48 protein-coding genes and 1 pseudogene (2 of these 49 only partly in view) are annotated in these 57671 nt (G+C 58.5%); 36 read left to right on the top strand and 13 right to left on the bottom strand.

The features are described 5' to 3' along the window. From ftsY to rpoH, 4 genes are all read left to right on the top strand, one after another. Positions 1-377, top strand: the final stretch of a protein-coding gene (gene ftsY, locus ACQUTI_RS19510) for a signal recognition particle-docking protein FtsY (protein ID WP_122542142.1). The gene continues 1147 nt to the left of window position 1, outside the view; only the last 377 of its 1524 coding nucleotides appear in the window; its start codon lies beyond the left edge, outside the window; its stop codon occupies positions 375-377. Positions 378-379: 2 nt separating this feature from the next. Then, a complete protein-coding gene (ftsE, locus tag ACQUTI_RS19505; protein WP_004202097.1) occupies positions 380-1048 on the top strand; it encodes a cell division ATP-binding protein FtsE in 669 nt (222 codons plus the stop codon). After that, the gene (gene ftsX / locus ACQUTI_RS19500) at positions 1041-2096 is read left to right on the top strand and encodes a permease-like cell division protein FtsX (protein WP_002920816.1); all 1056 of its coding nucleotides are present in this window, start codon (positions 1041-1043) and stop codon (positions 2094-2096) included. The genes ftsE and ftsX overlap by 8 nt, the downstream gene beginning before the upstream one ends. Before the next feature lie 268 nt (positions 2097-2364). Continuing rightward, positions 2365-3219, top strand: coding sequence for an RNA polymerase sigma factor RpoH (gene rpoH / locus ACQUTI_RS19495; protein ID WP_002920815.1), 855 nt, complete (start codon positions 2365-2367; stop codon positions 3217-3219). A gap of 45 nt (positions 3220-3264) precedes the next feature. Here rpoH and ACQUTI_RS19490 read toward each other — a convergent pair whose 3' ends face one another. Next, a complete protein-coding gene (locus tag ACQUTI_RS19490) occupies positions 3265-4788 on the bottom strand; it encodes a PLP-dependent aminotransferase family protein (protein WP_428923343.1) in 1524 nt (507 codons plus the stop codon). Between the two features lie 118 nt (positions 4789-4906). On the opposite strand from ACQUTI_RS19490, the gene ACQUTI_RS19485 reads away from it, so the two are divergent. The 3 genes from ACQUTI_RS19485 (at position 4907) to livJ (ending at position 8925) form a co-directional block, all read left to right on the top strand. After that, on the top strand, positions 4907-6172 hold the full coding sequence (locus ACQUTI_RS19485) for a 4-aminobutyrate--2-oxoglutarate transaminase (RefSeq protein ID WP_004202103.1): 1266 nt from the start codon (positions 4907-4909) through the stop codon (positions 6170-6172). Between the two features lie 147 nt (positions 6173-6319). Further along, the gene (locus tag ACQUTI_RS19480) at positions 6320-7564 is read left to right on the top strand and encodes an aromatic amino acid transport family protein (protein ID WP_017899980.1); all 1245 of its coding nucleotides are present in this window, start codon (positions 6320-6322) and stop codon (positions 7562-7564) included. 257 nt (positions 7565-7821) lie between these two features. After that, positions 7822-8925, top strand: coding sequence for a branched chain amino acid ABC transporter substrate-binding protein LivJ (gene livJ / locus ACQUTI_RS19475; protein ID WP_002920812.1), 1104 nt, complete (start codon positions 7822-7824; stop codon positions 8923-8925). Positions 8926-9249: 324 nt separating this feature from the next. On the opposite strand, the gene panM is transcribed toward livJ, so the two are convergent. Continuing rightward, positions 9250-9633 (bottom strand): aspartate 1-decarboxylase autocleavage activator PanM, encoded by a 384-nt coding sequence (gene panM, locus ACQUTI_RS19470; RefSeq protein ID WP_428923342.1) that lies wholly within the window; start codon positions 9631-9633, stop codon positions 9250-9252. A 423-nt stretch (positions 9634-10056) separates the two neighbouring features. On the opposite strand from panM, the gene livK reads away from it, so the two are divergent. The 10 genes from livK to ugpQ all read left to right on the top strand — a co-directional run bounded on the left by livK (position 10057) and on the right by ugpQ (position 20140). Further along, a complete protein-coding gene (gene livK, locus ACQUTI_RS19465) occupies positions 10057-11166 on the top strand; it encodes a high-affinity branched-chain amino acid ABC transporter substrate-binding protein LivK (RefSeq protein ID WP_032456690.1) in 1110 nt (369 codons plus the stop codon). 61 nt (positions 11167-11227) lie between these two features. Next, positions 11228-12154, top strand: a complete 927-nt coding sequence (gene livH, locus ACQUTI_RS19460) for a high-affinity branched-chain amino acid ABC transporter permease LivH (RefSeq protein ID WP_012540389.1) — start codon at positions 11228-11230, stop codon at positions 12152-12154. Continuing rightward, positions 12151-13428, top strand: a complete 1278-nt coding sequence (gene livM / locus ACQUTI_RS19455) for a branched chain amino acid ABC transporter permease LivM (RefSeq protein WP_008806971.1) — start codon at positions 12151-12153, stop codon at positions 13426-13428. The genes livH and livM overlap by 4 nt, the downstream gene beginning before the upstream one ends. Further along, positions 13425-14192 (top strand): high-affinity branched-chain amino acid ABC transporter ATP-binding protein LivG, encoded by a 768-nt coding sequence (livG, locus tag ACQUTI_RS19450; RefSeq protein ID WP_008806972.1) that lies wholly within the window; start codon positions 13425-13427, stop codon positions 14190-14192. Before livM ends, livG begins: the two co-directional genes overlap by 4 nt. A gap of 1 nt (position 14193) precedes the next feature. After that, complete coding sequence (gene livF / locus ACQUTI_RS19445; RefSeq protein ID WP_004145133.1) at positions 14194-14907, top strand: high-affinity branched-chain amino acid ABC transporter ATP-binding protein LivF; 714 nt, start codon at positions 14194-14196, stop codon at positions 14905-14907. Between the two features lie 271 nt (positions 14908-15178). Continuing rightward, a complete protein-coding gene (gene ugpB / locus ACQUTI_RS19440) occupies positions 15179-16495 on the top strand; it encodes a sn-glycerol-3-phosphate ABC transporter substrate-binding protein UgpB (protein WP_004174008.1) in 1317 nt (438 codons plus the stop codon). A 106-nt stretch (positions 16496-16601) separates the two neighbouring features. Beyond that, positions 16602-17489 carry a sn-glycerol-3-phosphate ABC transporter permease UgpA gene (gene ugpA, locus ACQUTI_RS19435; RefSeq protein WP_004202113.1) on the top strand — a complete coding sequence of 296 codons (888 nt, stop codon included), beginning with the start codon at positions 16602-16604 and terminating at the stop codon, positions 17487-17489. Beyond that, positions 17486-18331, top strand: coding sequence for a sn-glycerol-3-phosphate ABC transporter permease UgpE (gene ugpE / locus ACQUTI_RS19430; protein WP_023319266.1), 846 nt, complete (start codon positions 17486-17488; stop codon positions 18329-18331). Before ugpA ends, ugpE begins: the two co-directional genes overlap by 4 nt. 1 nt (position 18332) lies before the next feature. Continuing rightward, positions 18333-19403 (top strand): sn-glycerol-3-phosphate import ATP-binding protein UgpC, encoded by a 1071-nt coding sequence (locus tag ACQUTI_RS19425; RefSeq protein ID WP_017899977.1) that lies wholly within the window; start codon positions 18333-18335, stop codon positions 19401-19403. Beyond that, positions 19400-20140, top strand: coding sequence for a glycerophosphodiester phosphodiesterase (ugpQ, locus tag ACQUTI_RS19420; RefSeq protein WP_004202117.1), 741 nt, complete (start codon positions 19400-19402; stop codon positions 20138-20140). The genes ACQUTI_RS19425 and ugpQ overlap by 4 nt, the downstream gene beginning before the upstream one ends. A gap of 24 nt (positions 20141-20164) precedes the next feature. On the opposite strand, the gene ACQUTI_RS19415 is transcribed toward ugpQ, so the two are convergent. Further along, the gene (locus ACQUTI_RS19415; protein ID WP_004202118.1) at positions 20165-20485 is read right to left on the bottom strand and encodes a DUF2756 family protein; all 321 of its coding nucleotides are present in this window, start codon (positions 20483-20485) and stop codon (positions 20165-20167) included. A gap of 123 nt (positions 20486-20608) precedes the next feature. Between ACQUTI_RS19415 and ggt the strand changes: the two genes are divergently transcribed. Beyond that, complete coding sequence (gene ggt, locus ACQUTI_RS19410) at positions 20609-22354, top strand: gamma-glutamyltransferase (RefSeq protein WP_243827314.1); 1746 nt, start codon at positions 20609-20611, stop codon at positions 22352-22354. Positions 22355-22443: 89 nt separating this feature from the next. On the opposite strand, the gene yhhY is transcribed toward ggt, so the two are convergent. Both yhhY and ACQUTI_RS19400 read right to left on the bottom strand, forming a co-directional pair. After that, positions 22444-22920, bottom strand: coding sequence for an N-acetyltransferase (yhhY, locus tag ACQUTI_RS19405; protein WP_072500826.1), 477 nt, complete (start codon positions 22918-22920; stop codon positions 22444-22446). 239 nt (positions 22921-23159) lie between these two features. Continuing rightward, positions 23160-23801 (bottom strand): bactofilin family protein, encoded by a 642-nt coding sequence (locus ACQUTI_RS19400; protein ID WP_064794997.1) that lies wholly within the window; start codon positions 23799-23801, stop codon positions 23160-23162. A 264-nt stretch (positions 23802-24065) separates the two neighbouring features. Here ACQUTI_RS19400 and ACQUTI_RS19395 point away from each other — a divergent pair, with 264 nt between their 5' ends. The 5 genes from ACQUTI_RS19395 (at position 24066) to gntU (ending at position 29208) form a co-directional block, all read left to right on the top strand. Next, entirely contained in the window at positions 24066-25103 is a 1038-nt protein-coding gene (locus ACQUTI_RS19395; RefSeq protein WP_053809903.1) for an oxidoreductase, read from the top strand. Between the two features lie 121 nt (positions 25104-25224). Then, on the top strand, positions 25225-25920 hold the full coding sequence (locus tag ACQUTI_RS19390) for a pirin family protein (protein ID WP_002920779.1): 696 nt from the start codon (positions 25225-25227) through the stop codon (positions 25918-25920). A 239-nt stretch (positions 25921-26159) separates the two neighbouring features. Then, entirely contained in the window at positions 26160-27155 is a 996-nt protein-coding gene (gene gntR, locus ACQUTI_RS19385; protein ID WP_053809904.1) for a gluconate operon transcriptional repressor GntR, read from the top strand. 182 nt (positions 27156-27337) lie between these two features. Beyond that, a complete protein-coding gene (gntK, locus tag ACQUTI_RS19380; RefSeq protein WP_004202126.1) occupies positions 27338-27868 on the top strand; it encodes a gluconokinase in 531 nt (176 codons plus the stop codon). Continuing rightward, positions 27868-29208: a gluconate transporter gene (gene gntU, locus ACQUTI_RS19375; RefSeq protein ID WP_004202127.1), complete on the top strand. Its 1341-nt coding sequence runs from the start codon at positions 27868-27870 to the stop codon at positions 29206-29208. Before gntK ends, gntU begins: the two co-directional genes overlap by 1 nt. Here the strand turns inward: gntU and ACQUTI_RS19370 are convergent. Further along, positions 29205-29567, bottom strand: a pseudogene (locus ACQUTI_RS19370) (hypothetical protein). The gene gntU and the pseudogene ACQUTI_RS19370 sit on opposite strands and share 4 nt — an antisense overlap. Before the next feature lie 103 nt (positions 29568-29670). On the opposite strand from ACQUTI_RS19370, the gene asd reads away from it, so the two are divergent. The 6 genes from asd to glgP all read left to right on the top strand — a co-directional run bounded on the left by asd (position 29671) and on the right by glgP (position 40447). Continuing rightward, positions 29671-30777, top strand: a complete 1107-nt coding sequence (gene asd, locus ACQUTI_RS19365; protein ID WP_049093784.1) for an aspartate-semialdehyde dehydrogenase — start codon at positions 29671-29673, stop codon at positions 30775-30777. A gap of 237 nt (positions 30778-31014) precedes the next feature. Continuing rightward, a complete protein-coding gene (gene glgB / locus ACQUTI_RS19360) occupies positions 31015-33201 on the top strand; it encodes a 1,4-alpha-glucan branching enzyme (RefSeq protein ID WP_004202131.1) in 2187 nt (728 codons plus the stop codon). Beyond that, positions 33198-35174, top strand: a complete 1977-nt coding sequence (gene glgX, locus ACQUTI_RS19355; protein WP_004202132.1) for a glycogen debranching protein GlgX — start codon at positions 33198-33200, stop codon at positions 35172-35174. Before glgB ends, glgX begins: the two co-directional genes overlap by 4 nt. Positions 35175-35253: 79 nt before the next feature. Then, positions 35254-36549 (top strand): glucose-1-phosphate adenylyltransferase, encoded by a 1296-nt coding sequence (glgC, locus tag ACQUTI_RS19350; RefSeq protein WP_002920566.1) that lies wholly within the window; start codon positions 35254-35256, stop codon positions 36547-36549. Continuing rightward, positions 36549-37982 carry a glycogen synthase GlgA gene (gene glgA / locus ACQUTI_RS19345; RefSeq protein ID WP_004202133.1) on the top strand — a complete coding sequence of 478 codons (1434 nt, stop codon included), beginning with the start codon at positions 36549-36551 and terminating at the stop codon, positions 37980-37982. The genes glgC and glgA overlap by 1 nt, the downstream gene beginning before the upstream one ends. Positions 37983-37999: 17 nt before the next feature. Beyond that, complete coding sequence (glgP, locus tag ACQUTI_RS19340) at positions 38000-40447, top strand: glycogen phosphorylase (protein WP_004202135.1); 2448 nt, start codon at positions 38000-38002, stop codon at positions 40445-40447. An 89-nt stretch (positions 40448-40536) separates the two neighbouring features. Here the strand turns inward: glgP and glpD are convergent, their stop codons facing one another. Continuing rightward, on the bottom strand, positions 40537-42045 hold the full coding sequence (gene glpD / locus ACQUTI_RS19335) for a glycerol-3-phosphate dehydrogenase (RefSeq protein WP_004202136.1): 1509 nt from the start codon (positions 42043-42045) through the stop codon (positions 40537-40539). Positions 42046-42249: 204 nt separating this feature from the next. On the opposite strand from glpD, the gene glpE reads away from it, so the two are divergent. Genes glpE through ACQUTI_RS19320 form a run of 3 tightly spaced genes read left to right on the top strand, consistent with a single transcriptional unit; the run spans position 42250 to position 44268 of the window. After that, on the top strand, positions 42250-42579 hold the full coding sequence (gene glpE, locus ACQUTI_RS19330; RefSeq protein WP_004202138.1) for a thiosulfate sulfurtransferase GlpE: 330 nt from the start codon (positions 42250-42252) through the stop codon (positions 42577-42579). Between the two features lie 50 nt (positions 42580-42629). Continuing rightward, positions 42630-43460 carry a rhomboid family intramembrane serine protease GlpG gene (glpG, locus tag ACQUTI_RS19325; protein WP_004151408.1) on the top strand — a complete coding sequence of 277 codons (831 nt, stop codon included), beginning with the start codon at positions 42630-42632 and terminating at the stop codon, positions 43458-43460. Positions 43461-43509: 49 nt separating this feature from the next. Then, positions 43510-44268, top strand: coding sequence for a DeoR/GlpR family transcriptional regulator (locus ACQUTI_RS19320; protein WP_002920548.1), 759 nt, complete (start codon positions 43510-43512; stop codon positions 44266-44268). A 15-nt stretch (positions 44269-44283) separates the two neighbouring features. On the opposite strand, the gene malT is transcribed toward ACQUTI_RS19320, so the two are convergent. Continuing rightward, on the bottom strand, positions 44284-46989 hold the full coding sequence (gene malT, locus ACQUTI_RS19315; protein ID WP_004202139.1) for an HTH-type transcriptional regulator MalT: 2706 nt from the start codon (positions 46987-46989) through the stop codon (positions 44284-44286). 624 nt (positions 46990-47613) lie between these two features. Between malT and malP the strand changes: the two genes are divergently transcribed. Both malP and malQ read left to right on the top strand, forming a co-directional pair. After that, the gene (gene malP, locus ACQUTI_RS19310) at positions 47614-50004 is read left to right on the top strand and encodes a maltodextrin phosphorylase (RefSeq protein ID WP_114508488.1); all 2391 of its coding nucleotides are present in this window, start codon (positions 47614-47616) and stop codon (positions 50002-50004) included. A 10-nt stretch (positions 50005-50014) separates the two neighbouring features. Beyond that, a complete protein-coding gene (gene malQ, locus ACQUTI_RS19305) occupies positions 50015-52108 on the top strand; it encodes a 4-alpha-glucanotransferase (RefSeq protein ID WP_122542158.1) in 2094 nt (697 codons plus the stop codon). Between the two features lie 102 nt (positions 52109-52210). Here the strand turns inward: malQ and gntT are convergent, their stop codons facing one another. From gntT to gntX, 3 genes are all read right to left on the bottom strand, one after another. Further along, positions 52211-53527, bottom strand: coding sequence for a gluconate transporter (gene gntT, locus ACQUTI_RS19300; RefSeq protein ID WP_002920542.1), 1317 nt, complete (start codon positions 53525-53527; stop codon positions 52211-52213). A gap of 336 nt (positions 53528-53863) precedes the next feature. Next, complete coding sequence (gene nfuA, locus ACQUTI_RS19295; RefSeq protein ID WP_004202143.1) at positions 53864-54439, bottom strand: Fe-S biogenesis protein NfuA; 576 nt, start codon at positions 54437-54439, stop codon at positions 53864-53866. A gap of 58 nt (positions 54440-54497) precedes the next feature. Continuing rightward, the gene (gene gntX, locus ACQUTI_RS19290; RefSeq protein ID WP_114508486.1) at positions 54498-55172 is read right to left on the bottom strand and encodes a DNA utilization protein GntX; all 675 of its coding nucleotides are present in this window, start codon (positions 55170-55172) and stop codon (positions 54498-54500) included. Positions 55173-55211: 39 nt separating this feature from the next. Here gntX and bioH point away from each other — a divergent pair, with 39 nt between their 5' ends. Both bioH and ACQUTI_RS19280 read left to right on the top strand, forming a co-directional pair. Continuing rightward, positions 55212-55985, top strand: a complete 774-nt coding sequence (bioH, locus tag ACQUTI_RS19285; RefSeq protein ID WP_017899964.1) for a pimeloyl-ACP methyl ester esterase BioH — start codon at positions 55212-55214, stop codon at positions 55983-55985. A 120-nt stretch (positions 55986-56105) separates the two neighbouring features. After that, a complete protein-coding gene (locus ACQUTI_RS19280; protein WP_004202149.1) occupies positions 56106-56375 on the top strand; it encodes a YdgH/BhsA/McbA-like domain containing protein in 270 nt (89 codons plus the stop codon). Between the two features lie 87 nt (positions 56376-56462). On the opposite strand, the gene feoC is transcribed toward ACQUTI_RS19280, so the two are convergent. Both feoC and feoB read right to left on the bottom strand, forming a co-directional pair. Then, on the bottom strand, positions 56463-56702 hold the full coding sequence (feoC, locus tag ACQUTI_RS19275) for a [Fe-S]-dependent transcriptional repressor FeoC (RefSeq protein WP_004202151.1): 240 nt from the start codon (positions 56700-56702) through the stop codon (positions 56463-56465). 9 nt (positions 56703-56711) lie between these two features. Further along, positions 56712-57671, bottom strand: the 3' end of a protein-coding gene (gene feoB / locus ACQUTI_RS19270; RefSeq protein ID WP_023319253.1) for a Fe(2+) transporter permease subunit FeoB. It continues 1359 nt past the right edge of the window; only the last 960 of its 2319 coding nucleotides appear in the window; its start codon lies beyond the right edge, outside the window; the stop codon is at positions 56712-56714.

Here is a 57671-nt window from a genome sequence, read left to right as displayed (position 1 = left end):
CGCGCCATGTTGATGTGCTGATTGCCGATACCGCCGGGCGTCTGCAGAATAAATCGCACCTGATGGAAGAGCTGAAGAAGATCGTCCGGGTGATGAAAAAGCTGGACGTCGACGCGCCGCATGAGGTGATGTTAACCATCGACGCCAGCACCGGGCAGAATGCGATTAGCCAGGCCAAACTGTTCCATGAGGCGGTAGGTTTGACCGGGATCACCCTGACCAAGCTGGATGGCACCGCCAAAGGCGGCGTGATCTTCTCGGTGGCCGACCAGTTCGGCATTCCGATTCGCTATATTGGCGTCGGCGAGCGTATTGAGGATCTGCGTCCGTTTAATGCGGGCGACTTTATTGAGGCACTTTTTGCCCGAGAGGATTAAGAATGATTCGCTTTGAACAAGTCAGCAAAGCCTATCTCGGTGGGAGACAAGCGCTGCAGGGGGTGAACTTCCACCTGCAGCCGGGCGAGATGGCGTTTCTGACCGGCCACTCCGGCGCAGGGAAAAGTACCCTGCTGAAGCTTATCTGTGGTATCGAACGGCCCAGCGCCGGCAAAATCTTCTTCAGCGGTCATGAAATCAGCCGCCTGAAGAGCCGTGAGGTGCCGTTCCTGCGCCGCCAGATCGGCATGATTTTCCAGGACCACCATTTGCTGATGGATCGCACCGTGTATGACAACGTGGCGATCCCGCTGATTATCGCCGGCGCCAGCGGCGATGACATTCGTCGCCGCGTCTCGGCGGCGCTGGACAAGGTCGGGCTGCTGGACAAAGCGAAGAACTTTCCGATTCAGCTCTCCGGCGGTGAGCAGCAGCGCGTGGGGATCGCTCGCGCGGTGGTCAACAAGCCGGCGGTACTGCTGGCAGATGAACCGACCGGTAACCTCGACGAGGCGCTCTCGGAGGGGATTTTACGTCTGTTTGAAGAGTTTAACCGCGTCGGGGTGACGGTACTGATGGCCACGCACGATCTGGGGCTTATCTCCAGCCGTCCGTACCGCGTGCTGACGCTCAGCGACGGCCATCTGCATGGAGGCATTCGGGGTGAATAAGCGCGACGCAATGAACCAAATCCGCCAGTTCGGCAGCAAGTTCGATCGCCTGCGCAACGCGGCGGGCGGCGGCGGCGGCGGGCGCAATGCGCCAAAACGGCCGAAAGCGGCGCCTAACCCGGCCTCGCGTAAGAGCAACGTGTTCAACGAGCAGGTGCGCTACGCCTGGCACGGCGCGCTCCAGGATTTAAAAAGCACACCGCTGGCCACCTTCCTGACGGTGATGGTTATCGCCATCTCGTTGACCCTGCCAAGCGTCTGCTACATGGTCTACAAAAACGTCAGCAGCGCGGCGTCACAGTACTATCCCTCGCCGCAGATCACCGTGTATCTGGAAAAAACGCTGGATGACGACGCCGCGGCGCGGGTGGTAGGTCAGCTGCAGGCGGAGCAGGGCGTCGACAAGGTGAACTATTTGTCACGTGACGAGGCATTGGGTGAATTCCGTAACTGGTCCGGCTTTGGCGGCGCCCTGGATATGCTGGAAGAGAACCCGCTGCCGGCGGTCGCCATCGTGGTGCCGAAGCTGGATTTCCAGAGCACGGAAGCGCTGAACACCCTGCGCGATCGGGTATCGCGGATCCAGGGGGTCGATGAGGTGCGGATGGACGACAGCTGGTTTGCCCGCCTCTCCTCGCTCACCGGGCTGGTGGGCCGCGTGTCGGCGATGATTGGCGTGCTGATGGTGGCGGCGGTGTTCCTGGTGATCGGCAACAGCGTGCGCCTGAGCATCTTCGCCCGCCGCGATACCATTAACGTGCAGAAACTGATCGGCGCCACCGACGGCTTTATCCTGCGTCCGTTCCTCTACGGCGGGGCGATGCTGGGCTTCTCCGGCGCGTTTTTATCGCTGATCCTGTCGGAGATTCTGGTGATGCGTCTCTCGTCGGCAGTGACCGAAGTGGCGAAGGTGTTCGGCACCCAGTTTGAGCTAAGCGGCTTAGGCTTTGACGAGTGTCTGCTGATGCTGATCGTCTGCTCGATGATCGGCTGGGTAGCCGCCTGGCTGGCGACAGTGCAACATTTACGTCACTTTACTCCCGATTAAAAAAAGCGTGATATAATCTTTCCCTGCTGCAATGAGTTCCTGTTCGCAGGGAAAGATACGCAAGCTTGTTCTCCTTTTCCTGCCCTCACTTTTTCATCGTGGTGTCACATTTTGTGCGTAATTTATTCACACCGTTGCATGGAACTTGTGGATAAAATCACTGTCTGATACTAATGTGAGTGATATTCTCGTTGCTCATGAATGCTGGCATGCTTGTTGCCTGATGGGGACAAGACCACGTCAGAAGATATCAATTGAGAGGATTTGAATGACCAAAGAAATGCAAACTTTAGCTTTAGCCCCCGTTGGTAACCTGGAATCGTATATCCGGGCCGCTAACACTTGGCCGATGCTGTCGGCTGATGAAGAGCGGGAGCTTGCTGAAAAGCTGCATTACCAGGGCGATCTGGAAGCAGCGAAAAAGCTGATTCTGTCTCACCTGCGCTTTGTTGTTCACATTGCTCGTAACTACTCGGGCTATGGCCTGCCGCAGGCGGATCTGATCCAGGAAGGCAATATCGGCCTAATGAAAGCCGTGCGTCGCTTCAACCCGGAAGTGGGTGTGCGCCTGGTCTCCTTCGCCGTGCACTGGATTAAAGCCGAAATTCACGAATACGTGCTGCGCAACTGGCGTATCGTGAAGGTCGCTACCACCAAAGCACAGCGTAAGCTGTTCTTTAACCTGCGTAAAACCAAGCAGCGTCTGGGTTGGTTCAACCAGGATGAAGTGGAAATGGTGGCCCGTGAGCTGGGCGTGTCGAGCAAAGACGTCCGCGAGATGGAATCCCGCATGGCGGCCCAGGACATGACGTTCGACATGTCGTCGGACGATGAATCCGACAGCCAGCCGATGGCGCCGGTCCTGTATCTGCAGGACAAAACGTCAAACTTTGCCGATGGCATCGAAGACGATAACTGGGAAGAACAGGCGGCGAATAAGCTGACTGACGCGATGCAGGGCCTGGACGAGCGTAGCCAGGATATCATCCGCGCCCGCTGGCTGGACGAAGACAACAAGTCCACGCTGCAGGAGCTGGCTGACCGCTACGGCGTCTCCGCAGAGCGCGTGCGTCAGCTGGAAAAGAACGCCATGAAAAAACTGCGTGCGGCGATCGAAGCCTGATACGCCACCCCTGCCTGACGCCAGGCAACCCGATAACGCCCCGCCTCAGGTTGGGGCGTTTTGTTTTTCTGCGCCATCCATGGGCCGCAGCACCTCTGGACAGTGCGTCCGCAGGCAGCCGATCAGCACGCTGAATGCCGACGCCATCTGCTCCTCGGGCTGGCTGGCAAATCCCATCAATAATCCTTTCTTACGCGCCGCCGTCAGGTAGTAGCGCGAGAGCGGCCGCACCAGAATGTGGCGCGCATTGGCCTCGCGGGCGATCGCCACATCGTCAGCCTCTTCCGGTAAATTGAGGATCAAATGCAGCCCGGCATTATCGCTGAAGTCCGACAGGGCGTCGGGCATACAGTGCCGCTGAATCAGCTCGGTTAAAAAGGCGCGGCGACGGCTGTAGAGCAGGCGCATGCGGCGGATATGGGCCGAGTAGTGGCCAGCGGTAATAAACTCCGCCAGCGCCATCTGGATCAGCGAATGGCCGCCGCGGTAAAGCTCGGCGTGGGCGTGCTTCAGATCTCTGACCAGCGGACGGGGGATCACCACATAGCCCAGACGCAGGCCGGGATAGAGCGTTTTACTGAAGGTGCCGATATAGACCACCGGCGCGTCGGCCACCAGCCCCTGCAGGGCGGGGATGGGCTGGCCGGAAAAGCGAAACTCGCTGTCATAATCATCTTCGACGATCCAGCTCCCCTGCTGGCGGGCGAGCGCCAGCAGCCGCTGACGACGTTCAAGGCTCATCACTGCGCCCAGCGGATACTGGTGAGAGGGGGTGACAAAGATGAGCCGCGGCGCATCGTCAACCGTTTCCGGCGGACACAGGCCGTTGGCATCGACGGTCAGGGGCTCCGCCCGGACGTCGTTCATCGCCAGCAGGTGGCGAATGCCCCAGTAGGAAGGCTCCTCCACCCACGCCAGATCGCCGCTGTCGCACAGCATGCGGGTGACCAGATCGATAGCCTGGTGGATCCCCTCGGTGATAAGAATTTGATCTGCCTGACAGTGGACGCCGCGCGATACCCGCAGATAATCCACCAGCGCCTGCTGCAGCTCCGGGGTACCGCCGTTGCAGCTGTAGCTGAGCCGCTCGGGCTTTGGCCGACGGCTGATGCGCGCCTGGATCTTGCTGAACAGCGGATGGGGAAAGGCGTTAACGTCCGGTACGCCGGGAATAAACGCTCCCCACTGGCGCGGGCTGGCGCTGACCTGGCCGAGCAGGTGCTGGCCGCGGCGTGAAAGATGCGCCGTCGATGTCGCGATGCTGCTGTTTTCCCGCTCACCCTTAGCGGTCAAGGAACTTTCAGAGGCGGTTTGGGCAACGAATGTTCCGCTTCCCCGACGGGAAACCACATATCCTTCCGCCAGTAATTGTTCATAAGTTGTTAATATGGTGTTTCTTGATACGCCGAGTTCTCCCGCCAGGTCCCGCGACGGCGGCAGGCGGCTTTGCGGCGCCAGCGAACCGTCAAGGATCGCGCGGCGAAGCGCGTTGTATAAGCGTTTGTGCAGAAGAGGGTCGCGCTCTTCCTGCAGACGGACCAGCACCAGGTCACCCACCAGCGAACGCAATTGGATCCCTCAGATATTCAAAATTGGTACTCGATTATAGGGCCAACTCCTGTGTAAATAAACGACATCGTTTCTAATTTGTTGCGATAACGTGACATACACGACAGGAGATTCGCAGGTGAAAAGCTCAGAACTGAATCAACGTCGCCAGCAGGCGACGCCGCGCGGCGTAGGCGTAATGTGTAACTACTTTGTCGAGAAGGCGGAGAACGCCACGCTTTGGGATATCGAAGGCAATGAGGTGATCGATTTCGCCGCCGGTATCGCCGTGTTAAATACCGGTCACCGTCATCCGAAGGTGGTCGCCGCGGTCGCTGACCAGCTGCAGGCGTTCACCCACACCGCCTATCAGATTGTGCCGTACGAAAGCTATGTCACGCTGGCGGAACGTATCAACGATCTGGCGCCGATTGACGGGCCGGCAAAAACGGCCTTCTTCACCACCGGCGCGGAAGCGGTCGAGAACGCGGTGAAAATTGCCCGCGCTTACACCGGTCGTCCGGGGCTGATAACTTTCGGCGGCGGTTTCCACGGCCGTACCTTTATGACCATGGCCCTCACCGGTAAGGTCGCACCCTACAAAATCGGCTTCGGGCCGTTCCCGGGCTCGGTGTATCACGGTGTCTACCCGAATGCGGCGCATGGCGTGACCACCGCGGATGCGCTGAAAAGCCTGGAGCGCATTTTCAAAGCGGATATTGCGCCGGATCAGGTCGCGGCCATCATCCTCGAGCCGATCCAGGGGGAAGGCGGCTTTAACGTCGCGCCGGCCGATTTCATGCAGGCGCTGCGCGACCTGTGCGATACCCACGGCATTCTGCTGATCGCCGATGAAGTGCAAACCGGTTTCGCTCGTACCGGCAAGCTGTTCGCCATGCAGCATTATGATGTGAAACCGGATCTGATGACGATGGCGAAAAGCCTCGCCGGCGGTTTCCCGCTGTCGGGCGTCGTTGGTCGCGCCGAGGTAATGGATGCCCCAGCGCCAGGCGGACTGGGCGGGACCTATGCCGGTAACCCGCTGGCGGTGGCCGCGGCGCACGCGGTGCTGGATGTGATTGCCGAAGAGCAGCTGTGCCAGCGCGCTGAGCAGCTGGGTAGCCATCTGCAGGAAGTGCTCAACCAGGCGCGCGCCACCTGTCCGGCGATTGTCGATGTCCGCGGCCGGGGGTCGATGGTGGCAGTGGAGTTTAACGATCCGCAAACTGGCGAGCCGTCGCCGGAGTTCACCCGCCAGGTGCAACAGAAAGCGCAGGAGAACGGCCTGCTGCTGCTGAGCTGCGGCGTCTACGGCAACGTGATCCGCTTCCTCTATCCGCTGACGATTCCGGACGCCCAGTTCTCGAAAGCGCTGGATATTCTGGCGCGCGTACTGAAGAGCTAACGTCTCCCCGGCGGGCTGCGGCGGCAGGGAAGCCGAACAGAAACAGGACGCCGCAGCCGGCTGTTTATGCTCAGCGTGAGTGGTTTATCACCCTGATATCACCTTTTTTCCGGCGGTGAAAACCGCCGGAGTAAAACGGAAAGTATTATGTCTGAAAACTCCACCTTTTCTCCCGTCCTCACCGGCCGGGAACGTACGGCTGTCCCTGCAAAATCTCTGAGCTTCGTCGAAGGGGTATCGATGATTGTCGGTACCAATATTGGCGCGGGTGTCCTCTCTATCGCCTATGCGTCAAGCAAAGCGGGCTTCTTACCGCTGCTGTTCTGGCTGGTGCTGGTGGGCAGCCTGACCACGGTGACCATGCTCTATGTCGCGGAATCCACGCTCCGCACGCGTAAACATCTGCAGCTCAGCGGATTATCAAAGCGCTACGTCGGCGGCTTCGGCGCGCTAATGATGTTCCTCTCCGTCTGCGTCAACAGCGTCGGGGCATTGACGGCTTATATGACCGGCAGCGGCAAGCTGCTGCACTCGCTGTTTGGCATCTCGCCGGCGCTGGGCAGCGTGCTGTTTTTCGTCCCGGCGGCAGGGGTGCTCTATCTGGGGCTGAAGGCGATCGGCCGCGGCGAGAAATTTATCAGCATCGGCATGGTAGTGATGATCTCGGTGCTGGTGATTGCCACGCTGCTGAAAGAGACCACCCGCGTGGGCTATCTGCTCGACGGCAACTGGCTGTATATGGTTCCGGTCTTCAACGTCGTGGCGTTCTGCTTCTCGGCACAGTATATCGTCCCGGAAATGGCGCGGGGCTTCGCCGACAAACCGGAAAAATTGCCTAAAGCCATTATGGTCGGCATGGCGCTGACCTTTACCCTGCTGGCGCTGGTGCCGCTGTCGGTGATCTCGCTTAACGGCCTGGAGAATATTTCGGATGTGGCCACCATCTCCTGGGGCAGGGCGCTTGGCGAATGGGCCTTCTTCTCCGCCAACCTGTTTGCGCTGTGCGCGATGTTGACCTCCTACTGGGGACTGGGCGGCAGCTTCCTGACCAATATCTTCGATCAGTTCCGCCTGGGGAATGACGAACAGCCCGCCCGTCGCCTGATGGTGCTGCTGGTGGTGGCGATCCCGCCGTTCGCGCTGGCCTACAGCGGCATGGTCTCCTTCGTCAACGCGCTCTATTTTGCCGGGGTGTTCAGCGGCGTTATTTTATCGATTATGCCGATCCTGATGCTCAAGGGCGCCCGCCAGCGTGGCGACCTGACGCCGGGCTGGACCTGTCCGGCCTGGATGACCCATCCGCTTATCCAATGCTTCATTGTGTTGTTGTATCTTTGCAGCGCCGTCTACGCGATAGCGTCCGCGGTAGGCTACCTGCCCGCTGGCTGGTAATTAGGGCCTGTTTTGCACCGCGTCCGGTTCATGCTGGCGCGGTTTTTTTATTTGTCACTTATCTGTTACATAGCCCGCAATTTAGTCGTTTCAAATTCCTCAGAATGACGGTATGTTTAGCATAGTGTGCTGCAAAAGCGCGAGCAGCCCCCGGTAGATTAGCTATCATATGCTTTTCCTATCGATATAAACAAAATAATGCGCTAACAAACAACATCACAACAAATGCAAAAACCATAATAATGGGGAGCCTCAGGATGAATATGAAGGGTAAAGCGTTACTGGCAGGATGTATTGCCTTAGTTATGAGCAGCGCGGCGCTGGCGGAAGATATCAAAATCGCGGTAGTCGGGGCGATGTCCGGCCCGGTGGCCCAGTACGGCGATCAGGAATTTACCGGCGCCGAGCAGGCGGTAGCGGATATCAATGCTAAGGGCGGCATTAAGGGCAATAAGCTGCAGATCGTAAAATATGATGACGCTTGCGACCCGAAACAGGCGGTAGCGGTCGCCAACAAAGTGGTCAACGACGGGATCAAATACGTTATCGGCCACCTGTGCTCCTCTTCCACTCAGCCGGCGTCTGATATCTATGAAGACGAAGGCATTCTGATGATCACCCCGGCAGCAACCGCGCCGGAGCTGACCGCGCGCGGCTATAAGCTGATCCTGCGCACCACCGGACTGGACTCCGACCAGGGACCAACCGCGGCGAAATACATTCTCGACAAAGTGAAGCCGCAGCGTATCGCAGTGGTGCATGACAAACAGCAGTATGGCGAAGGTTTGGCCCGTGCGGTGCAGGATGGCCTGAAAAAAGGCGGGGCGAACGTGGTCTTCTTCGACGGGATCACCGCCGGTGAGAAAGACTTCTCCACGCTGGTAGCGCGCCTGAAGAAAGAGAATATCGACTTCGTCTATTATGGCGGCTATCACCCGGAAATGGGCCAGATCCTGCGTCAGGCCCGCGCTGCCGGTCTGAAAACCCAGTTTATGGGCCCGGAAGGCGTAGCGAACGTCTCCCTGTCTAACATCGCCGGCGAGTCGGCGGAAGGTTTGCTGGTGACCAAGCCGAAGAACTACGACCAGGTGCCGGCGAACAAACCGATCGTGGATGCGATCAAGGCGAAGAAACAGGATCCGAGCGGCGCCTTCGTGTGGACCACCTACGCGGCGCTGCAGTCGCTGCAGGCAGGCCTGAATCAGTCTGACGATCCGGCGGAAATCGCTAAATACCTGAAAGGCGCGACGGTAGACACCGTGATGGGCCCGCTGTCATGGGATCAGAAAGGCGACCTGAAAGGATTCGAGTTCGGTGTCTTTACCTGGCATGCGAATGGTACGGCGACCGACGCCAAATAATTTAACCGGCGCCTTTCACGCTGCAAATGCGTTGTCTGCGACCCTCAACCCCGGTCACTTACTAATGTAAGCTCCCGGGGATTTCGGGTCTTGACGCCTTTTTGCCACGCGAAATGCTGGGTTAAATGGGCGGGGCGCCTTTCACGCTGCAAATGCGTTGTCTGCGGCCCTCAACCCCGGTCACTTACTGATGTAAGCTCCCGGGGATTTCGGGTCTTGACGCCTTTTTGCAACGCGAAATGCTGGGTTAAATGGGCGGGGCGCCTTTCACGCTGCAAATGCGTTGTCTGACCCCGGTTGCGCTGCGCTTACCGGGGCTACAGCTTAATGCTTTTCCCAACCGGTGTGCTGGGCGCTAAAGCCGAGCGCCTGCATAAAGGCCGCCATCACGCCGCGGTTCTCCACCCCTTGGTCGGCGACGCGCCAGCTTTTGATGGCCGGGTTATCACGCAACGTCTCTTCCACTAAGTATTGCCCGACGCCGCGGCGGCGGGTCACTTCACGCACGCACAGATCGCTGAGCTCGGCTTCGACGCCGCGCAGGGTGACGCGCACGGCGCCCAGCAGGCGCTCGTTAAAGCGGGCGGCGTAGAGACGATGGTTTTCATCAAGGGTCAGCGTCGACAGATCCTGCGACGGCCAGATTTTTCCCAGATCAATGCGATCCTGATCGCTGAAGTGCTGTAAACGGATAATGGTCAGTTTCATGGGCGGCAAGTCCAGTGCAAAACAGAGGCGCCAGTGTACCCAAAATTGCTGTCTGGCGGAGCGCTGTTTTTTGCGCATACATCAGGGGATTCGTTTTCCTGGCGTTGTTGGGGTAGCGCAATCCGTCATAGATCGAAAAATAAGCAGAATTTTAACCTAATGTGCAGCGTTTTATTCCGCCTTATGTATCGTTATTTTATGCTGCCGCATGGACTTTTTTTTGTTTATCTTCAGCAAAATACAGAATATTATCTTTGCTTAATCGACTGAAAAATAGAGATTTTAATCTGTTTTTTAGTGAAAAGCTGCGCTAAACCATTAAACTCAATGGTAAAAATGGCGTTGTTTAATAAAAGCACAGAATGCTTTTTAACCATAAAAATACAAAACATTTACACCACATCACGAACGGGGTTCTGCAGCATGAAAAGGAACGCGAAAACCATCGTCGCGGGCATTGTCGCATTAGCGATGTCGCACGCGGCGATGGCCAAGGATATTAAGGTCGCCGTGGTCGGCGCGATGTCGGGCCCAGTGGCCCAGTGGGGCGACATGGAGTTCAACGGCGCGCGTCAGGCGATTAAAGACATCAACGCCAGCGGCGGCATTAAGGGCGACAAGCTGGTGGCCGTCGAATACGACGACGCCTGCGATCCGAAGCAAGCGGTCGCGGTAGCCAACAAAATCGTCAACGACGGTATTCAGTACGTTATCGGCCACCTGTGCTCCTCTTCCACCCAGCCGGCTTCCGATATCTATGAGGATGAAGGCATCCTGATGATCTCCCCGGGAGCGACCAACCCGGAGCTGACCCAGCGCGGCTATCAGTACATCATGCGTACCGCCGGCCTCGACTCCTCGCAGGGGCCGACCGCGGCGAAATATATCGTCGAGAAAGTGAAACCGCAGCGTATCGCCATCATTCATGACAAGCAGCAGTACGGCGAAGGGCTGGCGCGTTCGGTGCAGGACAACCTGAAAAAAGCCGGCGCCAACATCGTCTTCTTTGACGGCATCACCGCGGGGGAAAAAGATTTCTCCGCCCTGCTGGCGCGCCTGAAGAAAGAGAACATCGACTTCGTCTACTACGGCGGCTACTACCCGGAAATGGGCCAGATGCTGCGCCAGGCGCGCTCCGTCGGGCTGAAAACCGTGTTTATGGGGCCGGAAGGGGTCGGCAACGCCTCGCTGTCCAATATCGCGGGCGCCGCGGCGGAAGGGATGCTGGTGACAATGCCAAAACGCTACGATCAGGACCCTGCCAACAGCACCATCGTCAACGCGCTGAAAGCGGAGAAGAAAGATCCGAGCGGGCCGTATGTCTGGATCACTTACGCCGCGGTTCAGTCGCTGGCGCAGGCGATGGACAGAACCGGCAGCCAGCAGCCGCTGGATTTAATCAAAGATTTGAAAGCGCACGGGGCGAAAACCGTGATTGGGCCGCTGACCTGGGATGAAAAAGGCGATCTGAAGGGATTTGAGTTTGGTGTCTTCCAGTGGCACGCCGACGGCTCTTCGAGCGCGGCGAAATAAGCGCTGAAGATGAGTTATCCCTCCGCCCGCGAACCGCGGGCGGTTTAAAAAAGGTTACCTTATGTCCGAGCAGTTTCTCTATTTTCTGCAGCAGATGTTTAACGGCGTCACGCTGGGCAGTACCTATGCGCTGATCGCCATCGGCTATACGATGGTGTACGGCATTATCGGCATGATCAACTTCGCCCACGGCGAGGTCTACATGATTGGCAGCTATGTTTCCTTCATGATCATCGCCGCGCTGATGATGATGGGCATCGACACCAGCTGGCTGCTGGTCGCCGCCGGTTTCGTGGGCGCCATTGTGATTGCCAGCGCCTACGGCTGGAGCATTGAGCGCGTGGCCTATCGGCCGGTGCGTAACTCTAAGCGTCTGATTGCGCTGATCTCCGCTATCGGGATGTCTATCTTCCTGCAGAACTACGTCAGCCTGACTCAGGGGTCGCGCGACGTGGCGCTGCCGAGCCTGTTTAACGGCCAGTGGATCGTCGGCCACAGCGACAGCTTCTCCGCGACAATCACCACCATGCAACTGGTGATCTGGGTGGTGACCTTTATTGCCATGCTGGCCCTGACGCTGTTTATTCGCTACTCGCGGATGGGGCGCGCCTGCCGTGCCTGTGCGGAAGACCTGAAAATGGCCAGCCTGCTCGGGATTAACACCGACCGCGTCATCGCCCTGACTTTTGTCATCGGCGCAGCGATGGCGGCAGTGGCGGGCGTGCTGCTCGGCCAGTTCTACGGCGTGATTAACCCCTACATCGGCTTTATGGCCGGGATGAAGGCCTTCACCGCCGCCGTGCTCGGCGGTATCGGCAGTATTCCGGGCGCGATGATCGGCGGCCTGATCCTGGGTATTGCCGAGGCGCTCTCTTCTGCCTATCTCAGCACCGAATATAAGGACGTCGTTTCCTTCGCGCTGCTGATTCTGGTGCTGTTAGTGATGCCGACCGGCATTCTGGGCCGCCCGGAGGTGGAAAAAGTATGAAACCGATGCAAATTGCAATGGCGCTGCTGTCTGCCGTGATGTTCTTCATTCTGGCGGGCGTCTTTATGGGCGTGCAGCTGGAGCTGGACGGCACCAAACTGGTGGTCGATACCGCCGCCGATATTCGCTGGCAGTGGATCTTTATCGGCACTGCGGTGGTCTTTTTCTTCCAGCTGCTGCGGCCGCTGTTTCAGAAAGCGGTCAAGAACGTCTCCGGGCCGAAGTTTATTATGCCGGCGATTGACGGCTCAACGGTGAAACAGAAGCTGTTCCTGATTGCTCTGCTGGTGATCGCCGTGGCCTGGCCGTTTATGGTGTCGCGCGGTACGGTGGATATCGCCACCCTGACGATGATCTATATCATCCTCGGCCTCGGGCTGAACGTGGTGGTCGGCCTTTCCGGCCTGCTGGTGCTGGGCTACGGCGGGTTCTACGCCATCGGCGCCTATACCTTCGCGCTGCTGAACCACTATTACGGTCTCGGCTTCTGGACCTGTCTGCCGCTGGCTGGCCTGGTCTCCGCGGCGGCCGGCTTCCTGCTGGGCTTCCCGGTGCTGCGTCTGCGCGGCGACTATCTGGCGATTGTGACCTTAGGCTTCGGTGAAATTGTGCGTATTCTGCTGCTCAACAATACCGAGATCACCGGCGGGCCGAACGGCATCAGCCAGATCCCGAAACCGACTTTCTTCGGCCTTGAATTTAGCCGTACCGCCCGCGAAGGCGGCTGGGATACCTTCAGCAATTTCTTCGGCGTCAAATACGATCCCTCCGATCGGGTGATTTTCCTCTACCTGGTGGCGCTGCTGCTGGTCGTGCTCAGCCTGTTCGTCATCAACCGCCTGCTGCGAATGCCGCTGGGGCGGGCGTGGGAAGCGCTGCGTGAAGATGAGATCGCCTGTCGTTCGCTGGGCCTGAGCCCGACGCGCATCAAGCTGACCGCCTTTACCATCAGCGCCGCGTTTGCTGGCTTCGCCGGGACGCTGTTCGCTGCGCGCCAGGGCTTTGTCAGCCCGGAGTCCTTCACCTTCGCTGAGTCGGCCTTCGTACTGGCGATCGTTGTGCTGGGCGGGATGGGCTCGCAGTTCGCGGTGATCCTCGCGGCTATTCTGCTGGTGGTCTCGCGCGAGCTGATGCGTGACTTCAACGAATACAGCATGTTAATGCTCGGCGGCCTGATGGTGCTGATGATGATTTGGCGTCCGCAGGGGCTGTTGCCGATGACGCGCGTGCAGTTGAAGCTGAAAAACGGTCAGGCGAAAGGAGAGCAGGCATGAGTCAGCCATTATTATCCGTCAGCGGCCTGATGATGCGTTTCGGCGGTCTGCTGGCCGTCAACAATGTGTCGCTGGAGCTCAGAGAACGCGAGATTGTCTCGCTGATCGGCCCCAACGGCGCCGGGAAGACCACTGTCTTTAACTGCCTGACCGGTTTTTATAAACCCACCGGCGGCACCATTATGCTGCGCGACCAGCATCTGGAAGGGCTGCCGGGCCAGCAGATTGCCCGGATGGGCGTGGTGCGGACCTTCCAGCACGTGCGCCTGTTCCGCGAAATGACGGTGATTGAAAACCTGCTGGTGGCGCAACATCAGCAGCTGAAAACCGGACTCTTCTCCGGTCTGCTGAAAACGCCGGCCTTCCGTCGGGCGCAGAGCGAAGCGCTGGACCGCGCGGCTACCTGGCTGGAGCGTATCGGCCTGCTGGAGCACGCTAACCGCCAGGCCAGCAACCTGGCCTATGGCGACCAGCGCCGGCTGGAGATTGCTCGCTGCATGGTGACCCAGCCGGAAATTCTGATGCTCGATGAACCCGCGGCGGGGCTGAACCCGAAAGAGACCAAAGAGCTGGACGAGCTTATCGCCGAGCTGCGTAACCATCACAACACCACCATCCTGCTTATCGAACACGATATGAAGCTGGTGATGGGCATTTCCGATCGCATCTACGTCGTAAACCAGGGGACACCGCTGGCCAACGGGACGCCGGAAGAGATTCGTAATAACCCGGACGTGATCCGCGCATACCTTGGTGAGGCATAAGATGGAAAACGCGATGTTAACTTTTGACAACGTCAGTGCCCACTACGGCAAGATTCAGGCGCTGCACAACGTCAGCCTGCATATCAAACAGGGCGAGATTGTGACGCTTATCGGCGCCAACGGCGCGGGGAAAACCACCCTGCTCGGCACGCTGTGCGGCGATCCGCGCGCCTCCAGCGGGCGCATTGTCTTTGACGGTAAGGATATTACCGACTGGCAGACGGCGAAGATCATGCGTGAGGCGGTGGCGATCGTCCCGGAAGGGCGGCGCGTCTTTTCGCGTATGACGGTGGAAGAGAACCTGGCGATGGGCGGTTTTTTTGCCGACCGCGATCAGTTCCAGACCCGCATCAAATGGGTGTATGAGCTGTTTCCGCGTCTGCACGAGCGCCGTATCCAGCGCGCCGGCACCATGTCCGGCGGCGAACAGCAGATGCTGGCGATCGGTCGCGCTCTGATGAGCCAGCCGCGTCTGCTGCTGCTGGATGAACCGTCATTAGGGCTGGCGCCGATTATCATTCAGCAGATTTTCGACACCATCGAGCAGCTGCGCGAGCAGGGGATGACGATCTTCCTGGTTGAGCAGAACGCCAACCAGGCGCTGAAGCTGGCCGATCGCGGCTACGTACTGGAAAACGGTCACGTGGTGCTGGAGGATACCGGCGACGCGCTGCTGGCCAACGAGGCGGTGCGCAGCGCCTATCTCGGCGGTTAATTCATCGCAACCCGGCGTCATTCGCTTCGCCGGTTTGTAGCCCGGGCGAGGCGCTTGCGCCGACCCCGGGAGCCGATCGCACGAATATTATCCGTGTCTCAGCTCCCACTTTACTTCCCCCATCCTTTCATCGGCTTGTCATCTCTCTGACCCGTTACTATCTTTTTTTTGTAATAAAAAAGTTATTTTTCTGTAATTCGAACATGTCATGTTACCCCGCGAGCATAAAACGCGTGAAATCGCGCATCCGGCACAACAAGAGAGATAACCGATGATATCGTTACGACATACAGCTTTAGGACTGGCGCTGAGCCTGGCTTTTGCCGGTCAGGCCCTGGCGGTTACCACCATCCCGTTCTGGCACTCAATGGAAGGCGAACTGGGTAAAGAAGTGGATTCTCTGGCGCAACGCTTTAACGCGGCCAATCCTGATTACAAAATCGTTCCGGTATACAAGGGCAACTATGAACAGAGCCTGAGCGCCGGTATCGCCGCCTTCCGTACCGGCAACGCGCCGGCGATCCTGCAGGTGTATGAAGTGGGCACCGCCACCATGATGGCGTCGAAAGCCATTAAGCCGGTCTACCAGGTGTTTAGCGAGGCGGGCATCAAGTTTGATGAATCGCAGTTTGTGCCGACGGTCGCCGGGTATTACACCGATTCGAAAACCGGCCATCTGCTCTCCCAGCCGTTTAACAGCTCCACCCCGGTGCTGTACTACAATAAAGACGCCTTCAAAAAAGCCGGTTTAGATCCAGAGCAGCCGCCGAAGACCTGGCAGGATCTGGCGGCCTACACCGCGAAGCTGAAAGCTGCCGGGATGAAGTGCGGCTACGCCAGCGGCTGGCAGGGCTGGATCCAGATCGAGAACTTCAGCGCCTGGCATGGTCTGCCGGTGGCGACGAAAAATAATGGCTTTGACGGCACCGACGCGGTTCTTGAGTTCAATAAGCCGGAGCAGGTGAAGCATATCGCGCTGCTCGAAGAGATGAACAAGAAGGGCGATTTCAGCTACTTCGGGCGTAAAGACGAGTCCACTGAAAAGTTCTATAACGGCGATTGTGCCATTACCACTGCCTCGTCCGGCTCGCTGGCCGATATCCGCCAGTACGCCAAATTTAACTACGGCGTCGGCATGATGCCTTACGATGCCGATGTGAAAGGCGCGCCGCAGAACGCTATCATTGGCGGGGCCAGCCTGTGGGTGATGCAGGGCAAAGACAAAGAGACCTACACCGGCGTGGCGAAGTTCCTCGACTTCCTGACCAAACCGGAAAACGCCGCCGAGTGGCACCAGAAAACCGGCTATCTGCCGATCACCACCGCGGCCTACGATCTGACCCGTCAGCAGGGCTTCTATGATAAGAACCCGGGCGCCGATATCGCCACCCGCCAGATGCTGAACAAGCCGCCGTTGCCGTTCACCAAAGGCCTGCGCCTGGGCAACATGCCGCAAATCCGCACCATCGTCGATGAAGAGCTGGAGAGCGTGTGGACCGGCAAGAAAACCCCGCAACAGGCGCTGGATTCCGCCGTTCAGCGTGGGAATCAGCTGCTGCGCCGCTTCGAACAAGCGACCAAATCGTAATCTGTAACTTGCCCGGTGGCGCTGCGCTTACCGGGCCTACGATGTGCCCTATGTAGGCCGGGTAAGGCGTAGCCGCCACCCGGCATTGTTCAGGAACCCAATCTCCATGTCATCATCCCGTCCGGTATTCCGCTCGCGCTGGCTGCCCTACGTGCTGGTCGCGCCGCAGCTGATTATCACGCTGATTTTCTTTATCTGGCCCGCGGGCGAAGCGCTGTGGTATTCGCTACAGAGCGTCGACCCGTTTGGCCTCTCCAGCCAGTTCGTCGGCCTGGATAACTTCGTTGCGCTGTTCCATGACCCGTACTATCTGGACTCATTTTGGACCACCATAAAATTCAGCACCCTGGTGACCGTCAGCGGCCTGCTCATTTCGCTGTTTTTTGCCGCGCTGGTCGACTATGTGGTGCGCGGCAGCCGCTTTTATCAAACGCTGATGCTGCTGCCGTACGCCGTGGCCCCCGCCGTCGCGGCGGTGCTGTGGATCTTCCTCTTTAACCCCGGGCGCGGGCTGATCACTCACTTCCTTGGCGAGCTGGGCTACGACTGGAACCACGCGCAGAACAGCGGCCAGGCGATGTTCCTGGTGGTCTTTGCCTCGGTATGGAAGCAGATAAGTTACAACTTCCTGTTTTTCTTCGCCGCGCTGCAGTCGATCCCGCGTTCGCTGGTTGAGGCCGCCGCCATCGACGGCGCCGGACCAATCCGCCGCTTCTTCAAGCTGGCGCTGCCGCTGATTGCGCCGGTAAGTTTCTTCCTGCTGGTGGTCAACCTGGTTTACGCCTTCTTCGACACCTTCCCGGTGATCGATGCTGCCACCGCCGGCGGCCCGGTGCAGGCGACCACCACCCTGATTTACAAAATCTATCGCGAAGGTTTCGCCGGGCTCGATCTTTCCGCTTCCGCCGCGCAGTCGGTGGTGCTGATGTTCCTCGTCATTATCCTGACGGTGGTGCAATTCCGTTACGTTGAAAGTAAGGTGCGTTACCAATGATTGAGAACCGTCGCGGGCTGACGATTTTCAGCCACACCATGCTGATTTTGGGCATCGCCGTCATTTTATTCCCGCTGTATGTTGCCTTCGTGGCGGCGACGCTGGATAACCAATCGGTGTTCGAAACGCCGATGACGCTGATCCCCGGCGGACATCTGCTGGAGAACATGAAGACCATCTGGGTGAACGGCGTCGGCGTCAACAGCGCGCCGTTCTGGCTGATGATGCTCAACAGCTTCATCATGGCGTTCGCCATTACGGTGGGCAAAATCGTGGTGTCGATGCTTTCGGCGTTCGCCATCGTCTGGTTCCGCTTTCCGCTGCGTAACCTGTTCTTCTGGCTGATCTTTATCACCCTCATGCTACCGGTCGAGGTGCGTATTTTCCCGACGGTGGAAGTGATCGCCAATCTCAAAATGCTCGACAGCTACGCCGGGCTTACGCTGCCGCTAATGGCCTCGGCCACCGCCACCTTCCTGTTCCGCCAGTTCTTTATGACCCTGCCGGACGAGCTGATTGAAGCGGCGCGTATCGATGGCGCTTCGCCGATGCGCTTTTTTCGCGACATCGTGCTGCCGCTGTCGAAAACCAACCTCGCCGCGCTGTTCGTCATCACCTTTATCTACGGCTGGAACCAGTATCTGTGGCCGTTGCTGATTATTCAGGATGTGAATCTTGGCACCGCCGTCGCCGGCATCAAAGGCATGATCGCCACCGGCGAAGGCACTACCCAGTGGAATCAGGTGATGGCGGCGATGCTGCTGACCCTGATCCCGCCGGTTGTCATCGTTTTAGCCATGCAGCGCGCGTTTGTGCGTGGCCTGGTCGATAGTGAGAAATAAAATGGCTGGTTTAAAACTACAGGCAGTAAGCAAAAGCTGGGATGGCAAAACCCAGGTGATTCAACCGCTGACGCTGGACGTGGCGGACGGGGAATTTATCGTTATGGTCGGCCCGTCGGGCTGCGGGAAATCTACGCTGCTGCGGATGGTCGCCGGACTGGAGCGGGTGACCAGCGGCGATATCTGGATCGACCGCAAGCGGGTGACCGAGATGGAGCCGAAGGATCGCGGTATCGCCATGGTGTTCCAGAACTATGCCCTTTATCCGCATATGAGCGTGGAAGAGAACATGGCGTGGGGGCTGAAGATCCGCGGCATGGGTAAGGGATTGATCGCCGACCGGGTGCAGGAGGCGGCGCGTATTCTTGAGCTGGACGGCCTGCTCAAGCGCCGCCCGCGCGAGCTCTCCGGCGGCCAGCGCCAGCGCGTGGCGATGGGCCGCGCCATCGTGCGCGACCCGGCGGTATTCCTCTTCGACGAACCGTTGTCAAACCTCGACGCCAAGCTGCGCGTGCAGATGCGTCTTGAGCTGCAGCAGCTGCATCGCCGCCTGAAAACCACCTCGCTGTACGTTACCCATGACCAGGTGGAGGCGATGACCCTCGCCCAGCGGGTGATGGTGATGAACAAAGGCGTTGCCGAGCAGATCGGCACCCCGGTCGAAGTATATGAGAAACCGGCCAGCCGCTTTGTGGCGAGCTTTATCGGCAGCCCGGCCATGAACCTGCTGGAAGGGCGCATCAGCGATGACGGCGGTCGCTTTGAGCTGGCGGGCGGCATGCAGCTGCCGACGAATCATGAGCATCGGCGCCACGCCGGGCGTAAAATGACGCTCGGTATCCGCCCGGAGCATTTTATCTTAAGCTCGCAGGCGCAAGGCGGCATTCCGCTGCTGATGGACACCCTGGAAATTTTAGGTGCCGATAACCTCGCCCACGGGCGCTGGGGCGAACAGAAGCTGGTGGTCAGACTGCCGCACCAGCAGCGTCCGGCGGCAGGCAGCACGCTATGGCTGCATCTGCCTTTGGAACATCTGCACCTCTTTGATGGTGAAACAGGACAACGCGCATGAGTAACTGGCCTTATCCCCGTATCGTCGCCCATCGCGGCGGCGGTAAACTGGCGCCGGAGAACACCCTGGCGGCTATCGATGTTGGCGCCCGCTACGGGCACACGATGATTGAATTTGACGCCAAGCTGTCAAAGGACGGGCAGATCTTTCTGCTGCATGACGATAATCTCGAACGCACCAGCAACGGCTGGGGCGTGGCGGGGGAGCTGCCATGGGACGATCTGCTTAAGGTCGATGCCGGCAGCTGGTTCAGCCGTGAATTTAAGGGCGAGCCGCTGCCGCTGCTCTCCCAGGTGGCGGAGCGCTGCCGCCGTCACGGCATGATGGCGAATATCGAAATTAAACCGACCACTGGCCTTGGGCCGCAGACCGGCAACGTGGTGGCCCTGGCGGCACGGGAGCTGTGGGCGGGAATGACCGCGCCGCTGCTATCGTCGTTTGAAATCGATGCCCTGGAGGCGGCGCAGGAAGCCGCTCCCGAGCTGCCGCGCGGGCTGCTGCTGGATGAGTGGCGCGATGACTGGCGGGAGTTGACCACCCGGCTGGGCTGCGTGTCCATTCACCTCAACCACAAGCTGCTGGACGCCGGGCGTGTGGCAAGCCTGAAACAGGCCGGCCTGCATATCCTGGTGTATACCGTTAACAAACCCCAGCGCGCCGCCGAGCTGCTGCGCTGGGGCGTAGACTGCATCTGCACCGATGCCATTGACGTCATCGGGCCGGATTTCCAGCCTTAATATCCACTGCGCGGCGGCTGGCCTTTACGGGTTGGTCTGCCGCAGCATCCCTCCATTATTGTTCGGCAGTACCTGCTGCGGCGGATTGATATTCCCGCCCTGTGCGGCACGCTGCTGATTGGTCTGCAGCTGGTTTTGCAGATGCTGCTGCTGGGAGCGAGTCTGATTGTTCAGATTCTGCTTCAGCATGCTCTGCTGCTGCTGTTGCTGCACCTTCATCTCATTTTGCATGCGCTGCTGGCTGGGGACCACGTAACCCGGCTGATTGGGGTTGTTATCAATATTGATTGGCTGGGCTAAAACGCCGAGCGGCATCAGCGCCGCCAGAAATAACATCGCTTTCATGGTTTTCTCCTCCCGTGCGTGGGATCACTTAAGTGTACCTCGAATCCGCCATAACAATGATTTTTTAGGAGTTATCAACCAGGCTTAAGCGGGGAATGAAACCTACCTATCAGGAGTAAGACAATGATAAAAACAACAATCTGGCGTCAGGTGGTCATCGCTGCGTTGCTGGCGGGCGGGAGTTTTACCGTTGCCGCCAGTCCGCCACCGCCGCCGCCGGTCTCTTATGGCGTAGAGGAGGATGTGTTCCACCCGGTTCGCGCCCGACAGGGGATGGTGGCCTCGGTGGATGCCCTGGCCACCCGCGTCGGTGTGGACATTCTGCGCCAGGGCGGCAACGCCGTCGATGCGGCGGTGGCGGTCGGCTACGCGCTGGCGGTCACCCATCCGCAGGCCGGGAATATCGGCGGCGGCGGTTTTATGCTGCTGCGTACGAAAGACGGCAAGACCACGGCCATCGATTTCCGCGAAATGGCGCCGGAGCAGGCCACCCGCGACATGTTCCTTGACGATCAGGGTAACCCGGACAGTAAAAAATCGCTCACCTCGCATCTCGCCTCCGGCACGCCAGGCAGCGTCGCCGGTTTCTCTCTTGCCCTGGAAAAATACGGCACCATGCCGCTGAACAAAGTGATCCACCCGGCGATTAAGCTGGCGGAAGAGGGCTTTATCGTTAACGATGCGTTGGCGGACGATCTGAAGACCTACGGCAGCGAAGTGATCCCGCAGCACGAAAACAGCAAAGCGATCTTCTGGAAGAACGGCGAGCCGCTAAAGAAGGGCGACCGGCTGGTACAGAAGAACCTGGGGAAAAGCCTCGAGCTGATTGCCGAGCACGGTCCGGATGCCTTCTATAAAGGCGCCATCGCCGACCAGATCGCTGAGGAGATGAAAAAGCACGGCGGGCTTATCACCAAAGCCGACCTCGCTAACTATAAGGCGGTGGAGCGCACGCCGATTAGCGGCGAATATCGCGGGTATGAGGTTTATTCCATGCCGCCGCCGTCTTCCGGGGGGATCCACATCGTGCAGATCCTCAATATCCTCGAAAACTTCGATCTGCAGAAATATGGCTTTGGCAGCGCCGACGCTATGCAGGTGATGGCGGAGGCGGAGAAACACGCCTATGCCGACCGCTCTGAATATCTCGGCGACCCTGACTTCGTCAAAGTGCCGTGGCAGGCGCTGACCAGCAAAGCCTACGCCAAAGCGATCGCCGCTGAGATCGACGTCAATAAGGCGAAGCCTTCCAGCCAGATCCGCCCGGGCAAACTGGCGCCCTATGAAAGCAACCAGACCACCCATTTCTCGGTGGTGGATAAAGAGGGTAATGCGGTGGCGGTGACCTATACGCTGAATACCACCTTCGGTACCGGCATTGTGGCCGGCGACTCCGGCATTCTGCTGAATAACCAGATGGATGATTTCTCGGCGAAGCCCGGCGTGCCTAACGTCTATGGCCTGGTGGGCGGCGACGCCAATGCGGTGGAGCCGAAAAAACGCCCGCTGTCGTCGATGTCGCCGACCATTGTGGTGAAAGACGGCAAAACCTGGCTGGTGACGGGCAGTCCCGGGGGCAGCCGGATCATCACCACCGTACTGCAGATGGTGGTCAATACCATCGATTTCGGGATGAACGTCGCAGAAGCCACCAACGCCCCGCGTTTTCACCATCAATGGCTGCCGGATGAGCTGCGGGTAGAGAAAGGCTTTAGCCCGGATACCCTGAAGCTGCTGGAGGCGAAGGGGCAGAAAGTGGCGCTGAAAGAGGCGATGGGCAGTACCCAGAGCATTATGGTGGGGCCGGACGGGATGCTGTATGGTGCCTCCGATCCGCGTTCGCCGGATGATTTAACGGCGGGGTATTGATATGTTGCCCGGTGGCGCTGTTGCGCTTACCGGGCCAACCACGGCACGAAAGTAGGCCGGGTAAGGCGAAGCCGCCACCCGGCAATAAGCTACTTCATTCTCGCCATATAATACGCATCCACATACTCACCGTTGCGCAGCGCGTAACGCTTGCCGGTGCCTTCGATCTCAAATCCGTGTTTTTTGTACACCGCAATCGCTGGCTCGTTATCGGCGAATACCGTCAGCTCGATGCGGTCAACGCGCAGCCAGTTATCGCACAGGTCGATCATCTCGCGCATCAGGGCGCTGCCGATACCGCGGCCCTGATGGCCTGCTGAAACCGCCATACCAAAGGTCGCAACGTGGCTGCGGCGAGGGCGCGGCTCGACATGGAGCGACAGATGCCCGGTAACCCGATCGTCCATCGTCGCTACCAGATGGAAGGTATGGGGTTTGGGCTGTAGCTTCTCCTGCCAGGCTTCCATGGCGGGGTAAGGGATCTGTAGCGTGTCATGATAGACCTCCGGGTGCGCCATCAGCATACGTAAAGGTTCAGCATCGCGCGGTTCGGCATGGCGTATCACTATGTCACTCATTCCCTTATCCTCTTTTTGGTGGTTGATTCCCCTTCACCATCTCTGACGGCAGCCGGGGAGTCAATGTTGTTTTTTGCAAAAAAAGATAGACAAGTGCGAATGAGAATGATTATTATTGTCCTGCATTCAGGAAGACCCCTGCGGAAAGCCTGAAAGCACGACATTGCTCACATTGCTTCCAGTATTACTTTAGCCAGCCGGGTGCTGGCTTTTTTTTTGCTGCAATCTCAGGCGCTTTGCGGCCTGGCGGACGTCACGCCGTCTTCCGCAACCAGGCCGATGAGATGACTTTTGCTTTCCGCCGCGGCCAGCACCTCGGCGCTGCCGGTGAACAGGCCCCCCTTTTTAATCGCCAGTGAGCGATAGGTGAGGGTGCCATCCAGATTGCCATGCTCCTCAATGCTGATACTGTCGCCGCGACACTGGCCCTGCACCTTGCCGTCAATAATCAGCTCCCGGCAGCTGATGTTGCCCTCCACCTGGCCTTCACGCATCACCTTAATCAGATGTTCTTTAGCCTCAATGTTGCCGGTAAGCTGGCCGTGAATATAGACATGGCCGCTGGCGACAATATTGCCAACGAAATGCACCCCGCTGGCAATGACCGTGGTCTCTTGTTTTTTACTGGCGACCGTTGGGGATTCTGGGTTATTTGCCGGAGGCGTGACCACTTCTGAAGTCTGGGGTTCCGTTTTATTTTTCTTGATAAACATTGGGTTAATCTTGTTCCGTTGGTTATGGAGGAGGAAGGCGACCAGCGCGCAGGCGGCCGCCAGACGCGCCGGCACGATCGCATCGACAGACCAGGCGATCAGCGCGAGAAGCCAGAAAAAAAGGGCGCCGTTTAAGGCGAGATACTGTTTGTCCATTAGCAGCGGCTGGCTACTCCGTTAGTCATCAGCAACGTCCTGGTTTGCCCTCCACTTATCCGCAGTTTCGCCATTGAGATCAAGAGGTTTAGCCGGGAAATGGTGATTTAATCACTTATTAATCAAGTAGTTATTAATAATTACGTATAAGTAGTGCACTACCTATTTTTTTGACGAATCTTCACTGAAAACGGACTGAGAGGATGAAGTCATGTCCCGGCTTGCGCTATGGTTGAAGGTAGTTCATTCACTAAGGACAGCGTTATGACTCTGCACTGCGCATTTATTGGCTTCGGCAAAAGCACCACCCGCTACCATCTTCCTTACGTATTACACCGCCAGGACCGCTGGCAGGTGGCGCATATCTACCGCCGTCGGGCGAAGCCCGAGGAGCAGGCGCCGCAGTATTCCCACATCCATTTCACCAGCGATCTCGATGAAGTATTAAACGACCCGCAGGTCAGGCTGGTAGTGGTCTGCACCCATGCCGACAGCCATTTTGAATATGCGAAAAAGGCGCTGGAGGCTGGGAAAAATGTGCTGGTGGAAAAGCCGTTCACCCCGACGCTGGAGGAAGCCAAAACCCTGTTTGCGCTGGCGAACAGCAAAGGCCTGACGGTGACGCCCTACCAGAACCGCCGCTTCGATTCCTGCTTCCTGACCACCAAGAAGGTGATTGAGAGCGGCAAGCTTGGCGAACTGGTGGAGATCGAAAGCCATTTTGACAACTACCGCCCGCTGGCGGAGACCAACCCTGGCGGTCCGCAAAACGGCGAGTTCTATGGCCTTGGCGTACATACCCTGGACCAGATTATTTCGCTGTTCGGCCGCCCGGACCATGTCGCTTACGATCTGCGCTCGCTGCGCAACAAAGCTAACCCGGACGATACCTTTGAGGCCCAGCTGTTCTACGGCGATCTGAAGGCTATCGTTAAGACCAGCCATCTGGTGCAGATCGACTACCCGAAATTCATCGTCCACGGCCATAAAGGCTCGTTTGTGAAATATGGTATCGACCAGCAGGAAACCAGCTTGAAAGCCAATATCATGCCGGGCGAGCCGGGCTTTGGCGCGGATGACAGCGTCGGCGAGCTGGTGTATGTCAACGACGCGGGGGAGACAGTGCGCGAAGCGGTCCCGCTGGAGAGCGGCGACTATGGCCGGGTATACGACGCGCTGTACGATACCCTCGTCAACGGCCAGCCAAATTACGTCAAGGAATCTGACGTTCTTACCAATATGGAGATCCTGCAGCGCGGCTTTGAGCAGCCATCACCGGCCACTATTACCGTGGTGAAATAAGCCCAATCGGCTCCTCTGCGCTTGTTCATATTTTTTGAACAGAGGAGTCAATTTTCACCCTCTATGATCGTTGGCGAAATGGGTCCACACTGACTCCATCGAAAACATATGGGGGTGCAACATGATCTACTTACGCAAAGCGAACGAACGTGGCCATGCTAACCATGGCTGGCTGGATTCCTGGCATACTTTCTCTTTCGCCAACTATTACGACCCGAACTTTATGGGCTTCTCCGCCCTGCGGGTGATTAACGATGACGTCATCGACGCCGGTCAGGGCTTCGGTACCCACCCGCACAAAGACATGGAGATCCTGACCTATGTGCTGGAAGGGGCGGTGGAGCACCAGGACAGCATGGGCAACAAAGAGCAGGTGCCGGCGGGCGAGTTTCAGATCATGAGCGCGGGTACCGGGGTGCGTCACTCTGAGTACAATCCGAGCAAAACCGATCGTCTGCGTCTGTACCAGATCTGGATTATTCCGGAAGAAACCGGCATTACCCCGCGCTACGAGCAGCGCCGCTTCGACGCCGCCCAGGGCAAACAGCTGGTGCTGTCGCCGGATGCGCGAGATGGCTCGCTGAAGGTGTACCAGGATATGGAACTGTATCGCTGGGCGCTGCTGAAAGATGAGCAGTCGGTTCACCAGATTGCTGCGGAACGCCGCGTCTGGATCCAGGTCGTCAAAGGCGAAGTGACCATCAACGGTACCAAAGCTACCACCAGCGATGGTCTGGCCATCTGGGATGAGCAGGCGATTTCGGTTCATGCCGACAGCGATAGCGAAATCCTGCTGTTCGATCTGCCGCCGGTTTGATAGTTATCTGAGGTAGTCTATACCCAAAATAATGCGAGTTGCAGGAAGGCGGCGACGCAGCGAATCCCCAGGAGTTTACATAAGTAAGTGACTGGGGTGAGCGAGGAAAGCCAACGCGCATGCAACTTGAACTATGATGGGTATAAATAAATTGCGCAACCTTCCCTAACATGAGGGAAGGTTGCGCTTTGTCCGTGATAAACTGAGAAAATGTTTCCCCGTTGATCACAGTCAGGACGATGAAAAAGAAAAGACCCGTACTTCAGGATGTAGCCGATCTTGTCGGCGTGACCAAAATGACGGTCAGTCGCTATTTACGCAACCCGGAGCAGGTCTCCGAAGCGCTGCGTGGCAAGATTGCCGTTGCCCTCGATGAACTGGGTTATATTCCCAATCGCGCCCCTGACATTCTCTCCAACGCCACCAGCCGCGCGATTGGCGTGCTGCTGCCATCGTTAACCAACCAGGTGTTCTCGGAAGTGCTGCGCGGTATTGAAAGCGTCACCGACGCCTTCGGCTATCAAACCATGCTGGCGCACTACGGCTACAAGCCGGAAATGGAAGAGAAACGCCTCGAATCAATGCTCTCCTGGAACATTGACGGCCTGATCCTCACCGAACGCACCCATACGCCCCGCACCCTGAAGATGATTGAAGTCGCCGGCATTCCGGTGGTGGAGCTGATGGACAGCCGGTCGCCATGCCTCGATATTGCGGTCGGGTTTGATAACTTTGAAGCTGCCCGGCAGATGACCGCGGCGATCATCGCCCGCGGCCACCGCCACGTCGCCTATCTGGGGGCGCGTCTTGATGAACGTACTATCATCAAACAGAAGGGGTACGAGCAGGCGATGCGCGACGCCGGTATGACGCCCTACAGCGTGATGGTGGAGCAGTCCTCGTCCTATTCATCCGGGATTGAGCTGATGCGCCAGGCGCGTCGCGAATACCCGCAGCTTGACGGCATCTTTTGCACCAACGATGACCTCGCGGTCGGCGCGGCCTTTGAGTGCCAGCGCCTGGGGCTGAAGATCCCCGATGATATGGCAATTGCCGGTTTCCACGGCCACGATATCGGCCAGGTGATGGAGCCGCGGCTGGCCAGCGTCCTGACTCCGCGTGAGCGGATGGGGCGCATCGGCGCCGAACGTCTGCTGGCGCGCATTCGTGGCGAAGCGATTACCCCTAAGATGTTAGATTTAGGTTTCACATTGTCACCGGGCGGATCAATTTAAACTGACAAGTTTGAAGTAGATCACACATATTCACATCTGGCACGAATGGATATTGCTTCTCCACAGGTCCGGCATGACAATGTTACCGATAACAGTTACCCGTAACAATTAACCGATACGCCGCCTTCGCGCTCAATGAGTCTCAGCCACGGCGCGGCGTACCTGTCCGGTGGGAGGATGCTTTGAGCACGACTAATCATGATCACCACGTCTACGTTCTGATGGGCGTTTCCGGCAGCGGAAAATCCGCTGTCGCCAGCGAAGTGGCGCATCAGCTGCATGCCGCGTTTCTCGACGGCGACTTTCTGCATCCGCGCAGCAATATCACCAAGATGGCTTCCGGTGAGCCGCTCAACGATGACGACCGTACCCCGTGGCTGCAGGCGTTAAATGACGCCGCGTTTGCCATGCAGCGTACCAATAAGGTGTCGCTGATCGTCTGCTCGGCGCTGAAGAAGAGCTATCGCGACATTCTGCGCAAGGGCAACCCGAACCTCTCCTTCATCTACCTGAAAGGCGACTTCGAGGTGATCGAAAACCGTCTGAAGGCGCGTAAAGGGCACTTCTTCAAAACCCAAATGTTGGTGACGCAGTTTGAAACGCTGCAGGAACCAGGCGCCGACGAGAGCGATGTGCTTATCGTCGATATCGACCAGCCGCTGGAAGGCGTGGTGGCCAGCACCATTGAGGTGATCAACAAAGGCAGTCACTAGTGAGTACTTTAACGCTTGTTTTAACAGCTGTCGGCTCGGTATTGCTGCTGCTGTTTTTAGTCATGAAGGCGCGGATGCACGCCTTCGTGGCTTTGATGGTGGTTTCTATTGGTGCAGGTCTCTTCTCCGGCATGCCGCTGGATAAAATCGCGGCGACGATGGAGAAGGGGATGGGCGGTACGCTGGGCTTCCTGGCGATCGTCGTCGCGCTGGGCGCGATGTTCGGTAAGATCCTGCATGAAACGGGGGCGGTCGATCAGATTGCCGTCAAGATGCTCAAATCCTTCGGCCACAATCGCGCGCACTATGCGATTGGTCTCGCCGGCCTCATCTGCGCGCTGCCGCTGTTTTTCGAAGTGGCGATCGTACTACTGATCAGCGTCGCCTTCTCGATGGCGCGCCATACCGGCACTAACCTCGTGAAGCTGGTGATCCCGCTGTTTGCCGGGGTGGCCGCCGCCGCAGCGTTCCTGCTGCCGGGACCGGCGCCGATGCTGCTGGCGTCGCAAATGCACGCCGACTTTGGCTGGATGATCCTGATTGGCCTGTGCGCGGCAATTCCGGGGATGATTATCGCCGGGCCGCTGTGGGGCAACTTCATCAGCCGCTACGTTGAGCTGCATATTCCTGACGACGTGACCGAGCCGCATCTCGGCGAAGGCAAAATGCCCTCCTTCGGCTTCAGCCTGTCGCTGATCCTGCTACCGCTGGTGCTGGTAGGCCTGAAAACCATCGCCGCGCGCTTTGTACCGGTGGGGTCTACCGCTTACGAATGGTTCGAATTTATCGGTCACCCGTTCACCGCGATCCTGGTGGCCTGCCTGGTGGCGATCTACGGCCTGGCGGTACGTCAGGGGATGGCGAAAGACCGGGTAATGGAGATCTGCGGCCATGCGCTGCAGCCGGCGGGAATTATCCTGCTGGTGATCGGGGCTGGCGGCGTCTTCAAGCAGGTGCTGGTTGACTCCGGCGTCGGCCCGGCGCTTGGTGAAGCGCTGACCGGCATGGGGCTGCCGATCGCCATTACCTGCTTCGTGCTGGCGGCGGCGGTGCGTATCATCCAGGGATCTGCCACCGTGGCGTGCCTGACGGCTGTCGGCCTGGTGATGCCGGTGATTGAGCAGCTGAACTACAGCGGCGCGCAGATGGCGGCATTATCTATCTGTATCGCCGGAGGCTCGATTGTGGTGAGCCACGTGAACGACGCCGGCTTCTGGTTGTTCGGTAAATTTACCGGCGCCACCGAAGCCCAGACGCTGAAAACCTGGACGATGATGGAAACCATCCTCGGCACCACCGGGGCGATTGTCGGCATGATTGCCTTCCAGCTTCTGAGCTAAGTCTGTTCGTCACCCGCTCGCGGGAGGCCAAAAGCCAGGGTAACGCCGTTTACCCTGGCTTCCCGGCAATAAGCCGCGCTTTTTCCCTCTTTTCTCTTCCGGCTCCTCGCCCTTATTAGCGCTACGACGATACTCGTATCCTTCGGCAAGCCTTGCTGCACCTGGGTTTGTTGCTTCTTTTTGGCAAGGGGAAAATCAGCCGATTTCGTGCTTAATCCATAATCAGGATCAATAAAATCGCAACGGAAAATGTTCCATTCCCTGGGTGATTTCCCCGATAATCATTGCGCTTTTGACGACTACCAGCGACGGTGGACAATGCGCAGGATAAGTTGCTTTTCTGATTGTTCAGCAATCATTGATTAATTTCACTTGCGACTTTAGCTGCATTTTGTAAGGTGAGGGATAATCCAGTTGGAAACTGGTCAGGCACAAACAGCACACACCTCGCAGGAATACGTTATGAAAAATGTTGGTTTTATCGGCTGGCGCGGAATGGTCGGCTCTGTTCTCATGCAACGCATGGTTGAAGAGCGCGATTTCGACGCCATTCGCCCGGTGTTCTTCTCTACCTCCCAGCTGGGACAGCCAGCGCCGTCATTCGGCGGTAGCACCGGTGGCACGCTTCAGGATGCGTTCGATCTGGACGCGCTGAAGGCACTGGACATTATTGTCACGTGCCAGGGCGGCGATTACACCAACGAGATTTACCCGAAGCTGCGCGAAAGCGGCTGGCAGGGTTACTGGATTGACGCGGCCTCTTCGCTGCGCATGAAGGACGATGCGATCATTATCCTCGACCCGGTTAACCAGGACGTGATCACCGCCGGCCTGAACAACGGCGTAAAAACCTTTGTCGGCGGCAACTGTACCGTCAGCCTGATGCTGATGTCCCTCGGCGGCCTGTTTGCCCAGGATCTGGTGGAGTGGGTCAGCGTGGCGACATACCAGGCGGCTTCCGGCGGCGGCGCGCGTCATATGCGCGAACTGCTGAGCCAGATGGGCCAGCTGCACAACCACGTCGCGACAGAGCTGGCGGACCCGGCTTCCGCCATTCTGGATATCGAGCGCAAAGTGACGTCGCTGACCCGCAGCGGCGAGCTGCCGGTGGATAACTTCGGCGTTCCGCTGGCGGGCAGCCTGATCCCGTGGATCGACAAACAACTGGATAACGGCCAGAGCCGCGAAGAGTGGAAAGGCCAGGCGGAGACCAACAAGATCCTCGCCACCTCGTCCGTTATCCCTGTAGACGGCCTGTGCGTCCGCGTTGGCGCGCTGCGCTGCCACAGCCAGGCGTTCACCATCAAGCTGAAAAAAGATGTCTCTATCCCGACCGTTGAGGAGCTACTGGCCGCGCACAACCCGTGGGCCAAAGTGGTACCGAACGATCGCGACATTACCATGCGCGAGCTGACCCCAGCCGCGGTGACTGGCACCCTGACCACCCCGGTCGGACGCCTGCGTAAACTGAATATGGGACCGGAATACCTGTCGGCCTTTACCGTTGGCGACCAGCTGCTGTGGGGCGCCGCCGAGCCGCTGCGCCGGATGCTTCGCCAGCTGGCGTAAGCGCAGGATGAACAGAAAGGGGGTCTTCGAGCCCCCTTTTTTTTTGCGTAATACAAGGAGTAAACGCGGATGTTAGATTTTTCCCCACGGAGGTAACTCAGCCTTGGCTATGCTTTAAGTAAGGAATTCCTTACCTGAAGGTGGGACGGAGCAGAAGGATGCAAAAAGCGCTGCGCCGTTCAGGTCAAAAAAGTCGCCAGTTACAGGAATGAGCGACACTTACAACAGGATGAAAGCATGTCTAATCATATCGATAGAGACGTGATTAATGCGCTAATCGCCGGTCATTTCGCGGACCCTTTTTCCGTGCTCGGCATGCACCGTACCGACGCCGGGCTGGAAGTGCGCGCATTATTACCCGATGCCACCGATGTGTGGGTTATTGAACCAAAAACCGGACGTAAAGTCGGCAAGCTCGAATGCCTCGACTCGCGTGGTTTTTTCAGCGGCGTTCTGCCGCGGCGTAAAAACGCCTTTCGCTATCAGCTGGCCGTCACCTGGCACGGACAGCAGAATCTGATTGATGACCCTTATCGCTTTGGTCCGCTGCTGCAGGATCTTGACGTCTGGCTGCTGTCGGAAGGGACCCACCTGCGCCCTTACGAAACGCTGGGCGCGCATGCCGCCACCATGGACGGCGTTACCGGCACCCGTTTCTCGGTGTGGGCGCCGAACGCCCGCCGTGTCTCGGTGGTGGGGCAGTTTAACTACTGGGACGGCCGACGCCACCCGATGCGATTCCGCAAAGAGTCCGGGATCTGGGAGCTGTTCGTTCCCGGCGCGCACAATGGCCAGCTGTATAAATTCGAACTGATTGACGCCCACGGCCACCTGCGGGTCAAAGCCGATCCTTATGCCTTTGAGTCGCAAATGCGTCCGGAAAGCGCCTCGCTTATCTGCGACCTGCCGCCCAAAGTGGAACAGCCGGCGGACCGCAGAGCGGCGAACCAGTTTGATGCCCCGATCTCTATCTATGAAGTGCATCTCGGCTCCTGGCGCCGCCATACCGACAATAATTTCTGGCTGAGCTACCGCGAGCTGGCCGACCAGCTGGTCCCCTACGCGAAATGGATGGGCTTCACCCATCTCGAGCTGCTGCCGGTTAACGAACACCCGTTCGACGGCAGCTGGGGCTATCAACCTACCGGCCTCTATGCACCGACCCGCCGTTTCGGCACTCGTGACGATTTCCGTTACTTTATCAACGCCGCGCACGCCGCCGGGCTGAACGTCATTCTTGACTGGGTGCCCGGCCACTTTCCGGCGGATGATTTTGCCCTTGCCTCGTTTGACGGCACTTCGCTGTATGAGCACAGCGATCCGCGCGAGGGATATCACCAGGACTGGAATACCCTGATCTACAACTACGGACGTCGGGAAGTCAGCAACTACCTGGTGGGTAACGCGCTGTACTGGATCGAACGCTTCGGCATCGATGCGCTGCGCGTCGACGCGGTGGCCTCGATGATCTATCGCGACTACAGCCGCAAGGCGGGGGAGTGGATCCCTAACGAATACGGCGGCCGGGAAAATCTGGAAGCCATTGAGTTTCTGCGCAACACCAACCGCATCCTTGGCGAACAGACGCCGGGCGCGGTCACCATGGCGGAAGAGTCCACCGATTTCGCCGGGGTAACCCGTCCGCCAGCCGGCGGCGGCCTCGGTTTCTGGTTCAAATGGAACCTCGGCTGGATGCATGACACCCTGGATTACATGAAGCTCGATCCGGTGCATCGCCGCTACCATCACGACAAAATGACCTTCGGCATGCTCTACAACTACACCGAGAACTTTGTGCTGCCGCTCTCCCACGATGAAGTGGTGCACGGCAAAAAATCGATTCTCGACCGCATGCCGGGGGACGCCTGGCAGAAGTTCGCTAACCTGCGCGCCTACTACGGCTGGCTGTTCGCCTTCCCGGGGAAAAAGCTGCTGTTTATGGGCAATGAGTTTGCTCAGGGCCGCGAGTGGAACCATGACACTAGCCTCGACTGGCACTTGCTGGAGGGCGGTGACAACTGGCACCACGGCGTCCAGCGGCTGGTGCGCGACCTGAACCATACCTATCGCCACCATAAGGCGCTGCACGAGCTGGATTTCGACCCGTACGGCTTCGAATGGCTGGTGGTCGACGACCATGAGCGCTCGGTGTTTGTCTTTGTGCGCCGCGACCGGGCTGGGAACGAGATTATCGTCGCCAGCAACTTCACGCCGGTACCGCGCCACGACTACCGCTTCGGCATCAACCAGCCGGGCCGCTGGCGCGAGGCGTTGAATACCGACTCAATGCACTATCACGGCAGCAACCAGGGCAACGGCGGCGTGGTGGAAAGCGATGCTATCCCCAGCCACGGTCGCGAACATTCGCTGTCCCTGACCCTGCCGCCGCTGGCGACGATCTGGCTGGTCCGGGAGGCGCAATGACCACCCTCGCGGCAGGCAAACCTGCGCCGTTGGGCGCCAGCTATGACGGCAAAGGGGTGAACTTCGCCCTCTTCTCCGCCCACGCTGAGCGGGTGGAGCTGTGCGTGTTCGACGAGCAGGGCAACGAGCAACGCTTCGATCTCCCGGCGCGCAGCGGCGACATCTGGCACGGCTGGCTGGCTGCCGTCGGGCCGGGCCTGCGCTACGGCTACCGGGTGCATGGTCCCTGGGATCCGGCGCAGGGACACCGCTTTAACCCGGCCAAGCTGCTGCTCGATCCCTGCGCGCACCGGGTGGAAGGCGAGCTGCCGGACGACGAACGCCTGCACGGCGGAATGTGGCAGCCGGATCATCGCGACAGCGCCGCGATAGCGCCAAAATCGCAGGTCGTGGATCTGCATTACGACTGGCTGGGCGATCAACCGCCGCGTACCCCGTGGGGGGAAACGGTGATTTATGAGGCGCACGTGAAAGGGCTCACCCTGCTTAATCCGCAGCTGCCGGAAGCTATTCGCGGAACTTATAAGGCGCTGGGCCACCCGGTAATGATCGCTTACTTCAAATCGCTGGGCATTAGCGCCCTTGAGCTGTTGCCGGTGGCGCAGTTCGCCAGCGAGCCGCGACTGCAGCGGATGGGGTTGAGCAACTACTGGGGCTACAACCCACTGGCATGGTTCGCGCTGGATCCGCGCTATGCCAGCGACCCGACGCGCGCCCTGGATGAGTTTCGCGATGCGGTTAAGGCGCTGCACGCCGCCGGTATCGAAGTGATTCTGGATATCGTGCTCAACCATAGCGCGGAAATCGATCTTGAAGGTCCCACCGTCTCCCTGCGCGGAATCGACAACCGTAGCTATTATTGGGTAAGGGAAGATGGCGATTATCACAACTGGACCGGGTGCGGGAATACGCTCAATCTCAGCCACCCGGGGGTAGTGGAACTGGCGCGCCAGTGTTTGCGCTTCTGGGTGGATGAGTGCCATGTCGACGGTTTTCGCTTCGATCTCGCCTCAGTGATGGGGCGGACACCGGAATTCCGCCAGGATGCGCCACTGTTCGAGGCTATCCGCCACGACAGCGTGCTGTCGCAGGTGAAACTGATCGCCGAACCCTGGGATATCGGCCCGGGGGGCTACCAGGTGGGCAATTTTCCCCCGCTGTTCGCCGAGTGGAACGACCATTTTCGCGATAGCGCCCGCCGCTTCTGGCTGCAGCAAAACGTCTCCCTGGGGGATTTCGCGCAACGCTTCGCGGCCTCCAGCGATCTCTTTGCCCGTGATGGCAAGCCGCCATCGGCGACGGTCAACCTGGTGACGGCTCACGATGGCTTCACGCTGCGCGACTGCGTTTGTTTCAATCAGAAACACAATGAGGCAAACGGGGAGGAGAATCGCGATGGGACTAACAATAACTACAGCAACAATCATGGTATAGAAGGATTAGAAGCTAATTTTGCGGTGATTGAACGGCGACGCGCCAGCGTGCATGCGCTGCTGACGACGCTGCTGCTGGCTCAGGGGACGCCGATGCTGCTGGCGGGCGATGAGCAAGGCCACAGCCAGCACGGCAACAATAATGCTTACTGCCAGGACAATGCCCTGACGTGGCTGGACTGGCGCCAGGCGAACCCGGGATTAACCGCCTTTACCGCGGCGCTGATCCACCTGCGCCGGCGCATTCCGGCGCTCACCCGCAACCGCTGGTGGCAGGAGGGGGATGGCAGCGTCCGTTGGCTTAATCGCAATGCCCAGCCGCTGACTGCCGGGGAGTGGCAGCAGGGGGCAGCGTGTATGCAAATCCAGTTGTCGGATCGCTGGCTGCTCACGCTGAACGCCACCGCAGAGGTGGTCGATATGGTTTTACCCGAGGGGGAATGGCGCGCCGTTCCTCCATTCGCCGGAGAGGATAATCCGGTCATCATGGCTGTCTGGCATGGGCCCGCGCACGGAGTGTGCGTATTTCAAAGGTCGTAAGCCCTGAAGCTTCCGGTAAACCCGTGGCGGCGGCGCGGCGGGATGAGCAGGAAAGCGGGGGTGTAAAAAGGAGTTAATCATGGTTAGGCTTGAAAAAAACGATCCGCTGATGCTGGCGCGTCAATTACCCATCAAATCCGTGGCGTTGATCCTCGCGGGCGGCCGTGGCACCCGGCTTAAGGATCTCACCATTAAGCGTGCGAAACCTGCCGTTCACTTCGGCGGCAAGTTCCGTATTATCGATTTCGCATTATCTAACTGCATTAACTCAGGGATCCGCCGCATCGGCGTTATTACCCAGTATCAGTCGCATACGCTGGTGCAGCACATCCAGCGCGGCTGGTCTTTCTTCAGCGAAGAGATGAACGAGTTTGTCGATCTGCTGCCGGCTCAACAGCGCGTACACGGCGAAAACTGGTATCGCGGCACGGCGGACGCGGTGACGCAGAACCTGGATATCATCAGCCGCTACAAGGCCGAGTACGTGGTGATCCTCGCGGGCGACCATATTTATAAGCAAGACTACTCGCGCATGCTGATCGACCATGTCGAAAAAGGGGCGCGTTGCACCGTGGCCTGCATGCCGGTGCCCATTGAAGAGGCATCCGCCTTCGGCGTCATGGCGGTCGACGAAAACGAAAAGATCATTGAGTTTGTCGAGAAACCCGCCAACCCGCCGGCGATGCCGACCGACCCGACCAAATCGCTGGCCAGCATGGGCATTTATGTCTTTGACGCCGCCTATCTTTATGAGCTGCTGGAAGAAGACGATCGCAACGAGAACTCCAGCCATGATTTCGGCAAAGACATCATTCCGAAGATCACTGAAGCTGGCATGGCTTATGCACATCCTTTCCCGCTCTCCTGCGTGCAGTCCGACCCGAACGCCGAGCCGTACTGGCGCGACGTGGGGACGCTGGAAGCCTACTGGAAGGCCAACCTCGATCTGGCGTCAGTCACGCCGGAGCTGGATATGTACGACCAGAACTGGCCGATCCGTACCCATATGGAATCGCTGCCGCCGGCGAAGTTCGTGCAGGACCGCTCCGGTAGCCACGGCATGACCCTGAACTCGCTGGTTTCCGGGGGGTGCATTATCTCCGGGTCGGTGGTGGTGCAGTCGGTGCTGTTCCCGCGCGTGCGGGTGAACTCATTCTGTAACATTGATTCGGCAGTCTTGTTGCCAGATGTCTGGGTGGGGCGCTCATGCCGCCTGCGTCGCTGCGTGATTGACCGCGCCTGCGTCATCCCGGAAGGTATGGTGATTGGTGAGAACGCGGAAGAGGATGCACGCCGCTTCTATCGCTCAGAGGAAGGTATCGTGCTGGTGACCCGCGACATGCTGCGGAAATTGGGGCACAAACAGGAGCGCTAATGCAGGTCTTACATGTATGTTCTGAGATGTTCCCGCTGTTAAAGACGGGCGGTCTGGCGGACGTCATCGGCGCGCTGCCGGCGGCGCAAATCGCGGAGGGTATCGATACGCGCGTGCTGTTGCCGGCGTTTCCTGATATCCGCCGCGGCGTGGTGGATGCCCAGGTGGTGACCCGCCGGGATACGTTCGCCGGGCGGATCACGCTGCTGTACGGCCACTTTAACGGCGTGGGGATCTATCTGATAGACGCCCCGCATCTCTATGACCGGCCGGGGAGCCCTTACCACGATACCAACCAGCACGCTTATACCGACAACGTTCTGCGCTTTGCGCTGCTTGGCTGGGTGGGAAGCGAAATGGCCAGCGGACTGGATCCATTCTGGCGTCCGGATGTGGTCCATGCCCACGACTGGCACGCCGGCCTGACGCCGGCCTACCTGGCGGCGCGCGGCCGCCCGGCTAAATCGGTCTTTACCGTGCATAACCTGGCGTACCAGGGGATGTTTTACTCCTGGCATATGAATGATATCGAACTGCCGTGGTCGTTTTACAACATGCATGGCCTCGAGTTTAACGGCCAGATCTCGTTTCTGAAGGCCGGTCTTTACTACGCCGATCATATTACGGCGGTGAGCCCGACCTACGCGCGCGAGATCACCGAGCCGCAGTACGCCTACGGCATGGAGGGGCTGCTGCGTCAGCGCCATCATGAAGGACGGCTGTCGGGAATTCTCAACGGCGTTGACGACGGTATCTGGAGCCCGCAAAACGACCTCCTGCTGCCGATGCGCTACGATCGCGACACGCTGGAGGAGAAGGCGGAGAACAAGCGTCAGCTGCAGATCGCCATGGGCCTGAAGGTCGATGATAAAGCGCCGCTGTTTGCTGTCGTCAGCCGTCTCACCAGCCAGAAAGGGCTGGATCTGGTGCTCGAAGCGCTGCCGGGCCTGCTTGAGCAGGGCGGCCAGCTGGCGCTGCTGGGCGCTGGCGATCCGGTGCTGCAGGAAGGGTTCCTCGCCGCCGCCGCCGAACATCCAGGCAAAGTGGGCGTGCAGATTGGCTACCATGAGGCCTTCTCCCACCGCATTATGGGGGGCGCCGACGTCATTCTGGTCCCGAGCCGCTTTGAACCCTGCGGCCTGACCCAGCTGTACGGTCTGAAGTACGGTACGCTGCCGCTGGTGCGCCGCACCGGCGGTCTGGCGGACACGGTCTCAGACAGTTCGCTGGAGAACCTTGCCGATGGTCTGGCGACAGGTTTTGTCTTTGAGGACAGCAATGCGCTGTCATTGCTGCGCGCTATTCGTCGCGCCTTTGTCCTCTGGTCGCGCCCGTCGCTCTGGCGCTATGTGCAGCGTCAGGCGATGAATATGGATTTTAGCTGGCAGGTTGCCGCGAACTCCTATCGCGAACTTTATCAACGCTTGATGTAACCACTGGAGTCATTGTTATGAATGTACCCTTTAGCTATGCATCACCGACGCTGAGCGTTGAGGCGTTAAAGCATTCTATTGCCTATAAGCTGATGTTTATCATCGGCAAAGATCCGGCCATCGCCAACAAGCATGAATGGCTTAACGCCACGCTGTTTGCCGTTCGCGATCGCATGGTGGAGCGCTGGTTGCGCTCCAACCGCGCGCAGCTCTCGCAGGAAGTGCGCCAGGTATACTATCTGTCGATGGAGTTCCTGATCGGCCGTACCCTCTCGAATGCCCTGCTGTCGCTCGGCATCTATGACGATGTGAGCAGCGCGCTGGCGGAGATGGGGCTCGATCTCGAAGAGCTGATCGATGAAGAGAACGACCCCGGGCTTGGCAACGGCGGTCTGGGCCGCCTGGCGGCCTGCTTCCTTGACTCCCTGGCGGCGCTAGGCCTGCCGGGACGCGGCTATGGGATCCGCTACGACTACGGGATGTTTAAACAGAATATCGTCGATGGCCGGCAAAAAGAGTCCCCTGACTATTGGCTGGAGTACGGTAACCCGTGGGAGTTTGAGCGCCACAATACCCGCTATAAAGTGCGCTTCGGCGGCCGCATTCAGCAGGAGGGGAAGAAAACCCGTTGGATTGAGACGGAAGAGATCATCGCCGAAGCCTACGACCAGATTATCCCCGGCTTTGACACTGACGCCACCAACACGCTGCGTCTGTGGAGCGCACAGGCCAGTAGCGAAATAAACCTCGGTAAGTTCAACCAGGGTGACTATTTCGCCGCGGTAGAGGATAAGAACCACTCCGAAAACGTCTCCCGCGTGCTCTATCCGGACGACTCAACCTACTCCGGCCGCGAGCTGCGCCTGCGCCAGGAGTATTTCCTCGTCTCGGCCACGGTGCAGGATATCCTGAGCCGCCATTACATGTTGCATAAGACCTATGACAACCTGGCGGACAAGATTGCCATTCATCTGAATGATACCCACCCGGTGCTATCGATACCGGAGCTGATGCGCCTGCTTATCGATGAGCATAAATTCAGCTGGGACGAGGCGTTCGAGGTGACCTGCCAGGTCTTCTCCTATACTAACCATACCCTGATGAGCGAAGCGCTCGAGACCTGGCCGGTGGATATGCTGGGTAAAATTCTCCCGCGCCATCTGCAGATTATCTTTGAGATTAACGACTACTTTCTCAAGACTCTGCAGGAGCAGTATCCCAACGATACCGCGCTGCTCAGCCGTACCTCGATCATTGACGAGTCCAACGGCCGTCGCGTGCGGATGGCCTGGCTGGCGGTGGTGGTCAGCCACAAAGTCAACGGGGTGTCGGAGCTCCATTCCCGGTTGATGGTGGAGTCGCTGTTTGCCGAATTCGCTAAAATTTTCCCGATGCGCTTTACCAACGTGACCAACGGCGTCACGCCGCGCCGCTGGCTGGCGCTGGCCAACCCGCCGCTGTCGAAAGTGCTGGATGAGCATATCGGCCGCACCTGGCGGACCGATCTGAGCCAGCTTGACGAGCTGAAGCAGCATATCGACTATCCGACGGTCAACCAGGCGGTGCGTCAGGCTAAACTGGAAAACAAACAGCGGCTGGCCAGCTATATTGCGCAGCAGCTCAATGTGGTGGTGAATCCGAAGGCGCTGTTTGATGTGCAGATCAAACGCATTCACGAGTACAAACGCCAGCTGATGAATGTGCTGCACGTTATTACCCGCTATAACCGGATCAAAGCCGATCCGCAGGCCGAGTGGGTGCCGCGGGTGAATATTTTCGCCGGTAAGGCGGCTTCAGCCTACTACATGGCCAAGCATATTATTCACCTGATCAACGATGTGGCAGCGGTGATCAATAACGATCCGCAGATTGGCGACAAGCTGAAGGTGGTCTTTATCCCCAACTACAGCGTCAGCCTGGCGCAGCTGATCATTCCGGCAGCAGACCTGTCGGAACAGATCTCCCTCGCAGGCACGGAAGCTTCCGGCACCAGTAATATGAAGTTTGCCCTTAACGGCGCGCTGACTATCGGCACCCTCGACGGGGCGAACGTGGAGATGCAGGAGCACGTGGGCGAAGAGAATATCTTTATCTTCGGTAACACCGCGGAAGAGGTGGAGGAGCTGCGTCGCAGCGGCTATAAACCGCGCGAATACTACGAGCAGGATGAAGAGCTTCACCAGGCGCTGACGCAGATCGGTACCGGCGTTTTCAGCCCGTCGGAACCGGGGCGCTACCGCGACCTGCTGGATTCGCTGATTAACTTTGGCGACCACTACCAGGTGCTGGCGGACTATCGCAGCTATGTGGACTGCCAGGATCGCGTCGACGAGCTGTATCAACATCCGGAAGAGTGGGCCTATAAGGCGATGCTGAATATTGCCAACATGGGCTACTTCTCTTCCGACCGGACGATCCAGGAGTACGCGAAATATATCTGGCATATCGACCCGGTAAGGCTGTAAGCCAGTCAACGCAACACATCGGGGCCATTTGGCCCCGTTGTTTCATTATTGCGGTTGAACCTGGCCTCAGGCGTTTCCGCCGGGCAGCGTTACGACGCTAACGACAGCTCAGACTTTCCCGCATGCTGCGCCAGCCATTCGCTGATGCGCGCCTGCTGCTCGCCATTCAGCCACATGCCCTGTTTGGTACGGCGCCAGATGGCGTCATCCAGGCTGCGCACCCATTCATGCTCAACCAGATACTTCAGCTCGGCTTCATAAAACTCATGGCCAAAATCTTCTCCCAGATCGCTCAGGGCGCTGGCTTCCTTCAGGATCCACTCGCTGTTGCTCCCGTAGGTGCGGGCATAATGGCGGGCCAGTGATTCGCTGATGAACGGGAAGCGACGGCGCAGTTTTGCCGCGTAGTCGTCGCGGTCGCCGCCGATATCGCCGCCGGGGAGCACCGCGGTTTTGGTCCATGCCGGGCCGATCCCTTTGTAATACGGGGTCAGTTTTTCCAGCGCGTGCTCGGCCAGTTTGCGATAGGTGGTCAGCTTCCCGCCGAAGACGGAGAGCAGCGGCGCCTGGCCGTTCTCATCGTGAATATCCAGCGTGTAGTCGCGGGTGATCGCCTGCGGCGAATCCGACTCGTCGTCGCACAGCGGACGGACGCCGGAGTAGGTCCAGACGATATCGTCCCGGCTGAGGGTCTTTTTAAAGTGCGCGTTATAGACGTTCAGCAGGTAGTTAATCTCTTTATCATCAATGGCCACCGCTTTCGGATCGCCCTTATACTCGACGTCCGTCGTGCCGATGATGGAGAACTCATCCATCCACGGGATAACAAACACAATACGTTTATCTTCGTTTTGCAGAATGTAGGCCTGCTTCTGGGTATGTACCCGCGGCACCACGATGTGGCTGCCCTTAATCAGGCGGATACCGTAAGGCGAGCGCAGATGCATCCCTTCGTCGAAGAACTGTTTGACCCATGGACCGGTGGCATTAACCAGACCGCGCGCCTTCCAGGTAAACTTCTCGCCGCTATCAATATCTTCCGCTTCCACCACCCACAGGCCATTCTCTCGTTTTGCCGAGATGGCGCGAGTGCGGGTGCGTACTTCGCCGCCTTTGCGGACGACCATCTGCGCGTTGGCCAGCACCAGGCGGGCATCGTCGACCCAGCAGTCGGAATATTCGAAACCGCGCACAATTTCCGGCTTAAGTACCGACTCTGCGCCAAAACGCAAGCCGGTGGATCCCGGCAGGCTGGTGCGTTTGCCCAGATGATCGTACATAAATAAGCCGATACGGATCATCCATGCCGGACGCAGATGCGGGCGATGCGGGAGACGAAAGCGCATCGGGAAGGCGATATGCGGGGCCATTTTTAACAGCACTTCGCGTTCGGCCAGCGCTTCGCTGACCAGGCGGAACTCATAGTGTTCGAGGTAGCGTAGCCCGCCGTGGATCAGTTTGGAACTGGCGCTGGAGGTGGCGCAGGCGAGATCGCGCGCTTCCAGCATCAGTACGGATAAACCACGCCCGGCGGCATCTGCCGCGATACCGGCACCGTTGATGCCTCCGCCTATCACAATCAGATCTTTGGTTTCCACGTTCTTACCCTCTCACACTTTCGTTTAAGCTCACAAATGCTCGATATCGCTCACTATAGCAAACAAACGCGCTTTTGGTAACATCAAAAAAACATTTTGGAGTGATGGGTGTAACATATTGGCGTTTCTTTACCGCCTGACGGTACACTACAGGGTAAAATTGGGCCGGCCATCGCCCGTCATGACGAGAAAGAGAAGAGAACCATGGAACAGTTTGAATGTATCAACGTTGAAGAAGCGCACCAGAAACTGCATCAGCAGACGGCGGTTTTGGTCGATATCCGCGATCCGCAAAGCTATGCGATGGGCCATACGCCGGGCGCGTTTCATCTGACCAACGATACGCTGGGCGCGTTTATGCGTGACCACGACTTTGACACGGCGGTGATGGTGATGTGCTATCACGGCAACAGCAGCAAGGGCGCCGCGCAGTATCTGCTGCAGCAGGGGTTTGATAAGGTCTACAGCGTTGACGGCGGGTTCGACGCCTGGCATCGCCATTTCCCGGCGGAAGTGGCGCACGGGACGTTTTAACGACTGGCAGGTATACTATCTCCCTTTGTGTGGAATAAGCGATTCGCTGCATGTTAATGATTACCTCTTTTGCCAACCCGCGCGTGGCCCAGGCGTTTGTCGATTATATGGCGACGCAGGGGATTATCCTGACTATCCAGCAGCACACCCAGAGCGATGTCTGGCTGGCTGATGAGAGCCAGGCCGGGCGCGTCAGGGCTGAGCTGGCGCGTTTTCTCGAAAACCCGGCGGACCCGCGCTATCTGGCGGCGAGCTGGCAGTCCGGACAGACCAATAGCGGGTTGCGCTATCAGCGCTTTCCTTTCTTTGCCACGCTGCGGCATAACGCCGGCCCGTTCACCTGGGCGATTCTGCTAATCTGCATCGCGGTGTTCATCCTGCAAAATCTGCTGGGCGATCAGCCGGTGATGATTTGGCTGGCCTGGCCCTACGATCCTTCGCTGCAGTTCGAAGCCTGGCGCTATTTCAGCCATGCTTTCATGCATTTCTCGCTGATGCATATTCTCTTCAACCTGCTATGGTGGTGGTATCTCGGCGGCGCGGTGGAAAAGCGCATCGGCAGCGGCAAGCTGGTGGTGATCACCGTCATCAGCGCCCTACTGAGCGGCTTTGTGCAGCACCAGTTTAGCGGCCCGTGGTTTGGCGGCCTGTCGGGCGTGGTCTACGCGCTGATGGGCTATGTCTGGCTGCGGGGCGAGCGCGATCCGCAGAGCGGTATTTATCTGCAGCGCGGGTTAATACTCTTCTCTTTAGTGTGGTTAATTGCTGGCTGGTTTGATGTTTTCGGCATGGCGATCGCCAACGGCGCGCACGTGGCTGGTCTGGCGACCGGTCTGGCGATGGCGTTTGTCGATACCTTGCATGGGCGAAAACGCGCATAAAGACTTACCGACAGGGGTCGGGTAGGCGACATTTTTCCAGGGATATTTCATGAAACAAACACAACGTCATGACGCCATTATCGAGCTGGTAAAAAAACAGGGTTACGTCAGCACGGAAGAGCTGGTTGAGCAGTTTGCGGTCAGCCCGCAGACCATCCGCCGCGACCTGAACGATTTAGCCGAACAGAAAATGATCCTCCGCCACCACGGCGGCGCGGCGCTGCCCTCCAGCTCGGTGAACACCTCCTGGCACGATCGCAAAGCGACCCAGACGGCGGAGAAAGAGCGTATCGCCCGGCGGGTGGCCAGCGAGATCCCGGACGGGGCGACGCTGTTTATCGATATCGGCACCACGCCGGAAGCGGTGGCGCACGCCCTGCTCGATCACAACGATCTGCGGATTGTGACCAATAACCTTAACGTCGCCAACACGCTGATGGTGAAAGAGGACTTCCGCATTATTCTTGCCGGCGGCGAACTGCGCAGCCGCGACGGCGGGATCATCGGAGAAGCTACCCTCGATTTTATCTCGCAGTTCCGTCTCGACTTCGGCATTCTCGGCATCAGCGGCGTCGACAGCGATGGCTCGCTGCTGGAGTTTGATTATCATGAAGTGCGCACCAAGCGCGCGATCATTGAGAATTCACGCCACGTGATGCTGGTGGTGGACCATACTAAGTTTGGCCGTAACGCGATGGTCAACATGGGAAGCATCAGCATGGTCGATGCGGTCTATACCGACGTGCTGCCCCCGGCGGGCGTGCTGAAGGTCATTACCGATAACAACCTCCAGCTCGAGCTGTGCTAAACGGCAACGGCGTCGTCAGACGCCGTATCCCATCATCTTAAGCAACTGCTGGGCATGCTGCACCGCGTCCTGACGGTGGGCGACGCCCAGTTTCTGATACAGATTGCGAATGTGGGTCTTGATGGTGGTGGCCGCCACGTCAAGCTCGCCGGCAATCTGCTCGTTGCTGTAGCCGGAATAGATTAAGCCAAGCACCTGCCATTCGCGCTGGGTCAGCGGGCTGGTGCGGATAAGCTCCGGCACCTCCGGGTGATTCAGCAGCCGCTCGACGAACCCTTCGTCAAAGTGGGCGAATTTGTGGCGATGATGTTGGTTAATGTCGCGCAGAATACGCTGGGCGCGGTGTTGCTCCAGCTCCGGCAGGGTGTTCAGCTGGATCAGCTGGCGCAGCTGCTGGGCCATCGCCTCGCCCTCAATCACAAAGTGGTTGATAAAGCCGGTGCGGTTGGCGAGCGTCAGGGCTTCCAGCAGGGCTTTCTGCGCTTCGCTCTTGCGTCCTGCCTGCCAGTACAGCTGGTTGAGCAGCAGCAGGTTGCGGTTGAGATCGCTCATCAAACGCAGCGAACGCGCATTTTCGTTCAGCTCTTCCAGCACCATTTCCGCGGGTTCGAAATCGCCCAGCAGGATCTGCGCGCGGGCAATATTGCGCCATTGGCTCTGCAGGAAGTGGTTATTGGCGAATTCCGGCTTCGGCGTCTGGCGCAGCCAGTTGGCCGCCGCGGTTTTATCGCCGGTCATCTGCCAGTAGATCACCCGCACCTTGTCGGCGTTGGAGACCCAGTCGCTGTGATAGTGACCATTACCGAGCAGGTTCTCCAGTCGGTTCAGGTGGCTGCGGGCATTATCCAGATCGCCGCGCGCCAGCGAGCATTGCACCATGAGCGCCAGGCACTGTAGCTGCTGCTGTGGTTGATAAGTTGAGAGGACCTCCATCCCCTGACGGGCGCAGGCTTCAGCTTCGTCGAGGCGCGCCCATGCCCACAGCAGCTGAGAGCGGATGCGCAACAGGAACTCATGCATCGGCAGCTGCTCAAGATGCTGTTCGCGTACCAGCTGGAAGGCTTTCTCCTGGCTCTCCCAGGCGGCCTGCAGGAAGCCCTGGGCGAACAGAATTTCGCTTTGCTGAATGATGCTCCACAGGGCGTAATGCCACACGTCGTGACGGCGGGCCATCTGTTCGGTCTGCTGCATCACGGCGAGAGATTTGGTCAGTTTACCCTTACAGTGGAGGACTTCGCCATGTACCGAGGTGGCGACGATGCGGCTGTAATAGTTGGCCAGCGGCAGCTCTTCCAGGGCCACCATCGACAGACGTTCCGCCTCGTCCTGGTCGCCGTCGTTAATCGCCACCTGCGCGCGCAGGGCGTTGAAATCGCCATGCATCGCGGTATCCATTTCGACGCTCATCTCCTGCTCGGCGCGCGCCAGCAGGGTGTTGACTTCGCTGTAGCGATGCTGGCTCTGCATCAGCCAGGCCTGCAGCAGGATCAGGCGCGGATTTTCCAGCAGATTTGACCAGGGCAGCGCCGACAGCGACTGCTCCAGCAGGCCCAGTTCGCTATGGTTAAACATGCCCCAGGCGTGATTGAGCAAGATATCGCGCAGCATTTTGGCATCGCCGGCCGCCAGCGCATGGTGGATAGCCTCGCTGGGGAAGCCTTGCGCCATCCAGCTTTCCGCCGCGGCGCGGTGGATCTCCGGCAGTTCAACCGCCAGCTCCCACTGACAGCGCTGGCGCAGGAAACTGCCAAACAGCGGGTGATAGCGGAACCATTCGCCGGAATCATCCATCCGCTGCAGGAACAGCCCCTGACGTTCGATCTCCTCCAGCTGCATCTGGCCATTCTCTTCGCCGGTGACGCGAACGATTAACGCGTCGTTCATTGAGCGCAGCAGCGAACTCTTCAGCAAAAAGTTGCGCGTGCGGGCGTCGACGTTATCCAGCACTTCATCCACCAGATAATCCGACAGATGGCTGGCGTTAATCCCGGCGAGTCGGCGGGCGGAGTGTTGGGCGGAGGAGTTATTCTGGCGGGCGGAGAGGGCGATGAGCTGCAGCGCGGTGGCCCACCCGGCGACGTCGTCGCACAGCCGGCTGCTGTCGTCGGCTTCGATAGGCGACGTCAGACGGCAGTCGAAAAATTGTTTCGCTTCCTGGTGGGTAAAGGCCAGCTGCTGGCTGCCAATCTCCAGCAGCTGATCGCGGACGCGCAGGTTGGCAATCCCCAGCTGCGGCAGGTTCCGCGACAGGACCACGAGGGTCATATTCTCCGGCTGATGGCGGAGGAAAAAGCGCATCGCGTCATGGATCACCGGATTATTGATCAGATGGTAATCATCAATGACGAGGTACAGCGGGCGCTGCCAGTCGGCGAGTTCAATAAACAGCTGTGCAAAAAGAGAGGAGAGGCTGGCGTACTGGCGCTTTTGCACCATCGCTTCACTGGCCGCGCAGTGGTTGCCGGTGGCCTGCTGGATCGCCGCGATCAGATAACTGGCAAAACGCTCCTGCTGGTTGTCGCCTTCGTCCAGCGAAAACCACCCAAGATCGTTTTTACCTGCGGCCCACTGAGAAATGAGCGTTGTTTTACCGTACCCGGCAGGACTGGTGATCAGCACGAGACGATAATTGTTCGCGCCGGAAAGTTTCGCCAGTAAACGCTCACGAACCACGGTGTGTTCAAGGCGGACCGGACGACTTAATTTGGACGGAATCAACATAGTTCTACATTTCGCTGTGCAAGAGAGAGGTTGCGATTTTTTTTGCGCTTCGTAATTAATATCTAATAAGGTCGGTGATTATGAAATTTATTGCAAGTTATGTCCGAAGTTTATGCTCTTGAATTTGCTCTATGTCACAAATTTCGACATTGGTTGCGAATGGGGAAAAATCGCAGGCAGGACTCGTCGTCAGCGGTTTTTAGCCGGTGGTGAGCGGAGCGGGGAGAGATTAATTTTATGTCTGAAGTAGTTGTTTGTTTTTATTAAATTATTGTCAGTGATTTCTTAGAAGTAATCTTTTTTGCGGGTTAATGTGATGAAATGTGCTTATTTTCCCGGAGGTCTCTATTTATTTTTTTAATAACCCTGCGAAGGGCGGGAAAATTTTTGCCGCGTATTGGCCTGTAACAAATTTTTGGTCGGCTGAAATGGCATCTCGACTGTCATACTGCGGTGATTTTTACAGCATATTTTGGCCTTCTCACCCACACTATAGTGGTCAGGATCACACTTTTCGCTCATCCCCGGCACTCCTCCCTGTCTAATCCCCGTCGGGATGAGGACGATGAATCGGGAGGTCGGCACACTAGCGCCATCGTTTTAGTAAAGGACCCGGATCTCATTATGTCACAGACTTCATTTAACAAAGCTCAGTTTCAGGCTGCACTGACGCGTCAGTGGCAGCGTTTTGGTTTACAGTCCGCTTCCGAGATGACGCAGCGTCAATGGTGGCGCGCCGTCAGCGGAGCGCTGGCGGAACTTCTGTCGGCGCAGCCGGTGGCAAAACCAGCGCAAGGACAGCGTCACGTTAACTACATCTCGATGGAGTTTCTGATTGGCCGCCTGACCGGCAACAACCTGCTCAACCTGGGCTGGTACGAGGGCGTGAGCGACGCGCTGAAAGGCTATGACGTCAACCTCACCGATCTGCTGGAAGAAGAGACCGACCCGGCGCTGGGTAACGGCGGCCTGGGCCGTCTGGCAGCCTGCTTCCTCGACTCCATGGCGACCGTGGGGCAGTCGGCGACCGGTTACGGCCTCAATTACCAGTATGGTCTGTTCCGCCAGTCCTTTGACGACGGCCAGCAGAAGGAAGCTCCGGACGACTGGGGCCGCAGCAGCTACCCGTGGTTCCGCCATAACGACGCGCTGGATGTCCAGGTCGGTATCGGCGGCAAAGTCAGTAAAAACGGCGAGTGGCAGCCGGCGTTCGTCATTACCGGCGAAGCCTGGGACCTGCCGGTGCTAGGCTATCGCAACAACGTCGCCCAGCCGCTGCGTCTGTGGCAGGCCAAACATGCTCATCCGTTTAACCTGACCAAATTCAACGACGGCGATTTCCTGCGCGCCGAGCAGCAGGGCATCGACGCGGAAAAACTGACCAAGGTGCTGTACCCGAACGACAACCATCAGGCCGGTAAAAAACTGCGCCTGATGCAGCAGTACTTCCAGTGCGCTTGCTCAGTGGCCGATATCCTGCGTCGTCATCATCTGGCAGGCCGCAAGCTGGCCGAGCTGGCGGATTACGAAGTGATCCAGCTGAACGATACGCACCCGACCATCGCCATCCCGGAGCTGCTGCGCGTGCTGATCGACGAGCACCAGCTGAGCTGGGATGACGCCTGGGCGATCACCAGTAAAACCTTTGCTTACACCAACCATACCCTGATGCCGGAAGCGCTGGAGTGCTGGGATGAGAAGCTGGTGAAAGCGCTGCTGCCGCGCCATATGCAGATCATTAAAGAGATTAACGACCGCTTTAAACTGCTGGTGGACAAAACCTGGCCGGGCGATAAGCAGGTCTGGGCGAAACTGGCGGTGGTGCATAACAAGCAGGTGCGGATGGCCAATATGTGCGTGGTGGGCGGTTTTGCCGTCAACGGCGTAGCGGCGCTGCACTCGGACCTGGTGGTGAAAGATCTGTTCCCGGAATATAACCAGCTGTGGCCGAACAAATTCCATAACGTGACCAACGGCATCACGCCGCGCCGCTGGATCAAGCAGTGCAACCCGGCGCTGGCCACGCTGCTGGATGAGACGCTGAAAAAAGAGTGGGCCAATGACCTTGACCAGCTGATCAATCTGGAAAAATACGCTGACGATGCGGCATTCCGTCAGACCTATCGCGATATTAAGCAGGCCAACAAAGTTCATCTGGCCGAGTTTGTGAAGCAGCGTACCGGGATTGAGATCAACCCGCAGGCGATTTTCGACATTCAGATCAAACGTCTGCACGAGTACAAGCGTCAGCACCTCAACCTGCTGCATATCCTTGCGCTGTACAAAGAGATCCGCGAAAACCCGCAGGCCGATCGCGTACCGCGCGTCTTCCTGTTCGGCGCGAAAGCGGCGCCGGGCTACTATCTGGCGAAGAACATTATTTTCGCCATCAACAAGGTAGCGGAAGCGATCAACAACGACCCGAAAGTCGGCGATAAGCTGAAAGTGGTCTTCCTGCCGGACTACTGTGTTTCGGCTGCGGAAAAACTGATCCCGGCGGCAGATATCTCCGAGCAGATCTCCACCGCGGGCAAAGAAGCCTCTGGCACCGGCAACATGAAACTGGCGCTGAATGGCGCGCTGACCGTCGGGACGCTGGATGGCGCCAACGTGGAAATCGCCGAGCAGGTCGGTGAAGAGAACATCTTTATCTTCGGCCACACGGTAGAAGAAGTGAAAGCCCTGAAAGCGAAAGGCTACGATCCGCTGAAATGGCGTAAAAAAGACAAACTGCTTGATGCGGTGCTTAAGGAGCTGGAGAACGGCACCTATAGCAACGGCGACAAGCATGCCTTCGACCAGATGCTGCACAGCCTGCAGCAGGGCGGCGACCCGTATCTGGTGTTGGCCGATTTCGAAGCCTACGTGGCGGCGCAAAAACGGGTAGATGAGCTGTATCGCGACCAGGAGGCCTGGACCCGCGCGACAATTCTCAACACCGCGCGCTGCGGCATGTTCAGCTCCGACCGCTCGATCCGCGATTATCAGCAACGTATCTGGCAGGCGAAACGCTAAAGGAAGGCCTATGGAGAGTAAACGCCTCGATAATGCCGCGCTGGCGGCGGGCATCAGCCCCAGCTATATCAACGCGCACGGCAAGCCGCAGTCTATCGCGGCTGTCACCAAACAGCGTCTACTGGATGCGATGCATCGCTCAACCGCCGCCACGAAAGTGGCGGTTTACCCGCTGCCGAACGTGAAGATCTTCACCCACGGCAAAAAAATGTCGCTGCCGGTGGCAGGACGCGGTGAGTATCAGTGGATCCTGACCACTGAGGACGGTAAGCAGTATCAGGGTAAAACCCGCGGCGGCGAGACGCTGCCGCTGCCGGCCAAACTGCCGGAGGGGTATCACTCCCTGACGCTCACCCAGGAGGGGGAGCGCTGGCACTGCCGGACCATCGTCGCCCCGGCCCGCTGCTATGAGCCGCAGCCGCTGAAAGAGGGGAAAAAGCTGTGGGGCACCTGCGTGCAGCTGTATACCCTGCGTTCGGAGAAAAACTGGGGGATCGGCGATTTTGGCGATCTGCGCGCCATGCTGCCGGAAATCGCCCGCCGCGGCGGGTCGTTTATTGGTCTCAACCCGATCCATGCCCTCTATCCGGCGAACCCGGAGAGCGCCAGCCCCTATAGCCCGTCTTCACGTCGCTGGCTGAACGTTATCTACATCGACGTCAATGCGGTTGAAGATTTCCAGCGTAGCGAAGAGGCGCAGGCGTGGTGGCAGTCCGCAGCGACGCAGCAGGCCTTGCAGGCGGCGCGGCAAACGGATGATGTGGACTATACCGCGGTCACCACGCTGAAAATGACCGCGCTGCGTATGGCGTGGAAACGATTCTCTCGTCGTGAAGATGAGCAGATGACGGCGTTCCGCGAGTTTGTTCTGCGTGAAGGGGAAAGCCTTTACTGGCAGGCCGCTTTCGATGCGCTGCACGCCTGGCAGGTTCAACAGGACCCGCTGCGTTGGGGCTGGCCGGCCTGGCCGAAGGCCTTTCAGGATATCGACAGCCCGGAGGTGAAAGCCTTCTGCGTCGAGCATGAGGACGACGTCAGTTTCTATCTCTGGCTGCAGTGGCTGGCCTGGAGCCAGTTTGCCGCCTGCTGGGAAACCAGCCAGCGCGATGGGATGCCGATCGGCCTCTACCGCGATCTGGCGGTGGGCGTCGCCGAAGGCGGCTCGGAGACCTGGTGCGACCGTGAGCTGTACTGCCTGAAAGCGTCCGTGGGCGCGCCGCCGGATATTCTGGGTCCGCTGGGCCAGAACTGGGGCCTGCCGCCGATGGATCCGCATATCATTGCCGCCCGCGCCTATGAGCCGTTTATCGACCTGCTGCGCGCTAATATGCAGAACTGCGGCGCGTTGCGCATCGATCACGTGATGTCTGTGCTGCGTCTGTGGTGGATCCCGTATGGTGAAAGCGCCGACCATGGCGCTTACGTTCAGTATCCGGTCGACGATCTGCTGTCGCTGCTGGCGCTGGAAAGCCAGCGTCATCGCTGCATGGTGATCGGCGAAGACCTGGGCACGGTACCGGTGGAGATCGTCAGCAAGTTACGCAACAGCGGCGTCTATTCTTATAAGGTGCTCTATTTTGAGAGTGATGCAGAGAAAACGTTCCGCGCGCCGGCGCTGTACCCGGAGCAATCAATGGCTGTGGCGACGACGCACGACCTGCCCACTCTCCGCGGCTACTGGGAAAGCGGCGATCTGACGTTAGGTAAAGCGCTGGGCCTCTATCCTGATGAGGTGGTGCTGCGCGGACTGTACCAGGACCGCGAGCTGGCGAAACAAGGGCTGCTGGACGCGCTGCATAAGTACGGCTGTCTGCCCAAGCGCGCCGGCCATAAGGCCTCGCTGATGAGCATGACGGGGATCCTCAACCGGGGGATGCAGCGTTATATTGCCGACAGCAACAGCGCCCTGCTGGGCCTGCAGCCGGAAGACTGGCTGGAGATGGCGACGCCGGTTAACATTCCGGGCACCAGCACCGAGTACCCGAACTGGCGCCGGAAGCTGTCCGTCACCCTGGAGCAGATGTTTGCCGATGAACGGGTCAATAAGCTGATTAAGGATCTGGATAAACGGCGCAAGGCGGCGAGCAAGAAAGCCGCCTCCTGATAACTTCCTGCCGCGCGCTCCTCTGCGCGGCGAAGAGCATGTCCGATAAAAAAGGCCGGCCCGCTTCACGCGGACCGGCCTTTTTCTGTGGCGGGAGTGACCTTACACCACCATCCCCAGCAGCAGACAGCCCACCAGGCCGCAGACTGAGATAATGGTTTCCAGCACCGACCAGGACTTGATGGTCTCGCCGATGGTCAGGTTAAAGTACTCTTTGAACAGCCAGAAGCCCGGATCGTTGACGTGGGAGAAGATAACGCTGCCGGAGCCAACGGCGATAACCATCAGCTCCGGGCTGACGCCGGTGGTGGCGATCAGCGGCGCGGCGATCCCGCCCGCGGTGATGGCGGCCACGGTCGCCGAACCCAGCGCGATACGCAGCACCGCGGCGATAGACCACGCCATAAACAGCGGAGACATGTTCGATTCGTGCATGATAGAGGCGATGTATTTATCCATGCCGCTATCCACCAGCACCTGCTTGAAGGCGCCGCCGCCGCCGATGATCAACAGCATCATGGCGATGATTTTGATCGAAGAGGTCAGGGTATCGTTGATCTGCTCCATGGAGCGGCCGCGGTTCAAACCGAAGGTGAACAGGGCAATCAGTACCGCAATCAGGGTGGCCATCACCGGGTCGCCGAAGAACTCGGCAATTGGCAGGAAGGCGTGGCCTTTCGGCAGGATCATCTCAGCCACGGCGCGCATCGCCATCAGGATCACCGGAACCAGCGAGGTCCAGACGCTGACGCCAAAGCCTGGCATCTCTTCTTCAGTGAACACTTTCGGGTTATGCAGGCCTTCCGGGATCGGCTTATCTATCCCTTTCAGGAAGCGCGCAAATACCGGTCCCGCCAGGATAACCGTCGGGATAGCCAGAATGGTGCCGTAGAGCAGCGTTTTGCCCATATCGGCATGGAAGATGGTGGCGATCGCGGTCGGACCCGGATGCGGCGGCAGGAAGCCGTGGGTGACGGAGAGCGCGGCTGCCATCGGTACGCCGACGTACAGCAGCGGAATACGGGCCGAGGCGGCGATGGTGAACACCAGCGGCAGCATCAGCACGAAGCCCACTTCATAGAACAGGGCGAAGCCAACGGTGAAGCCGGTCAGGACCACCGCCCACTGAATATGCTTCTTACCGAACTTATTGATAAGCGTGGTGGCGATACGCTGGGCGCCGCCGCAGTCTGCCAGCAGCTTACCGAGCATAGCGCCGAAGCCCATGATCAGCGCGAGGCTGCCAAGGGTGCCGCCAACGCCGTTTTTGATGGAGACGATCACTTTATCCAGTGGCATACCCTGCATTAATCCGACGGCGAGCGCCACCAGAACCAGCGCAATGAAGCCGTTCATTTTGAAACGGATCATTAACAGCAACAACAGGGCAACCCCGATAGCAACGATGACTAATGGCATGATTTACCTGGCCTTAATTTGTTATGGGTAACGTCAAAGTTTGAACCTGTAGAGCATCCGCTCCGTCAGGGAGCAAAATAGTCTGGCACCGTAAACGCTTGCATTATCCTTACCCAGAGAAAGGATAGCTGGCTATTTTTTTGCCGGTGGTGCCTGAAGTGGATGATACGGGTAACATGTGAGGGTTGAGAATCACCTGACCGGGGAAAATGTTAAATATGAGACTTAAGTCATACTCTTTCCCCGGTTTTTGCCGGTCGTTTAGTGGGAGATGTTGCGCGGTAACACAGAAAGGAGCAAGGAGAGCCGGCGACAGGGTGCCGCCGGAGGAAAGGCTTAGTAGTAGGAGTGCTCGCCGCGCTGGTGCTCGGTCAGATCGCGAACCCCTTTCAGCTCCGGAAACTCGTTCAGCAGCTGTTTTTCAATACCTTCTTTCAGGGTTACGTCGACCATCGAGCAGCCATTGCATCCGCCGCCGAACTGCAGGATAGCCAGACCGTCGTCGGTGATCTCCATCAGCGACACGCGACCGCCGTGGCCGGCCAGCTGCGGGTTAATCTGCGACTGCAGCAGGTACTCGACGCGCTCCATCAGCGGGGCATCGTCAGCGACTTTGCGCATTTTGGCGTTCGGCGCTTTCAGGGTCAGCTGCGAGCCAAGCTGGTCGGTGACGAAATCAATTTCAGCGTCTTCCAGATAGGGCGCGCTGAGCTCATCGACATAGGCGGTCAGCTGTTCAAATTTCAGCGCCGTGTCGGTGTCTTCCACCGCATCCGGTGGGCAGTAGGATACGCCGCACTCAGCGTTTGGGGTGCCGGGATTAATCACAAATACGCGAATTTGCGTCCCTTCTTCCTGATTTGCCAGCAGTTTGGCAAAGTGCGCTTGTGCAGCATCGGAAATACGGATCATAGCGTTGGCCTAATAGTTGACTATTTTACTGGGTTATAATACGCCCATCAGCGGGGGTCTACAAGGTACGGCATATACACCATACCTGAACCGTCGCGGCGCCGTTTCGCAAAAGCAGGCGGGATAACTCGGCGACGGTGCTGCCGGTCGTGACGACATCATCCACCAGAGCGATATGGAGTCCCTGGACGGCAAATTCAAGCTGAAAGGCATTTTTCAGGTTCTGCCTGCGCAGGCGGGCATTGAGCGAATGCTGCACGGCGCCCGCTCGCTGGCGCGTCAGGCCGTCGCGACGCCAGACGCACCCACGCCAGCGGGCCAACGGTCGGCACAGCTCATGGCACTGATTATAACCCCGGCGCCAGCGGCGGCGATGCCACAGCGGCACGCCGACCAGCGCGTCTACCGGCGGCAAATCGTCGCGCTGTTTAAGGCGCAGCAGCAGCAGGCGCGCCAGGGCGGGGCCCAGTTCCGGACGATGGTGAAACTTCAGCTGCTGCACTAGACCGCTCAGCGGCGGGCGATAGTCATTGACCGCCACCAGCCGATGCCAGGGCGGCGGCTTTTGCAGGCAGCGGCCGCAGGGGTGACGGGATGCCGCCGCCGGCAGGCCGCACTGCGGGCAGAGCGGGGGGCAGGCGAGCAGGGCGCGGCTGCAGCGAGAGCAGATCCCCCAGCGGGCGACCGCCAGCGGCATTTGGCATAGCCAGCATAAGCTGTGTGCTGTTAGCATATTTGGCCTTCTGTCCAGTAAAAAAGAGAACGGTAACGGATGAACGACATCTGGTGGCAAACAATCGGCGAAGGTGATTGTCATCTTGTGCTGCTGCACGGTTGGGGACTGAACGCTCAGGTCTGGGATTGCATCACGCCGCAGCTGGCTTCGCATTTTACCCTTCACCTGGTGGACCTGCCTGGCTATGGCCGTAGCGGCGGGTTTGGGGCGATGTCACTGGAGGCGATGGCGCAGCGGGTGCTGGAGCAGGCTCCGCCTCAGGCGGTGTGGCTGGGCTGGAGCCTGGGCGGGCTGGTGGCCAGCCAGGTCGCGATTATGCGTCCGCAACGGGTGCAGGCGCTGGTAACGGTTGCCTCTTCCCCCTGTTTCGCGGCTCATGAGGACTGGCCCGGCATCAAGCCGGAGGTGCTGGCTGGATTTCAGCAGCAGCTGAGCGAGGATTTCCAGCGCACCGTCGAGCGGTTCCTCGCACTGCAAACCATGGGCACGGAGAGCGCCCGTCAGGATGCGCGGGCGTTAAAGCAGGCGGTGCTCTCGCTGCCGATGCCTTCCGCTGAGGCGCTGAACGGCGGTCTGGAGATCCTCAGAACCGTCGATCTGCGCCAGGCGCTGGTCGGGCTGCCGATGCCGTTTCTGCGGCTGTACGGTCGACTGGACGGGTTGGTGCCGCGCAAGATTGTCCCGCTGCTGGATAAGCTATGGCCGGAAAGCGAGTCAATTCTCTTTGACAAGGCAGCGCATGCGCCGTTTGTTTCCCATCCCGCGGCCTTTTGCGAGCCGCTGATGGCGCTGAAAAAACGGCTGGAGTAATTTTTTTTGCCGCGCCATGGTAAAAGGGCCATTCACAGCAATACTTAGGTTGTTACGGTGGTTGATTATTTCATTCCGCCACCGTGACCTACAATAACAACCTAATGGAGAGTAGAGGCTATGAAACTTGTTACAGGAATGGTTGCATCTCTGGTGATTGGCTGTCTGTCTTTTGGCGCATTCGCAGCGAAAGAGATCCAAAAAGAGGACGTGGCGAAGATGAATCTGACCAAGGTCGGCAGCATCACGACCTCAAGGACGACCTCGCCGATGGACGCCCGACGCGATCTGTCGAAAAAAGCTGATGAGCTGGGTGGAAAATACTTTGTGGTGATTGCCGGGCAGAAAAACGAAAAAACCGTTCACGCTAACGCTGACGTGTATAAATAATCCAGTCATAAAAAACGGGCCTGTTGGCCCGTTTTTCTCTGCTGTCACACTCGTTTTACCCCATGGCGCTGGCTGGCCTTACTCCCTTCATCGCAGCGCCCACCACTCCTGCTGGCACGCCGCTTTCCCTTCAGGACAGCTTTTACAGCTGCCGGAGAGGCAGCCCTCGCTCGTTTCGCTGATCCGTACCACCTTGCCCATGGCTTCCATGCGTTCGAGCATGGCGTCAATCAGCGGCTGAGGCGTCCGCAGGCGGGCGCTGAGCTGTTTCGCCTCCATGCGGCCCTGCAGGGCCAGCATATCGCGGACTTCCATTAACGACGCCACCGCTCCTCCTTAGTGGCAATCGCCAGCCGGGCTGGAACAGCAGGAGGTCGGCGTTTTACGGGTGGCCAGCAGCGAGACGTCAACCCGGCTGCGCGCCCGACGCAGCAGACCGAAGAGCACCACGTTGAACAATACCACCGCCAGGATACACGCTAGGCTGTAGCGCGGATGGTCGCTAAAGCTGACGGTCTGGTAGTAGAGCGTCGAGAGCGAATAGGCGATATTCAGTCCCCACAGAATGGAGAAGGTCATCCAGCCGCGGCTCGATTCGCGGGCGATGGCGCCCATCACCGAGATGCAGGGGATGTAGAGCAGAACGAAGATCAGGTAGCTGTAAGCCGCCGCGGCGCTGCCAAATTTACTGCCCATCACGCCCATCGCGCCGGTGGCCATTTCGCCATCGCCTTTGCTGGCTTCGATGGGGTTGGCCAGGACGCTGAGGCTGAAGGTGTCTTTCAGTCCCTGCCATGTCTCGTCGACGGCCGCCAGCAGTTCTTCGCCGAGGCTGAAGGTCTGCGGATTGAACTCCTCGTTCTGGATATCTTCGGCGGTATAGAGGGTGTTCAGCGTACCGACCACCACCTCCTTCGCCATCGCGCCGGTAAACAGGCCCACGGTGGCCTGCCAGTTATCTTCATGTACGCCGATCGGTTTAAACACCGGAGTAATGACCCGGCTCACCGAGGCCAGCGCGGAGTCGTTGATGTTGTCGACGACCTTACCGCTCAGCGAGAAGCTGTTCAGCGCGCTGAGGAAGATGCTGACAATGACGATCACCTTCCCGGCGCGCAGCACAAAGCCTTTCAGGCGCTGCCAGGTCTGGATAATCAGGCTCTTGATATGCGGGACGTGGTACACCGGCAGCTCCATCACGAACGGCGAGGCTTCGCCGCGCATAATGGTGTGCTTCAGCATCAGGCCGGTGAGAATGGCCATCACAATGCCCAGCACGTAGAGCGAGAAGACCGC

Origin of the sequence: Klebsiella sp. 7-CIP_Kleb. (assembly GCF_050378655.1) — a bacterium.
In the GTDB taxonomy this organism is placed as follows: domain Bacteria; phylum Pseudomonadota; class Gammaproteobacteria; order Enterobacterales; family Enterobacteriaceae; genus Klebsiella; species Klebsiella quasipneumoniae.
This window is presented reverse-complemented; position numbering and strand designations above follow the sequence as displayed.

Coding starts and splice junctions, on each gene's coding strand:
- ftsE (WP_004202097.1), top strand. CDS start 380: ATGATTCGCTTTGAACAAGTCAGCAAAGCCTATCTCGGTGGGAGACAA.
- rpoH (WP_002920815.1), top strand. CDS start 2,365: ATGACCAAAGAAATGCAAACTTTAGCTTTAGCCCCCGTTGGTAACCTG.
- ACQUTI_RS19480 (WP_017899980.1), top strand. CDS start 6,320: ATGTCTGAAAACTCCACCTTTTCTCCCGTCCTCACCGGCCGGGAACGT.
- livJ (WP_002920812.1), top strand. CDS start 7,822: ATGAATATGAAGGGTAAAGCGTTACTGGCAGGATGTATTGCCTTAGTT.
- panM (WP_428923342.1), bottom strand. CDS start 9,633: ATGAAACTGACCATTATCCGTTTACAGCACTTCAGCGATCAGGATCGC.
- livK (WP_032456690.1), top strand. CDS start 10,057: ATGAAAAGGAACGCGAAAACCATCGTCGCGGGCATTGTCGCATTAGCG.
- livH (WP_012540389.1), top strand. CDS start 11,228: ATGTCCGAGCAGTTTCTCTATTTTCTGCAGCAGATGTTTAACGGCGTC.
- livM (WP_008806971.1), top strand. CDS start 12,151: ATGAAACCGATGCAAATTGCAATGGCGCTGCTGTCTGCCGTGATGTTC.
- livG (WP_008806972.1), top strand. CDS start 13,425: ATGAGTCAGCCATTATTATCCGTCAGCGGCCTGATGATGCGTTTCGGC.
- livF (WP_004145133.1), top strand. CDS start 14,194: ATGGAAAACGCGATGTTAACTTTTGACAACGTCAGTGCCCACTACGGC.
- ugpB (WP_004174008.1), top strand. CDS start 15,179: ATGATATCGTTACGACATACAGCTTTAGGACTGGCGCTGAGCCTGGCT.
- ugpA (WP_004202113.1), top strand. CDS start 16,602: ATGTCATCATCCCGTCCGGTATTCCGCTCGCGCTGGCTGCCCTACGTG.
- ugpE (WP_023319266.1), top strand. CDS start 17,486: ATGATTGAGAACCGTCGCGGGCTGACGATTTTCAGCCACACCATGCTG.
- ACQUTI_RS19425 (WP_017899977.1), top strand. CDS start 18,333: ATGGCTGGTTTAAAACTACAGGCAGTAAGCAAAAGCTGGGATGGCAAA.
- ugpQ (WP_004202117.1), top strand. CDS start 19,400: ATGAGTAACTGGCCTTATCCCCGTATCGTCGCCCATCGCGGCGGCGGT.
- ACQUTI_RS19415 (WP_004202118.1), bottom strand. CDS start 20,485: ATGAAAGCGATGTTATTTCTGGCGGCGCTGATGCCGCTCGGCGTTTTA.
- ggt (WP_243827314.1), top strand. CDS start 20,609: ATGATAAAAACAACAATCTGGCGTCAGGTGGTCATCGCTGCGTTGCTG.
- ACQUTI_RS19400 (WP_064794997.1), bottom strand. CDS start 23,801: ATGGACAAACAGTATCTCGCCTTAAACGGCGCCCTTTTTTTCTGGCTT.
- ACQUTI_RS19395 (WP_053809903.1), top strand. CDS start 24,066: ATGACTCTGCACTGCGCATTTATTGGCTTCGGCAAAAGCACCACCCGC.
- ACQUTI_RS19390 (WP_002920779.1), top strand. CDS start 25,225: ATGATCTACTTACGCAAAGCGAACGAACGTGGCCATGCTAACCATGGC.
- gntR (WP_053809904.1), top strand. CDS start 26,160: ATGAAAAAGAAAAGACCCGTACTTCAGGATGTAGCCGATCTTGTCGGC.
- asd (WP_049093784.1), top strand. CDS start 29,671: ATGAAAAATGTTGGTTTTATCGGCTGGCGCGGAATGGTCGGCTCTGTT.
- glgB (WP_004202131.1), top strand. CDS start 31,015: ATGTCTAATCATATCGATAGAGACGTGATTAATGCGCTAATCGCCGGT.
- glgX (WP_004202132.1), top strand. CDS start 33,198: ATGACCACCCTCGCGGCAGGCAAACCTGCGCCGTTGGGCGCCAGCTAT.
- glgC (WP_002920566.1), top strand. CDS start 35,254: ATGGTTAGGCTTGAAAAAAACGATCCGCTGATGCTGGCGCGTCAATTA.
- glgA (WP_004202133.1), top strand. CDS start 36,549: ATGCAGGTCTTACATGTATGTTCTGAGATGTTCCCGCTGTTAAAGACG.
- glgP (WP_004202135.1), top strand. CDS start 38,000: ATGAATGTACCCTTTAGCTATGCATCACCGACGCTGAGCGTTGAGGCG.
- glpE (WP_004202138.1), top strand. CDS start 42,250: ATGGAACAGTTTGAATGTATCAACGTTGAAGAAGCGCACCAGAAACTG.
- glpG (WP_004151408.1), top strand. CDS start 42,630: ATGTTAATGATTACCTCTTTTGCCAACCCGCGCGTGGCCCAGGCGTTT.
- ACQUTI_RS19320 (WP_002920548.1), top strand. CDS start 43,510: ATGAAACAAACACAACGTCATGACGCCATTATCGAGCTGGTAAAAAAA.
- malT (WP_004202139.1), bottom strand. CDS start 46,989: ATGTTGATTCCGTCCAAATTAAGTCGTCCGGTCCGCCTTGAACACACC.
- malP (WP_114508488.1), top strand. CDS start 47,614: ATGTCACAGACTTCATTTAACAAAGCTCAGTTTCAGGCTGCACTGACG.
- malQ (WP_122542158.1), top strand. CDS start 50,015: ATGGAGAGTAAACGCCTCGATAATGCCGCGCTGGCGGCGGGCATCAGC.
- gntT (WP_002920542.1), bottom strand. CDS start 53,527: ATGCCATTAGTCATCGTTGCTATCGGGGTTGCCCTGTTGTTGCTGTTA.
- nfuA (WP_004202143.1), bottom strand. CDS start 54,439: ATGATCCGTATTTCCGATGCTGCACAAGCGCACTTTGCCAAACTGCTG.
- gntX (WP_114508486.1), bottom strand. CDS start 55,172: ATGCTAACAGCACACAGCTTATGCTGGCTATGCCAAATGCCGCTGGCG.
- bioH (WP_017899964.1), top strand. CDS start 55,212: ATGAACGACATCTGGTGGCAAACAATCGGCGAAGGTGATTGTCATCTT.
- ACQUTI_RS19280 (WP_004202149.1), top strand. CDS start 56,106: ATGAAACTTGTTACAGGAATGGTTGCATCTCTGGTGATTGGCTGTCTG.